Here is a 55,762-nt window from a genome sequence, read left to right as displayed (position 1 = left end):
CGTGATCACCGTCGGACTCCTCGCCCTCGGCGAGGTGCTGCACGTGGGCTCCTACATCCGTCGGTCGGGAGGGCCCGGTGCGGTCGTCGCCCCGAAGGGCTCTCCGATGCTCAGCGCGCGGGAGTGGCGCCAGGCTCTGCCCGCGTTCCTGCGCGGCACCGCGTTCGGCATCCCCTTCGGGGCGATTCCGGTCGGCGGCGCCGAAGTGCCGACGTTCCTCGCCTACGGCACCGAGAAGCGCCTCGCCAAGCGTCGCAACGACCCCGACTTCGGCACGCGCGGCGCGATCCAGGGCGTCGCAGGCCCCGAAGCCGCGGGCAACGCGACCGCGGGCTCCGCGATGGGCGCCCTGCTCGGGCTCGGCATCCCGACCTCGGCCACGGCCGCGATGATGATCGCCGCGTTCCAGCAGTACGGCATGCAGCCCGGCCCGTTGCTCTTCGAGCGCAGCGGCGACCTCGTCTGGCCGTTGCTGGCCAGCCTTTTCCTCGGGCTGATCATCCTGCTCATCATCAACCTGCCCTTCGCCGCTGTCTGGGCGAAGCTTCTCCTGATCCCGCGCCACTACCTGTACGCCGGCATCTCGGTCATCGCGATGCTCGGCATCTATGCGATCGCGTCGCGCACGATCGACCTCTGGATGGCCCTGGGCATCGGTGTCGTCGGGCTGATCATGCGCCGCTTCGCGTTGCCGCTCGCCCCCGTTCTGATCGCGGCGATCCTCGGGCCGCTCGCCGAGACGCAGCTGCGTCGAGCCCTGGCGGTGTCGGAGGGCGACCCGTCGATCCTCGTGTCGTCGCCGATCACGGTAGTTCTCTATATCGCCCTCGCGATCACCGTGGGCGTGAGCATCTTCCAGCACACGCGGCACACCGTGAAGCGTCGCAAAACGGTGCGCGAAGAGAAGCCGAAGGTCGCGGCCCGCTGACCTGGTTCGATCTGCTCGGGCCGCGAACGATGAGGGGATCCCGAGGATCGAGGATGCTTCGCCCGCGAGCCATCCTCATCGTGCGGGATCCCCTCGAACTTCGAGTGAAAAAAGAAGAACCCGGCAGCGAAACGGCTGCCGGGTTCTTCTGGATTATGCGGGGAGGGTCAGGCCCATTCCCACGTGGCCAGCACCGACTGCGCGAGGGCATCGCGGTCGGCCTCATCGACGGTGTCGTTGAAGGTGAACGTCACGACGTACGTCTGACCGGCGTTGGTGGGGTAGTACTGCTCGATGCGGTACTCGGTTCCCTCCGACGACAGCAGTGCGGTCAGGTGCGACGATTCGACGCCGGCGATCTCGACCCGGTCGAGAACCTCGACTCCGGTGGCGCCGCCGCCTTCGAGCTCCTGCACGCCGAGGGTCTCGACCTGCTCGGTCGTCACCTCGCCCGAGGGGCTGAGCACGACGTTGACGTTGTCGGCGAATCCGTCGGTGTCTTCGAGGTCGGCCGCGATCGTGTCGACGCCGGCGGGCTTCTCCTGGCCTTCCGGGATTCCCCAGCCTTCGGGGGCTGTGTAGCTGTAACCGTCGCCCTGCTGGACGTCGCCGGCCGCGGTGGGCGTCGTCGTCGTCGCGGTCGCGCTGGGCGACGACATCTCGGTCTGTTCGGCCTCGGGGGCAGCGGGGCTCGAGCATCCGGCGAGGACGAGAGCGAGGGCGACTGTGGCGAGTATCGGTGTGCGGCGCATGTGACCACCGTATGCGTTGCGTACGAGCTCGCCGCACCCCGATAGGCTCCGCGCGACCATCAGGGCGGCGTGTCTCGTCAAGTCCCCGCGCGAAGCTCCGTTCGTGGCTAGCGTGGAGGTGTGAGTGCACCCGTCGATCCCACGTCCACGTCCGCCTGGAGCCGGCTGCTCGCGGCCCGCGACACCTTCTCGCCCGACTTGCGAGGCTGGTTCGCGAACGACCAGGGCCGAGTCGAACGCCTGACCCACACGGTGGGCGATCTGCACGTCGACCTGTCGAAGAACTTGGTCACCGACGAGATCCTCGCGTCGCTGGTGCAGCTCGCCGAAGAGACCGGCGTCGCCGAGCGTTACGCCGCGATGCTCGCGGGCGAGCACCTCAACACGAGCGAAGACCGCGCGGTTCTCCACACCGCACTTCGTCGTCCGGGCGGAGCGACTCCCGAACTCGTCGTCGACGGCCAGCGAATCGACGCCGACGTGCACGAGGTGCTCGACAACCTTTCGGCGTTCGCCGAGCGCGTGCGTTCGGGGGAGTGGCGGGGCGTCACCGGCAAGAAGGTCACCCACGTCGTCAACATCGGCATCGGCGGCTCCGACCTCGGGCCCGTCATGGTGTACGAAGCATTGAAGCCCTACGCCGACGCCGGCATCGAGGCGCGGTTCGTGTCGAACATCGACCCGACCGACGTCGCGCAGAACACCGCCGACCTCGACCCCGAGACCACGCTGTTCATCGTCGCGTCGAAGACGTTCACCACGCTCGAGACGCTCACCAACGCCCGTCTCGGCCGCGAGTGGCTGTGGTCGGGGCTGACCGAAACCGGCGCGATCAACGGGTCGGAAGAATCGCGAACGGATGCTGTCGCCCACCACTTCGTCGCCGTCTCGACCGCGCTCGACAAGGTCGCGGCCTTCGGCATCGACCCGGCGAACGCCTTCGGTTTCTGGGACTGGGTGGGGGGCCGCTACTCGGTCGACTCGGCGATCGGGCTCTCCCTCGCGATCACGCTCGGCCCCGACAACTTCCGTGAGCTGCTCGCCGGCTTCCACCTTGTCGACGAGCACGTCGCGACGACCCCGCTCGAGCGCAACGTGCCGGTTCTCATGGGCCTGCTGAACGTCTGGTACAACAACTTCCTCGGGGCGCAGTCGCACGCCGTGCTGCCGTACGCCCAGCAGTTGCACCGTTTCGCGGCCTACCTGCAGCAGCTCACGATGGAGTCCAACGGCAAGTCGGTCCGCTGGGACGGCACACCCGTCGTCACCGACACCGGCGAGATCTTCTGGGGCGAGCCCGGGACGAACGGCCAGCACGCGTTCTACCAGCTCATCCACCAGGGCACGCGCTTGATCCCGGCCGACTTCATCGCGTTCGCGAACCCGGCCTACCCGCTCGAAGACGGCGGCCGCGACGTGCACGGGCTGTTCCTGGCGAACTTCTTGGCACAGACGAAGGCGCTTGCTTTCGGCAAGACGGCCGAAGAGGTCGAAGCCGAGGGGACGACCGGTGCTCTGGTCGCGGCGCGGACGTTCCCCGGCAACCGGCCGACGACGTCGATCTTCGCCCCGTCGCTGACGCCGTCGGTGCTGGGCCAGCTGATCGCTCTGTACGAGCACATCACCTTCACCCAGGGCACGATCTGGGGCATCAACTCCTTCGACCAGTGGGGCGTCGAGCTCGGCAAGCAGCTCGCGCTGCAGATCGCTCCGGCGATTGAGGGCGACGAAGCGGCGCTCGAAGCGCAGGATGAGTCGACCCGAGCGCTCCTCGCTTACTACCGCGCGCAGCGTCCCTGAGTGGCGCGGCAATCGGCGAGAGGCTGACGAATGAGCGAAGGAAAGACGGCCATCGCCGCCGAGCTCGCGCAGGTGACGGAGCACTGGACGCCGCGCGTGATCGGGCGGGTGAACGATCAGTACGTGAAGGTCGCGAAGCTCCGCGGTGAACTGGTGTGGCACGCGCATGAGCACGAAGACGAGATGTTCCTCGTCGTCTCGGGCCACCTCCGGATCGAGCTGGAGGGGCAGGACGACGTTCACCTCGACGCCGGTGAGTTCTTCACGGTGCCGCGTGGGGTTCGCCACAACCCGGTCGCCGATGACGAGGTCGAGATCGTCCTGATCGAGACCGTCAGCACTGCGCACACGGGCGATGTCGTGGTGTCGGGCACGGTTCCTCTCGCGCAGCAGGTGGCGCACCAGCACTAGACGCGCGGCCCGATCGCACCGCTTCGACGGGGTGACCGACCAGCCCATGGATGCCCCTGACCGGGCCTTTCATCGCGCGCGCTCTCACGGTTCTGCCAGCAACCGCTGAGGATCCGTCCAGGCGCGGTGAGGCAAACTCGCTCACTTGTGTCTCACCCGAGGACGCGAAGCGCCGTTTCGGCGCCCACCAACCGAAGGACCCTCTTCGTCATGCCCACTCACACCAAACCCGCGCGCACGCGCATCACTTTCCTCGCCGCCGCTGCCTGCGCGGGCGTCGCCCTGAGCATCGTGGCGACCGCCGCGACCGCCGCGGCGAGTCCGCTTTCGGGCCCGGTGGCAGCATCCGCGTCTCTGGTGCGCGAGATCGCCGCCGTTGCGCCGATCGTCGCCGAAACACCCGCGATCGATGACCTCACGATCAGCACGAGCGAGGCGCAGACCGCGCTCGACGATGCCCGCGAGGCCCAGACCGAGGCGACGACCGTCATGACGACCATCGCCGAATCCGGTCTCGCCGAGCGGATCGCCACCCCGACGGTCGACACCACCGATCTGCGTGCGTCGATCTCGAGCCTCGCGAAGACGAACACCGTTCCGGTGCTGCTCTTCCCCGAGCTCGCCGACGATGCCGAGACCCAGGCAGCGACCGTCGACGCCCAGGTCTCCGTGTTGCGCGGCGAACTCGACGCCGCACGCGCCCAGAAGGCGGCCGAAGATGCCGCGGCCGAGGCCGCCGCACAAGCGCAGCGCGACGCGGAGGCAGCGGCGCAGGCAGCACAAGCCGCCGCCGAGGCGCAGGCTGCGGCCAACACGCCGGCGGGCGCGCAGAGCACCGCCCGAGCGATGGCGGCAGAGCGCTACGGGTGGGGCGGCGATCAGTTCTCGTGTCTCGTGTCGCTCTGGCAGAAGGAGTCGGGCTGGAACTACAAGGCCTACAACGCCTCGAGCGGCGCGACCGGCATTCCGCAGGCGCTGCCGGGAAGCAAGATGGCGAGTGTCGGCTCCGATTGGCAGACGAACGCCGCGACCCAGGTCGCGTGGGGCCTGCAGTACATCTCCGCCGCGTACGGATCGCCGTGCAGCGCGTGGGGTCACTCGCAGTCGACGAACTGGTACTGAGCCCGCTCAGCCCGTTTCATCGGGTCGGGGGAGCCGCACCGTCCACCCGATGCGCGTGAGTGCGGCATCCAGCCGTTGCGCCTGCACGATCGCGACCTCCAGCGACGCGTCGGAGCACACGTCGATCGCGAGCGGCGGCGGGTCGGCGAACCGCGGGATCTGAACCTCTGCCCACACGTTCGGCGCGAGGCCCACGCGGGGGTAGGCGGTTCCGGCGTTGTCGACACGAGAGTCGGCGGCGAACGCGATGACGTCGAGCGCATCGAGCTTCGTCACGGGCATGTCGACGACGAGAGTCACGACGTAGGGCCCGCTCGCGGTATCGCGCATTGCCACCTCCGGAGTAGTTCTCCCAGCCGAACACAGTGGCGGGCGAACCTCAACGGGTTGCGTCGGCTGTGCGCCGCCGTGACGCATGCGGAAGAATGGATGCGTGTCCCAGACCCCCCGCGCACTGACCGAGATGCCCGATCCCCAGTTCGTGATGAGCGGCGACGGGCTGCGACTCGCGACCTATCTGTGGGGAGACGCGGCGGCCGCCACGCCGGCGGTGCTCGCCGTGCACGGGTTCGGCTCGAGCGCGCGCGACAACTGGGTGAACACCGGGTGGGTGCGCGACCTTCAGGCTGCCGGGTTCCGCGTGCTGGCGGTCGATCAGCGCGGACACGGTGCGAGCGACAAGCCCCACGATTCAGCCGCCTACGCGATGCCGACTCTCGTGGCCGACCTGTTGACGGTGCTCGACACCTACCTGCTCGACTCCGTGCAGTACGTGGGCTACTCGCTGGGTGCTCGAGTGGGCTGGGAGCTCGCGGTCACCTACCCCCACCACGTCGAGCGTGCGGTGCTCGGCGGCATTCCCGATGGCCGCCCGCTGCGACGCCTCGACGTGCCGCAGGCGCGCGCGTTCATCGATCACGGCACTCCGGTGCAGGATGCGGCGACGCAGCGCTACGTCGGGCTCGCGCAGCGCGTGCCGGGCAACGACCTGCGAGCTCTCATCGCGATCGCCGAGGGGATGACGGTGAACGGCGGCGACCCCGATCCTGCCTCACCGCCCGCGCAGCCGGTGCTGTTCGCGACGGGCGGCGAAGACCCGATCCTCGAGCAGTCGCGGCAGCTGGCGGGGTACGCACCGCGCGGCGAGTTCTTCGAGATCGAGGGCCGCAACCACGTGAACGCGCCCGGCGCGCGGGCGTTCCGCGCGGCGGGGATGGACTTCCTCGGTCGGACCGACTGACACCGTTGGCACAGAGCGGCCCGTCTGTCGAGCCGTCTGCGCGCCGCGATCGCGACCGCGATGCTGAGAGCAGTCGAAAGGATCCTCTATGAGCGACAACGGCAGCATCCCTCGTTCCGGCGACCCGGACACCACGCAGGCCGACCTCGAGAAGGTCATCGGTGGCGAACTCGAAGACCTTGCACCCGCGCCCGAGGGCGCGCCCGATGAACCGGGCGCACCCGACCCCGACGAGGTGTTCGTCGCCCCCGAGGGAACCGGGCCCTACGCCGACCGCGATGTCGTCACCGACGAGCGCACCGGGTCAGCCGACGTCTGACCACGGTAGCCCGCCGCTTCAGTCGGACGAGTGATCGCGGGTCCAGCTCACTTCGGGCTCGATGACGAATGCGGCCAGGCCCGAGCGGATGTCGTAAGCGGCGCCCGTGTACTTCTGGGAGATGCGGTCGACGATCGGCAGTGCCTCGTCACCCTCGAGGCGGCGCGTGACGCGACCGCGGACGAACGCCATGTCGAGCGGCTCGTCGGGATTGGTCACGGAGAGGGCGATCCGGGGGTCTGCCTGAAGGTTGATGTCTTTCCGCGAGTTCGCCATCGCGAACATCGTGAGCTGGTCACCTTCGACCCCCACCCACACCGGAACCGCGTGGGGAGCACCGTCGGGCATGAGGGTAGCCACGTGCACGACGGTGTCGTGCTCGAAATAGGGGCGAACATCGGTCCAGCGCTTGCTCATCGCGTCTCCATCGTCGGGGTGGGTGGGGCCGTCGTTCGGCTTGTTCCGGTGCAACCGGCGGGTGGGCTCGGTGATTCCTGGGCCGAGTCCGACAGACGGGTCGCGCGTCCGGCGGTGGACACTATCGGCGCGTCGCGGCCAGCTTGCGCTCGCGCATCGCGAGGAAGAGCGGGAACGTGAAGGCGAACGCTGTCACGGCCGACAAGACGACGTAGAGCCAGGCGCGTTTCATGCCGAGTCGACGCGCTTCGGCGAAGATCAGCACGACCCCGGCAACAGCGACGACCAGGAGGTCGACGCCGATCGACGAGACAGCGGGTCCGCTGCCGAACAGGTCGTCGAAGTAGTTGCGGCCCGCGATGACGGTCCACGCGTTGAGTACGAGCGTCCAGACGAGTCCGACGATCGCGAGGCCGAGGTAGACGAACGCCCGCGGCGTCCAGTTCTCTCTGAGGGTCATGCTCGAACCGTAGCCCGGTGGAGTGTCACCGGCGCCCGATCGCGTCGAGTTCGGCGAGGTCGGCGCTCGTGAGCGCGACACTCGCTCCGGCGACGTTCTCGCGCAGGTGGGCCACCGACGACGTGCCCGGGATCAGCAGGATGTTCGGTGAACGCTCGAGCAGCCATGCGAGCGCCACCGCCATAGGGGTCGTCCCGAGGCGGGATGCGACGGACGACAACGCCGACGACTGCAGGGGGCTGAAGCCGCCCAGCGGAAAGAACGGCACGTACGCCACGCCGTCGCGGGCGAGCTCGTCGATCAGGTCGTCGTCGGAGCGGTGCGCGAGGTTGTACATGTTCTGCACGCTCACGATGGGGGCGATGCCGCGTGCCTCCGCGACCTGCGCAGCCGTCGCGTTGCTCACCCCGAGGTGGCGGATCAGTCCTTGGCGTTGCAGGTCGACCAGCGACTCGAAAGACTCGGCGAGGGAGCCTTCTTGCGGCCCTTCCGCGTTTCCGAGCCGGAGGTTCACGAGACCCAGAGAGTCGAGCCCGAGTGTCGCGAGGTTCTCGTCGATCTGCCGGCGCAGTTCGTCGGGGTGGCGCGCCGTCGGCCACCCGCCCTGATCGTCGCGCGTCGCACCGACCTTGGTGACGATGTGCAGCGAGTCCGGGTAGGGGTGCAGCGACTCTCGGATGAGTTGATTTGTGACGTGCGGGCCGTAGGCCTCGCTGGTGTCGATGTGGGTGATGCCGAGCTCGATCGCCTCACGAAGAACGGCGATCGCTCCGTCGTGGTCGGCGGGTGGGCCCATGACCCACGGACCGGCGAGCTGCATGGCGCCGTATCCGAACCGCGTGACGGTCAGGTCGCCGAGGGTCCACGTTCCTCCGGGGAGGCGGGGAGAGTGCGTGGTCATGGTTGCGCGTCCTTCTGATCGTCGGCGGCAGGAGCCTGGAGGCGCCGCCGTGCTCCAGTATTGAGGGGGGCCTCTCCGCCCGGAAGACGGCACTTCAAGGTGCCCACCTGATGCGAAAGAAGGCGAACCGGGGCGATGACGACAGCGACGGCGGCGCAGAAGAAGGCCGCGGCGAAGGCGAGCTACGACGCGTTCCTGGCCGAGTCCCGAAGTCGCCGACTCTTCGAGCGCGTCTCCGACAAATGGGTGCCCCAGGTTCTCTGCGCGCTCAGCGGCCGATGGACGACATCACCCGACAGCGCCTGTGAGACACCGTCGGAGTCGGGCGTGGCGGCGGCGGAACCCACGCCGCATCCGCTTCGCTCCGCAGAACTGGCCCGAATGCTGGCGGGAGTCAGCCAGAAGATGCTCACGCAGACGCTGCGCTCGCTCGAGCGCGACGGACTCATCACCCGCACCGTGGTGCCGACCGTGCCCGTCACCGTCTCTTACGAGCTCACCGACCTCGGCCTCTCGCTGCACCGCACGCTCCGCACCCTGAAGGGCTGGGCCGAGACGAACATGGACGACGTCCTCGCACATCGCGAACGGCACGACGAAGACGCCGCCTGACGAGCGGAACCGTTACGAGGCGCGCTGCTCCGATCCGCCGTGCTGCCGGTCGAACGCGGGCCGGATGGGTGCGGTGTCGTAGACGATGTGCAGCCGCTCGATCAAACCGTCGGCATCGAGTTCAGCAATGTCGACGACCGTGTCCCGTGACCCCGGGATGCCCGGTGCGCGGGCTACTCGCAGGCGATGCCGTCGTTGTCGTTCCCGTCGAGGTCGTAAACGTCCGGACCGACGACACGAATCGGTCCGCCGACGTACTCCGGACCGTCGCCCTTTCCGCTGGCGCAGTCGACATCAGAAACGCCCACGGGAACGCAGGCGCCTGAATAACTGCCGTGGCACCCGCCGCCCGACTGCGGGGGTGCGGGTGCGGGCTCCGCGGGCTTCGGAGCATCGTAGACCCCGACCGAGGTGACCTCGGTGGTGGGTGGACGCGACACGACGTCGGAGGCGACCGCGCGTCCGGTCTCCACGCCGTCGGTCAACGTCACCGTGTAGGTGAGCGTGCGCTCCCCGTCCATTCCAGCGGTGGTGACCGCATTCTGACCGCGCGGGCGGTTCGGGTCGTCGGCGTTCGTCCGCTCGAAGGGGATCGCTTCTCGGACGACCTCTTCCCGGGTCGTCACGACCGGTGTCGGTGTCGGCGTCTGTGTCGGCGTCGGCGTCGCAGACCGCGTCGGCGACGCGATGGGCGAGGCGCTCTCCGGACCGCTGACTGCTTCGGTAACGAGCCCCTGGTCGGACGCGCCGGGCACCGCCGCGCTGACACCGGCGCTCACAAGCAGCACGGCGGCTGACGCGGCGATCGCACCGATGGCGATGTTCCGCGTACGCAGCCGCAGCCAGGTCGGCGTTCCCCGAGTGAGTCCGACGATCGCGGTCACGAGGATCACGAGGGCGACGAGCGCCAGCAACGGACGGAACAGGAACAGCGCCACGATCGTCACCACAGCGATGCCGATCCACGCCCAGACCGGAACCCGCTTCGCGATAGCCGGCGCGTCACCCGCCAGCGGGTCGATCAGCGTGACCCCCTCACGCGACACGTGCTCGGTCCAAATGTTTCCGTCCCACCACCGAAGCTGTCCGGCTTTGGTCGGATCCGCAAACCACCCCTGTTGCATGTTCGACATCGAACTTCCCCCCTGAATGCAATCAACTTTCCGAGACTATGGGCGCGACCGAAAATATGAAAGGTTTCTCATATTTCCGCGGCGACGTCCGGTTGGCACCGTGCATACGCTCCCGCAACATCGGCCGACGTGAACTAGACGTGCCGGCCACCCGAGGTGCGGCGGAAGGCCCACCGATGACAACCACGACCACTCGTAGCATCCGACTCCTCGCCGCTTTCCTGGCAGTCGCGGCCGTTGCCCTCCTCACCCTCGCCCCGCGCTCCGTCGTCGCCCCGGCGCGCGGCCATTTCATGCGCCTGATGGATGCCGTCACCGCACCGCTCCTCGCGGGCATTCCCTACGGCGACGCCGAGCGGATGCTGAATGCCGCCATGTTCGTGCCCCTCGGCGCCACGATCGCCGTGCTTCTGGCCCGGCGCTTCTGGCCGGTCGCGATTTTCGCGGGCTTCGCGCTGTCGGCGACCGTCGAGTACGTGCAGGCGTCGATCCCCGGCCGCGTGCCCGACCCGAACGACGTGCTGTGGAACACGCTGGGCGGCGCGGCCGGTGTCATCGTCGTCACCGCGGGGAGATGGGCCATTGCTGCCGCACAGCGCCAGAGCCCGCCGCCGCAGACCAGCCCCCGCCGCCCTCCGCACTAACTCAGGCTGAATGGCGCGCAGGATTTCGGAAGTACCGGAATCATGCGGGGGTGATCAGGGCGCCCGACCAACGAGCCTGAGATAGTGCAAAGCATCCTTCCTCCCCAGGCGCCCAACCGCTCGTTTTGTCCCCAGCCGGGCGGCTGCACGCCTTTCTCGACCGAGCGGGGGAAGACCGTGGGGGATGGTCTCCGTCGAATACCAGCACCGATCCGACCTTTTCCAGCTCGGGATGGACCGGGCGATGATCGATGCGGCCGTTGCTTCGGGCGAGTTGATCCGGGCGCGTCGTGACCACTACCTCCGCGGCGACACCGCGGATGCGATCGTTCGTGCCGTTCGGGTCGGAGGAAGGCTCACCTGCCTGTCGCTCCTGTCGTTGCTGACGGTCTTCGTGCTGCACAACCGTCACCTTCACGTGCATCTGCCACGCACAGCCAGCCGCATGCGCTCGCCCCACAGCAGGCGCCGCCCGCTGGAACCCGCACGCAGGCGCGGCGTTCGACTTCATTGGCTGCCGCTCCACAGTCCGCCCGGAAAATTCGCGTGTATCGCCATCACCGATGCGCTCGCGCACGCCGTGCTCTGCCAGGCGCCGCGCGCCGCCATCGCGACGCTGGACAGCGCGCTCCACAAAGGTCTTGTGGAGGTGTGGCAGCTCGCAGACGTCTTCCGGAACCTGCCGGCGCGCTACGGGGTGCTGCTGCCGCTGGTCGACGGCCGCGCCGAATCCGGACCGGAGACGCTCATGCGCCTCATGCTTCGCGGACTCGGATGCGACGTGCAGCTGCAAGTGCCGTTCGAGGGGATCGGGCGCGTCGACCTCCTGGTCGATGGGTGGCTGGTCATCGAGTGCGACAGCGAGGAGTTCCACACCGGGTGGGAGAGTCAGGAGCGAGACCGGCGCCGGGACGTGCTCCTGGCCGGGCGGGGATTCACCACCCTCCGACCGACCGCGAGCATGATCATGTTCGAGCCGGCCCGCGTCCTGGAGGCCGTCAAACGCCTGCTCGCCGGCCATGCTCGGTGAGCGCGCTCGACCTACCGCCTCGTGTCCGCACTAACTCAGGCTCGTTCGGTCCCGCCCGGTGCGGGAACCCCGCCAATTAGCCGATTCCGCGGCAAGAGCGGATGAACGAGCCTGAGTTGGTGCGGGTGCGCGGGCCCCGGGAGGCCTCGCACCCCGCCGCCCGCTCGCCCGCGCAGTTCTCGCGCTGCCGTACCCGCGTGGGAGGATCGGCACGTGAACTGGCGTGCCCTTGTGAAGACCCTGTCGCCCGTCGTGCTCGTGGTCGACATCGTGATCCGCGTGCTCGCCGTGGTCGCCGTGCCCCGCAACCGGCGCCCCACATCGGCGATGGCATGGCTGATGGCGATCTTCGTCGCACCGATCCCGGGCAGTCTCCTGTTCGGGTTCTTCGGCAGCTCCAAACTCCCGCGCGACCGGCGTCGGCGTCAGCGGGAGATCAACGACCTCATCCTCGAACACACGAAGGGGATCGACGAAGAGGTGGTCGACGACCCGCGTCCGCCGTGGTTCGCCTCCGTCGCCCAGCTGAACCGGACGCTGGGTGCGATGCCGCTCCTCGAGGGGAACGCGGCGCGCCTGCTGCCAGACTACGAAGGTTCGATCGCCGCGATGACCGAGGCCGTCGACGCCGCGCGCCGCTACGTGCACGTCGAGTTCTACATCCTGACGCGTGACAAGACGACGGGCGAGTTCTTCGAGGCGCTGAAGCGTGCGCACGACCGTGGAGTGCAGGTGCGGGTGCTGTTCGACCACTGGGCGACCATCGCCAACCCGGAGGGTCGCCGCACCCGCCGTTGGCTGCGTGAGAACAGCATCCGCTTCGAAGAGATGCTGCCTTTCCACCCCACGAAGGGCATGTGGCGGCGTCCCGACCTGCGCAACCACCGAAAGATCGTCGTCGTCGACGGCAACATCGCGTTCACCGGATCGCAGAACATGATCGACAGCAGCTACAACAAGCGGGGCAACATCCGGCGAGGGCTGCGGTGGCAAGACCTGATGGTGCGCCTCCAGGGGCCGGCGGCGATCGGCCTCGACGCCCTCTTCATCACCGACTGGTACAGCGAGACCGACGAGCTGCCCGACGTCTCGGACGTCGATGAGCTGACCGTCGACCACAGCGACCCCGGGACGTTCGAATGCCAAGTCGTGCCCAGCGGCCCCGGATTCGACGGAGAGAACAACCTCAAACTCTTCAACTCGCTCGTGTACTCGGCGCAGAAGAAGCTCATCATCGCGAGCCCCTACTTCGTGCCGGACGATTCGATGCTCTATGCCATCACCACGGCGGCCGAGCGCGGCGTCGACGTGCAGCTCTTCGCGTGCGAGGTCGCGGATCAGTTGCTCGTCTACCACGCCCAGCGCTCGTACTACGAGGCGCTGCTGCGGTCGGGCGTGCGCATCTTCCTCTACGAGAAGCCGGTCGTGCTGCACTCCAAGCACTTCACGATCGACGACCAGGTCGCCGTCATCGGATCGAGCAACATGGACATGCGCTCGTTCAGCCTCAATTTCGAGGTCTCTCTGCTCGTGCACGGCCGGGAGTTCGTCGACGACCTGCGTCAGATCGAAGACGACTACCGGCGGCGCTCACGCGAGGTCACCCTCGACGAGTGGCTGAAGCGCAAGGCTCCGGTGCAGATCCTCGACAACGTGGCGCGGCTGACTGCCACCGTTCAGTAACCGTCCTGCCCGCACAGCCCGCGGTCCGCCGCGCGGCGCCGGCGTCCGGTGTTCCGGCGTTGGCGAGCCTGCCCGCTGGCGCCTAACTCAGGCTGAATCTTCGCGGTCCCGCCGACTCGCGCAGAATTCCGGGCCCGAACGACGCCTCGCGCGGCATTCAGCCTGAGTTAGTGCGGAGAACGCGCTGAAACGCCCCGCAACCTGCCGCGCGCCACCCCGAGCGCTCAGCGCGGCAGGACCACTCGCACCTCCAGCCCGCCCCCGGCGAGGGCCTCGACGTGCAGCGCGCCACCGTGCGCGCGCACGATCGATGCGACGATCGCGAGGCCGAGTCCTGCGCCGTCGTGTCCACCGGCCGCGCGCGTGCGCCCGGCCCCGCGGACGAACGGCTCGGTCAGCGTCGCCGCCACGCCGGGGTCGAGCACCGCGCCGCTGTTGCGGACGACGAGCCCCGACGGGCTCACGCTCACCTCGACCCAGCCCCCGTCGACGTTGTGCACGACGGCGTTGTGCAGCAGATTGGCGGCGAGCAGCCCGAGCAGTGCACGGTTGCCGGTCACCTCGGTGGGCGGAAGCGAGACATGACCCCGGATGCTGCGCGCCGCCGCCTCGGGCTGCACATCCTCGAGTGCGGCCGCGGCAAGGGCGGCGAGTTCGATCGTCTCCGTTTCCAGTGCGCTGCCGCGCCCGAGACGCGCGAGCGTCAGGAGCGCTTCGGTCGTCACGATCGCGCGGTCGTTCGTCGTGCCGATGCGCTGCAGCAGCACGTCGATGTCGCGGCCGGCCGGGTCGGCCTGGGCGACTTCGACCATCGTGCGGATGATCGCGTGCGGGGTGCGCAGCTCGTGCGAGGCGTTCGCGGCGAAACGGCGCTCCTCGGCGACCGTGTGCTCGACCCGGTCGAGCATCGTGTCGAGGGCGTCGGCGAGGTCGGTGAGTTCGTTGCTCTTTCCGGGGAGGTCGACGCGCTCGTCGAGGCGTCCGTCGCGGACGTGGCGCGCAGCATCCGCGATTCTCTCGAGCGGGCGAAGTACGAGGCCCGCGAGGATCCAGCCTCCGACGAGCCCGAAGACGATGAGGCCGGCCATCGCCCACCATGCGTACTTCACGAAGACGTCGATCAGGTCGTCGCGGTTGGGCACGTACTCGCCGGTCGACAGGTAGAGGTTCTCGTTGGGCACGTACCGCAGGAGGAAGAGCATGACCGCCAACAGTGCGATTCCGCCGACGATCAAGAAGCCCGCATAGCTGAGCGCGAGCTTCGTCTGCACCGAGATTCCGCGTGAGCGAGGCCGCCGGGTGACCGGGCCCGCGGCCCCAGAAGTCGGCTGCACCATGCGCTCAGCGTACGTCGGAGCGCCTATCGCGACCGTATGCCGACTAGCGGGCCGCCGCCCGCTCCAGATCGGCGACGAGCTGCGTTTCGGCCTCGGCGGTGAAGCGCCACCCATCGGAGGTGGATCGGATGCTGCCGCTCGAGACCCGATCGCCCCACCACTCGTGCACGAAGCCGGGCGCGAAGCCCCCCGTGCGGAACGTGTAGGGCTCGTCGACGATCGCGAAGAACAGCATCAGCGGCAGCGACGGGTTCTCGTACGACGTCTCGCCCGGCGGGTCGAGCAGTTCGTCGACTCCCGAGACGGCGGCGATCCGCGAGAGGAGCAGCAGCATGGTGTCGAGCAGCATCCGTGAACTCCGGTCGCCGCGCACCGTGAAGAAGCCGTGCTCGTCGACGAGTTCGCGACCCAGCCGACGGATCGCGTGTTCGCCGAAGGGCAGATCGGACGACGCGGCGAGAGCCCTCACCACGATCGGCGAGAGCGAGCCGGTCTCGAGCGTCTCGAAAGCGGCGACCCTCTCGGCCTCGGGGTCGGAGGCGTCGAGTTCTTCCTCGTCGACGAGCCCTCGCACGAACGTCGCGAAATCGGGCGCGAGCTCGGTCACGCGGTAGTCGTCTTCTTGGTCGACGTAGACGACGCGGGGTTCGCCGTCCGGGCCGCACGCGCGGTAGTCGAGCATGATCTGCTCGTGGCCTGCCGTCGGGGTGTCGGCGATACCGATGCCCCAGTCGGGGTAGCCCCACTCTTCGCGCATGAAGGTCGCGCCGAGCTCGCCCGCGAGCGAATACCGGCTCGTGCGTCCGATGGCGTAGAGCCCGGTGACGGCGACGTGGTCGTGGGCCCAGCCGGTCGGCGTCGTCGTGGGATAGGCGTCGCGCGCGAGACGCCCGCCGTTTCGGATGCGCGACAGCTCGATGAACGCGTCGGGCAGCCGAAACCCGATTTCTGCCTCGATCGAGGCGATGAGCTGATCGGATGCTGCCGGCTCGACGTAGTCGTCGTGGTCGCGCGAGGTCGCCCACAGCCCGTCGAGGTCGACCCCCTCGAACGCGCCACTTGATCCTCGTCGGTAGGTGCGTGCCTCGAAGACCGCACCCGCGCGCCTGCCGTATTCGACCGACGACTTCGCGAGCGGTTCGGTGAGACCGCTCGCCAGTTGCGCGGGGAGGTGGGTGCGCAGCCGCAGCAGCTCGTCGCGCTCCAGGTTCGAGAAGAGCGGCCACTTCTTGAGCGACACCAGGGTCTTCAGTGGCGACGGGCCCAGGTCGATGGCCCACACCGACCATGAAACTTCTGTCGCGTCGAAGGCCGGCCGGCTGGGCAGTTCATCGACGCGGTCGAGCCCCGCGACGAATTCCGCGAGGGTCGGCGAGGCCGGCCGGGGCTCCCATCGGCCGCGCCCGTGCTCGTCGCGGAGTACCGGAACCTCGGGCATCGAGATGTCGGCGATGAGGGGATCCGCGTCCATCGAATCGAGCACGATCCAGTTCTCGTGCCATTCGCCCCGCTCGGCGGTGTCGACCCATGCGTCGTTCTCGAAGACGAACCGGTACCCGATGAGCGCCCGTCGCGCCGTCTCGGCGTCGACCACACCGAGGTTGTCGAGCACGCTCTCGTCGAAGATGAGCGCGGAGTCGCCCGGCAGGTCGGCGATCAGCGTGAACCACGCGCCGAGTGCAGACGGAAGGGGTGGGAGAACGAAGGAGGCCGGGAGTTCTTCGTCCGGATGCTGCGCCATGCCCTCATTCTTCCGGGTTGCGGGCTGCCCCCACTGTCAGATCCAGCCGCGCTCCTGCGCGACGACGGTCGCCTGCTGCCGGGTCGAGACGGCGAGCTTGCCGAGCGCCGACGAGACGTGATTGCGCACGGTGCCGGGGGAGAGGTGAAGCGTCGCGGCGATCTGCGCGATCGTCTCGCCCCGCCGGCCGGCGCGCAGCACATCGAGTTCGCGGTCGGTGAGGGGGCTGCGCTCGTCGGCGAGTGCGTCGGCGGCGATCTCGGGGTCGACGTACCGGCGTCCGGCGGCGACGCGGCGGATGATCTCGGCGAGCTCCTCGGCCCGGCGCGACTTCGGCACGAACCCCTCGACCCCCGCCTGCAGCGCACGGCGCAGTACCCCCGGGCGAGCGTGGCGGGTGACGACGATGCAGCGCGCGGTGCTGCGTCCGCGTAGGCGTTCGGCGACCTCGACGCCGTCGAGTCCGGGCATCTCGAGGTCGAGCAGGCAGACGTCGGGCGCGACGCGCAGCGCCTCGTCGACGGCTTCGAGGCCGGTGCGGCACTCCGCGACGATCTCGAGATCGTCTTCGAGTCGCAGCAGCGACGCGAGCGCCGTGCGGATCATGTCTTCGTCGTCGGCGATCAAGACGCGGATCATGCGGGCTCCTCGTGGTCGGTCTGCACGGGCAACGACACGATCAGTTCGAACGTGCCCGCCGCGCGGCGCACCTTCACGTCACCGCCGACGGCCTCGGCGCGCGCGGTCATGCCGTCGACACCCGAGCCCCACGCCATCTCGTCGTGTGCGGGGTCGTCGTTCTCGATCCGGTAGACCCAGGCGTCTCCCGCTCGAGCGAGCGAGAGCGACGCTCGCTGCCCGCCGCCGTGCTTCAGCGCGTTCGTGACGCTCTCGCGGACGATCGGGCCGAAGACATCGGCGCGGCCGACGTTCGGATCGACATCGGTGGTCACAGAGAGTCCGGCCGACCGCAGCAGGTCGGCGGCGTTCTCCAATTCGTCCGGCAGCGGCACCCCACGGAACCGTGCCGCGAGATCTCGGGTGCCCTGGCGGGCGTCGTCCACGGCCACCCGCGCTCGCGCGATCTCGCGGGAGGCGCCGTCAGGATCGTTGCGATTAAGCAGCCGCTCGGCGAGCTCGAGCTGCAGCGCGATCACCTGCAAGTGGTGCCCCTGCAGGTCGTGCACATCGTTCGCGAGGCGCAAGCGCTCTCGCGTCGCGGCGAGCGCGCTCTCGGCGTCGCGCGCCCGATCGAGTTCGAGCACGATCTCCCACCACCACATCGACGACGCGGTGGTGACGGGCAGCAGAACGGTGATCAGTGCGGGTACGTACAGCGGCGTCGGTGACACGAGCGACGGATTCTCGACGATCCACAACGCGATCAGCACCACGGTGAGTCCCACGATCACGCGCCAGCGGATTCCGCGCGGCCACGCGCGCACGCTGAGTGCGAAGGCGAGGATGCTGATGCCCGCGAGCCACGAACCGGTCGCCAGACCCAGGACGAGCGCGGCGACCGCCATCGCGCCCAGACCGATCAGGTCGCCCGACCGCGGGTATCGGCGGTCCGCTTCGCGATCGGCCAAGACCCGCGGCCGGTACTCGCGCAACAGCACGACGCTGGCGGCGAGAACGAGAGCGGTCGCGGCGAGACCCGCCCAGATGCGCCAGACGGCATCGTCGTGCCGCAACGGGATCCACGCCACCCACGACAGATAGGCCATCGCGCCGAAGAAGACGACGGCCGAGGCGGTGTACCACCACGTCGCGGTGACACCGCGGCCGAGCGCACGGTCGCCGACGGCGGGGGCACGCTCGGGGGTGGTCATGTCTCCACGGTAAGACAGTCGCGCGCATCGACGCGTGGTGCGGAACGGGGTCGTGACATTCGTCATGGGTCGGATGCGGCATCCTCCCGCACGGTCATGACACGACGACACTGCCGCTCGCCGCGGGTCGCGGCTGGGATGGAATCACTGCCGCAGCCCCGCGGCGTCCCCACAGAAAGGTTCACCATGAACCCCGTCGCAGAACTCATCCTCGGATTCCAGGACCTCGTCGCCCAGCTCCCGGAGTGGGCGCAGCCGTTCATCATCTTCGTCGCCGGCGCCGTGCCGTTCATCGAGGGAGAGGGCGCAGCATCCATCGGGATCATCGGTGGCATCAACCCGATCATCGCCGCGATCGCCGGAGCGCTCGGCAACTTCGTCGCCGTCGCCATCGTCGTGTTCCTGGGCGCGACGATCCGCGGGGCTCTCACGCGCTCGAGGGATCCGAAGCCGAAGTCAGCGCGCAAGGAGAAGTTCCAGCGTGCGTTCAACCGTTACGGCGTCGTGGGCGTCAGCCTTCTCGGCCCGCTGCTCCTGCCGACGCATTTCACCGCGGCGGCTCTCGTCGGTTCGGGCGTTCCGAAGGGGCGTGTGCTCCTGTGGCAGGCCATCGCGATCGTGCTCTGGACGACGCTTCTCACGCTGATCATCACGGGCGTCATCTCCGTCGCCCGCTGACCCGCAAGACTCGGCGCCACCGCACCTCCTGTGGGGGATCGTGCGGTGGCGTCGTTACGTCGCCATCCGGTAACCGACGCCGGCGACGGTCTCGATCACCCACGGTTCGCCGAGGCGTTTGCGCAACGTCGAGATCGTGATCCGCACGGCGTTCGTGAACGGGTCGGCGTTCTCATCCCACGCGCGTTCGAGCAGATCTTCGGCGCTCACGACACCCCCACCCGCCGACATGAGCACGTCGAGCACCGCGAACTGCTTGCGGGTGAGATTGACATAGTTGCCGTCGCGGAACACCTCGCGCCGAAACCGGTCGAGCCGCACGCCCGAGAGCTCGACGACCGGGGGAGTACCGGCCGCGGGGCGCCGGCCGAGCGCGCGGATGCGCAGCACCAGCTCGCGAAGAGCGAAAGGCTTGGTGAGGTAGTCGTCGGCGCCGCTCTCGAACCCCGTCGCCTTGTCGTCGAGGCGGTCGGCGGCGGTGAGCATGAGTACGCGGGGAGATGCCGGGGACCCGGCCAGATGACGGGCGATCTCGTCGCCGTTCGGCCCCGGAATGTCGCGGTCGAGCACGACGACGTCATAGGTGTTGATCGACAGCTGCTCGAGCGCCGTGTCGCCGTCGCCGGCGATATCAGCCGCGATCGCTTCGAGCCGCAGCCCGTCGCGGATCGCCTCGGCGAGATAGAGCTCGTCCTCGACGATCAGCACACGCATGCCCTCAGCGTAGGTCGGTGCGCGTATCGCGGGCGTATGCGCTTGCGCAGACATCCCCGCAACAGCCGCCCGCGTGGAATCGACAGCATGTTCCGTTCATCCGATCCCGTCGCCCCTTCCACCTCGCGCCGCCGTGTCGTCTTCGTCGCCGTCGGAGCGGCGATCGCAGCGCTGCTCGCGGCGCTCGTCACCGCGATGGTGTCGGGCGCTTTCGCTGCGGCCGTCGCGCCGCTCGCCCGTTCCGTGCCGTTCTCGCCGTCCGCCGAAGATGGTCTCATCGCGGCGGGCGAGATGGTCACGCTCGCCGACGATGACGTGCCGGCGATCGCGCGTCTGAACCCCGCGTTGCGCGAAGCGATGCAGGATGCCGAGACGGATGCTGCTGTCGAAGCCCTGTCGTTCCAGATCACCAGCGGGTGGCGCAGCCCGGAGTACCAGGAGTGGTTGCTTCAGGAGGCCGTGGATCTCTACGGCAGCGAAGAGGTCGCGCGACAGTTCGTCGCCACACCCGAGCGGTCGACCCACGTCACGGGCGACGGTATCGACATCGGCCCGATCGACGCGCAGTTCTGGCTCATCGAGCACGGCTCGCGGTTCGGTATCTGCCAGACCTATGCGAACGAACGCTGGCACTTCGAACTCGCGACCGTGCCCGGCGGAGTGTGCCCCGAGATGCGGGCGGATGCGGCATCCTGAGCGCGACGCGCGGGCTGCGGGAGAAGCCGCGGGGGGTCACGACGCGAGAGCGGGCGATGCCGGCCCCGTCGACCGCCGGATGAGCAGCGACGTCGGCAGTCTCTGATGACGCACCTCCGCGGGTTGGTCGCGCGCGATCGCCTCCACCAGGTACTCGGCGGCCAGGCGGCCCTTTGTCGCGATGGGCTGACGGACGGTCGTGAGGCTCGGCGCGGTCCAGCTCGCCTCGGCGAGATCGTCGAACCCCGTCACCGAGAGCGACCCCGGCACGTCGACCCCCGCCGCGCGTGCCGCATCGAGCACGCCGAAGGCGATGATGTCGCTGAAAGCCACGATCGCGGTCGGGCGCTCGGGTAGGCTCCACAGCCGCCGAAACGCTTCGGTGCCTCCGGCCCTCGTACACGGCACCTCGAGTACCGTGATGTCGGGGTCGTCCGTCGAGAGTCCCACCTGGGCGAGGCTGTGGCGGACGCCGTCCATCCGCCGACGGACCGGCCCGTGCCAGTCGGTGAACCCGCCTGCGGCACCGGTATCGAAGGCGACGAAGGCGATACGCCGATGGCCGAGGCCGATCAGATAGTCGACGACCTCGGCGGTGCCCTGTCCGTCGTCGATCTCGACGCTCGGAATGTCGTCGTGCCACTCGCTGTCGACGAGGACGAACGGAATACGGCGTTGGCGAAGCGCCGTCACCTCGCCCCGGTCGTACTCGAGTCCTGACACGATGAATCCGTCGACCGCCGCGTAGGGGATCGCCCGCAGCATCGAGCCTCGGAGCGGCGGCGCCAGCAGCAGGGTGAAGCCCTCGCGGTGACACGTCTGGCCGATGCCCTGCAGAAACTGCGTGTAGTACGGGTTCTGCAGCACGTTGTCCAACTGCTGGGGCAGAAGAAGCGCGAGGCTGTCGGTGCGGCGGGTGCGCAGCATCCGTGCCGCCGGATCTTGCGAGTATCCGAGTTCGGACGCCGCGTTCAAGATGTTCTGCAGGGTCGCCGGCGACAGCTTGCGTGAATCGTTGAAGGCGAGCGAGACCGCCGATTTCGACACTCCGGCGAGGGCGGCGACGTCTTTCATCGTCACTTTCGGCGCGGTCACGAGCCGCCTCCGATCACGAGCGTGCTGCGCGGGCCGAGCGTGATCGGTCCCGAACTGCCGTCGAGAACATCGGCGGTGTCGAAATGCGTCCCGCCTCCGCGATGCACGACGACCGCGGTCGCGGGGTGCCCTTCAACCGAACGCACGATCGCGACGGTTTCCGCGTCGAGGGCCACCACCCGCTGGTCACCGCGCCGCAGCGGGTGGCTGCGGGCACGCTCAAGAGCGAAGCGGCGGATTCCGTCGAGAAGTTCACGGTTCCAAGACTCTTCGTCCCAGGGCATCGACCCGCGGCAACCGGGATCGTTGTCGCCGGTCAGCCCGACCTCGTCGCCGTAGTAGACCATCGGCGCACCCTCGAGCGAGAACAACAGCGCATAAGCGAGCAGCGATCTTTCGACGTCGCCGGCGTGCCGCGTCAGCACCCGCTCGGTGTCGTGGCTGCCTAGCAGGTTCAGCATGCCGCGCTGGTAGCCGGTCGGAATGGCCTCGTACAGCTCGTTCAGCCCGCGGGCCAACTCGTGACCTTCGATGGCGCGGTCTGCGGTGAAGCCGAGGATGAGGTCGCGGGCGGTGTAGTTCATCGTGCCGTCGGCGGTGTCGCCGGTGAGCCACTGCTCGGGCTCGCGCCACTCCTCGGCGACGATGTAGAGGTCGTCGCCCTTCGCCTTCACCGTCTTTCGGAACTCCCGCCAGAACGTGTGGTTGATGAAGTACGGAACGTCGAGCCGCCACCCGTCGATGCCCTCGTCGATCCAGTGGCGGGCCACGTCGAGGTGGTGCTGCCTCACCTCGGGGTTGTAGGCGTTCCACTTCGGCAGGTAGTAACAGCCCGAGCACGTGCGGTAGTTGGGCGTCGGGTGGGAGGTCACCGGAAACCCCTCGACAGAGAACCAGTTCACGTACGGCGAAGCAGCCTCGTTCTCGACGACGTCTGCGAACGCCCAGTGCCCGTCGCCGCAGTGGTTGAGCACCGCGTCGAGCACGACCCGGATGCCGCGTGCGTGGCACTCGTCGATGAGCCGGCGAAACGTGTCGAGCGTGCCGAGGCAGTGGTCGATCGCGAAATAGTCCTTCGCGTCGTACCGGTGGTTGGTGTCGGCTTCGAAGATGGGCGTGAGGTAAAGCGCGTTCGCGCCCACGGAGGTGATGTGGTCGAGGTGGTCGATGATGCCCTGCAGATCGCCGCCGAAGAAGTTGTCGGGTGTCGGTGTCGATCCCCAGGGAACGACGCCGTCGGGGTCGATCGACGGGTCGGCGTTCGCGAACCGCTCGGGGAAGATCTGGTAGAAGACGGCGTCGGCGAGCCAGTCGGGAACGGTCACGGGGTTCAGTCCTTCAGTCCGGAGGTGGTGATGCCGCGCACGAGGGCGCGTTGGAAGAAGAGGAAGACGAGGATGCTGGGGATCGTCGCGGTCAGCGTGCCTGCCATCAGGTAGTTCCAGCTCGTGCCGTACCTGCCCACGAACGACGAGAGCCCGATCTGGATGGTGCGGACGTCTTCGGAGTTCGTGACCAGCAGCGGCCAGAGGAAGTCGTTCCACGCGAACAAGAAGCTGAAGATCGCGAGCGTCGCGAAGGCCGGCTGAGAGAGCGGCAAGATGATCCGGAAGAACGTGCTGATCCGGCTGCATCCGTCGATCCGGGCGGCGTCTTCCAACTCCTGAGGGATCGACAGGAAGAACTGGCGCAGCAGGATGATGCCGAAGACGTCGGCGAGACGCGGCACGATGAGCGCCGTGTAGGTATCGATCCAGCCGAGGTTCGCGACGATCGTGTAGGCCGGAATGACCGTGACGAAGGTCGGCACGATCAACGCCGCGAGGAGCACGACGAAGATCGCGTTGCGAAACGGAAAGTTCAGTCTCGCGAAGGCGTATGCCGCCAGCGCGTCGAGCACCAGGTGCCCCGAGACGATACCGACCGCCATGACGATGCTGTTCACGTAGTACTGCCCGAAGGGTGCGGCCTCCCACGCCTGCACGTAGTTCTCCCAGTGCCACGAGGTGGGGAGCACCGACGTGTTCGTGTAGGTCTCTGCGCGGCTCTGCAGCGAGGTCGTGATCATCCAGAGGAACGGCACGACGACGATGGCGGCTCCCGCGATCAGGAGTGCGTGCCGACCGAGTCGCATCGTGATCGGCTGCCTCATCGGTCGCTCCTTCCCGAGCCGCTCGCCCGCCACTGCACGAGCGTGACGCCGAGAACGAGCAGCAGCGTGACGAAGGCGATCGCCGTTCCGTAGCCGAAGTCTCCGAGTCGGAACGCCGTGCGGTACATCAGCATCCCGAGCACATCCGTGCCACCGCGCGGGCCGCCGCCGGTGAGGACGTAGACGAGGTCGAACGCCTGAAAACTCGTGATGAGCGCCTGGACCACGACGAAGAAGGTCATCGGCGCGAGCAGTGGCACCGTCATGTGGCGCACCCGCTGCCACCCGCTCGCTCCGTCGATCTGGGCCGCTTCGTAGACGGCGGGAGGAAGAGCCTGCATCGCCGTGAGGTACAGCACCGCGTTGAAGCCGATGTTCTTCCAGACGGTCAGCGCCGTCAGCGCGCCCAACGCGAGCCACCGGTCTTGCAACCAGTCGGGGCCCTCGACGCCGAACTGGGCGAGGGTCGCGTTGACGAATCCCGCCGGGTCGAGCATGTACTTCCACACGATCGCTGCGGCGACCGACGAGGTGACGGCCGGGAGGAAGTAGATACCCCGGTAGATGCCGCGTCCGCGCAGCGGCGCATCGAGCAGAAGGGCGACGGCGAGCCCCGAGAGAACCGAGAAGACGCAGACACCCAGCGCGTATATCGCGGTCACCAGCAGGCTGTTCCAGAACTCGGGGTCTTCGGCGAGCCGCACGTAGTTGCCGAGACCGATGAACTCCTTGACGGGGTCGAACCCGTTCCACGAGGTCAGGCTGGTGTACCCGGCATCCACGATCGGGTAGATCACGAAGGTGCCGAGGACGACGATGGCGGGCATGAGGAAGAGGGCCGCGGTGAGGGTCTGCTCGCGGTCCCATCGGCGTCGGCGTGGGGGGCGGGGGGCGAACCCGCCCGGCGCGAACTGCGCCGAGCGGGTCCGGGTGGGAACGCCAGTCACGGTCGGTCGCTCAACCGTTCTGGAGCACGTCGTTGACCGCTTGCTCGGCGGAGTCGAGCGCTTCGTCGACGGAGGCTTCGCCCGCGAGCGCCGTTTCGATCTCTTGCGCGAACGCCAACGACACCTTCGGGTAGAGCGGAGTGTTGGGGCGAGCGTGGGCGTCGGCCATCTGCTCGACGAACGGCAGCAGACGCGGTTCGGTGGACTCGACCCACTCGAGGTAGTCCGCGCCCGAAGCGACCGAATCGAGCACCGGCAGCATGCCCGTCTCTTCGCTCCAGTCGGTGACCTGCTCGGCCTCGAGGAACCACGACAAGAAGTCGGCCGCAGCTTTCGACTCCGCATCCGAGTTCTCGAATACCATCGCCTGCTCGCCGCCGAGGTTCGTCGCCGGCTCGCCGTCAGAGGGGTAGGGCACCTTCGCGCTGCCGAATTCGAACGGCGGGTCGGCGGCCCAGATGCCCACCATCCACGAGCCCTCCTGGGCCGAACCGCCCTGGCCCTTCTCGAACTCGCCCCACTTCGCGTAGGGGCTCACGCCCGACTCGATGAGGTCGACCCAGTACTGCAGCGCCTGAGCTCCTTCGGGGGTGTTGAATGCGGCCGCAGAGTTGTCGTCGGTGAGAAATTCGCCGCCGGCCTGCCAGAGGTTGACCTGGTAGTTCCACGTCACGCCCTCGCCGCTGTCGCCGGCCTGCGTGAACAGGTCGTAGCCGGGCTTGCCCGTCTTTTCGAGGATCGTGCGGCCGGTCTCCATCAGCTCGTCCCAGGTCTCGGGAGGAGACTCGGGGTCGAGACCCGCTTCTGCGAAGAGGGTCTTGTTGTACATGAACCCCAGGTTGTTGGCCGAGACGGGAACCGAGACCTGCTCGCCGTCGATCGTTCCGAACGCGGTCAACGCGGGGTTGATGTCGGAGAGCGTCCCGTCGGGGATCCGCCCCGTGAGGTCGGCGAGCGAGCCGATCTCGGCGATCTGCGGCACCCAGACGAGGTCGCCGATCGCGATGTCGGGGAGGGTCTTCGAGGTCGCCGATGCCCGCAGCTTCGTGAGGAAGTCGGCGTTCGGAACGTTCGAGACGGTGACCGTCGCCTCGGACTGCGACTCGTTGTACGCGTCGACCATCGCGTCGAAGGCGTCGGCGTTGGTGCCGTCCCAGTAGTGCCAGAGGGTGACCTCGACAGGGCCGTCACTCGGAGTGCCGCCGCCCGCGCATCCTGCGAGGACGAGGGCGCTGACGGCTCCGATGACGACAGCGGTGGTGGTTCTGTGCTTCATGGTGTTCTCCCTTGGATGGATGTGCGAAGAAACGTTCGGGAATGTATACATGCTCAGGATGCTGCGAGGCGCTCGTCGACGAACCACACGGTCGTTTCCGGCGGGATGACGGCCGGATCGACGAGAGGCTGCGTCGAGACCAACACCGTCAGGTTGTGCCACTGCGGGAGGACGGCGAGGGGTTCGCCGCTGAAATTCGTCGCGCAGAGGAAAGCGCCGCGCTCGAAGGCGAGCAGGGAGTCGCGCGCCGTCGGCAGCCATCGGAGCGCGGCGGCGCCACCGAGATGTGCTTGGCGCGCGGCGAGCAGGTCACGATAGAGCGACAGCATCGAGCCGGGGTCGGCGGCCTGCGTCTCGCGGGCGTAGGCACCGAACCACGCGGGCTGAGGAAGCCAGGCGTGCCGCGACCCTGTTGCGCCGAACCCGAATGTGTCGCCGTCGGTCGTCCACGGCAGCGGGATCCGGCAGCCGTCGCGTCCGAGCTCGGCGCCGTTCGACCGCGTCCAGATGGGGTCTTGGCGCGCAGCATCCGGCAGGTCGAACACCTCGGGCAGACCGAGTTCTTCGCCCTGATAGAGGTACATCGACCCGGGGAGCGCGAGGGCGAGCGCCGCGGCGGCCCGCGCCCGCCGGCGCCCCCGTTCGAGGTTCGCGGGGCCGGTGCGCCGCGCCGCGGCGATCATGTCGGTCGGCAGCGCTTCGTCGGAAGGCTGTTCCTGGCCGTACCGCGTGACCGCGCGGTGCACGTCGTGGTTGGCGAGAGTCCAGGCCGGCCAGCCGCGCCCGACCGTGAGTCCGGTGTCGATCGCCTGCCGAAAGCGGGCGGCCTCCCAGGGCTGCACGAGCAGGTCGAAGCTGAAGGCGTTGTGCAGCTCGTCGGGCCTCAGGTAGTCGGCCAGGCGGTCGGGCGATGGAACCCAGATCTCGCCGACGAAGTATTTCTCCGGTTCGTATTCGCGGCCGATCTCGCGCCACGACCGGTAGATGTCGTGCACTTCGGGCTGATCCCACATGGCGTGGTTGTGGCCGGCCTCGGGTCCGCGTCCGCCGGGGTGATCGGCGAGGTCGGCGGCCTTGTAGTGCCCGTGGGCCACGTCGATACGGAATCCGTCGACGCCGCGGTCGAACCAGAACCGCAGCACCCGGGCGAAGTGCTCGGCGACGTCGGGGTGACGCCAGTCGAAGTCGGGCTGGCTGGAGTCGAAGGAATGCAGGTACCACTGACCGGGCGACCCGTCGGGCTCGACGACCCGCGTCCACGCGAGCCCGCCGAAGACGCTGTCCCAGTTGTTCGGCGGCAGCTCGCCGTCGGTGCCCCGCCCCTCGCGGAACAAGAACCGCGCCCGCTCGACGCTGCCGCGTCCGGCGGCGACCGCCGCTCTGAACCACGCGTGGTCGACCGAGCAGTGATTGGCGACCATGTCCATCAGCACGCGGAGGCCCAGATCGTGCGCGCGCTCGACGACGGCGTCGAAATCGGCCATCGTCCCGTACGCCGGGTCGATCGAAAGATAGTCGGCGATGTCGTACCCGTGGTCGCGCTGCGGTGATGCGTAGCAAGGGTTCAACCAGATCGCGTCGCAGCCCAGCGCGGCGATCGCCTCGAGGCCTTCATTGAGCCCGCCGAGGTCGCCGATGCCATCGCCGTCGGAGTCTCGGTACGACCGCAGATACACCTGGTACACGACCGCGTCGCGCCAGAGCGCCGACCCGGGCGCGCTGTGCGCGTCGGTCGGGATTTCGATGGTGTGGCTCACCAGCATCCTTTCGGTAAGGCTCCCGGGCGGCGTTCGGGGACGCCGCCCGGGAGAGTGGGTGTTAGAAGGTGGGGTAGACGTCGATCACGTCGCCGCCCGTTCCCGTGAAGTTGGCTCCGGTCGACCACGTGACGTCGTCGATCAGAGCTTTGAACTGGAACGACTCGCCATCGGGGATGCGTTCGACCTCGAACTCCCAGATGTCGGGTGCGACGTTGCGCGCACCGCGACCGTCGGTCCAGGTGAACGGGTATTCGTCGCCGCGGATAGCGATGCTGTGTCCGAGGCCCACGTTGTAGTGCACGCGGATCTTGGTCGTGTTGCGGGCATCGGGGCTGTAGCTCGATACCGGCGTGCCGGGTGCGTACACCTTGCTCTCGTGTTCTCCGAGTGAGACCGTGATCTGCTTTCCGGTCACACCGCCCGCGGCCACCGTGACCGTATCGCCGGTGTTCATCAGGTTCGTCAGCGTCGTCCCGACGGCGATCGAACTTTCCGCGCGCAGCGGGATCGTGCGGGTCTGCGTAGACCAGGAGTTGGAGGAGACCGTGATCGCCTCGGCTCCCGTTCCGTCGACCCGGCGAGAGAACCCGTACACCGACGTGTCGGACCACATTTCGCGTTGCGTTCCGATTCTCAGGGCCGGATTGGCCGCCTTGATCGCCGTCAACCGCTGGATGTGTCGGTAAAGGTTCGAGTTCTGGTCGAAGCTTTCCATGTCTTTGCGGTTGTCTTTGTTGGCGATGGGCACCTCGTAGGGGTTGCCGTTGCCATCGTCGGCCTGCTCGGTGCCGTAGTAGATGACCGGGACCCCGCGTGACGTCAGGAGAAAGGTCAGCCCTGACCGCAGCCGCTGATAGTTGTCGTCGGCCCAGGTGAGGAAGCGCGCCCGGTCGTGGTTGTCGAGGAACGTCTCGACCCGGTTCGGGTTCGCGTACTTGTAGTCCTGATCGAAGAGGTCGCCGAGCTTGTTCATGTCGGTGTCCGCCGAGAACGCTTCACGGACGGTGAAGAAGTACGGGAAGTCGAGCACGCCCCACTCGTAGTCCTGGTAGTCCGAGACGTAGTCGACGTCGCCGACGAAGATCTCGCCGAAGGTCGGAACCCCCATCGCATCTTCGAAGTCGGCGAGCCACTGCTGGGGTACCGAGCGTGCGGCATCGACGCGGATGCCGTCGAACCCCATGTCCACCCAGTCTTTGTAGGTGTCGGTGAGGAACGACGAGACCGCCGGGTTCGATTGGTCGAGGTCATCGAGCCCGCCGAGGTCGCAGTTCTCGATCTGGCTCTGCGACTCGAGGCCGTTGAACAGGCAGTCGCCGGCGTGGTGGAAGTACGACGAGTTGTCGAGCGGACTTGCCGGCTTGTAGGTGCTGGGGGAGTAAGTCGTCGACGTTCCGGCGAGATAGTCCGCCGTGTGATTGGGGACCACGTCGAGGATCATCTTGAGCCCGAGCCCGTGAGCAGTGTCGATCAGCTCCTGGAGCTCGGCGGTGTCGCCGAAATGCTCGTTGGGCGTCGCGAAATCCTTCGTGAAGTAGCCGTGGTAGCTCGCCTCCTGCCCGTCGCGAGAGAGTGGTTGCTGTTCAGAGACGGGGGAGAGCCAGATCGCCGTCACCCCCAGATCGGCGATGTAATCGAGGCGTTCGGTGAGTCCTGCCCAATCGCCGCCGTGGTAGAAACCGAGGTCCGACGGGTCGTACTCCCCGTCGCCCTGGTCGTTGTTCGTCGGGTCGCCGTCTTCGAATCGATCGACCAGAACCTGGTAGATGACATCGCCCTCGGCGAGAGGGCCCGGCGAGGCGGGGGCTTCGGCTCGCGCCGACGTTCCACCGCCGTCCCAGACGAGAGCCCCGGCCATCAGAGTGAGGGCCGCTCCCATCGCGAGGCAGGTGCGCGCGGAGACGCGAGCGGAGGTTTCGCTAGTTCTCATGATCTTCCTGACTTCGTTGTCGGATGCGCATCGGCCCGCTAGGTGCACGGTTTACTGGATCGATGCAACATGTTTACGTGTTGTCTGTCAAGTGCTGATTCTCATGCCGTGCCCGTATATCCGATTGGACTCGCGTGGAAAAGGGTGATCAAGAGGACCGACCGCGCGCCAATGGCGGCGAAAGCCGGGCCACGTCGCTGCGATCCACTGCGCGGGCAGCGGCCATTCACGTAAACCTGTGCGTCTGCGTCCGAAATATTGGTCGGCAGATTTCATCCATTCGGACGACGTCGGGTGACAAGCGGGGGCGATACCTGATCGGTTTGGGCGCCTCGCGGGTGCGCGGCTCGACAGGCTCGATGCGAAGACGGAGTACTTCGTCGGGTACATCGAGTACCTCGAACAACGCATCGCCGCCCTCGAAGCGCGATCCGCCGGCGCGGGCGCGTAAACCGGCCCGCTACGAGAGAATCTCCACGGCGCAGCGAATTCCGGGAGCGTTCCCCATTCGCGCGTCAAGCGTGATGAGCGGGCAATCCAGAGCTTCAGCGAGAGCGACGTAGCTTGCGTCGTATGCAGTCAGGTTGAACCGATGCAGGAGGATGGCCGGCACGAGCACGGTGGTCGGGCGTCGATCGACCTCGAGCTGAATGAGGTCGTCCACGGCGGTGTGGAGCTGGGCGTCGGTGAGGGTGCGCCTCAGCCACAACCCGCGTAACGCCGACAGTGTCTCGACATCGAGGATGTCGGGCGCGACGAGTTCTTCGGCACCAATTCGAGCGAGGATGCTCGCCTGCTCGACGCCGACCAGGGCTCCTACGATGACTGAGGCGTCGACGACGATCATTGCGCGCGGTCGCGACCGCTGCGCACTTCGTTGAGGATGTCCGCCGCCGAGACCCCGGCGCGCTCGGCTCGGCCCTGGATTCGATCGAACAACTCGGCGTTCGTGGGCCGAGAAGCGAGCCTGGTGAGCTCCGCCGTGAGGTACTGCTGAAGTGACCGCCCCTCGCCCGCCGCGCGCGCCAACAGCGCCGCGTGCACGGGATCGGGGAGGTCACGCACCAAAACGTTCGGCATGCTTTCATTATGCATGCACCGATTCTGGTCGGCGAGATGGTCGTGCGCGTCGTTGTTGACCACTGGTCGCGTGAAGTACCGAGCACCCATGACCCGATCGTGCGCGCTCACGGGATTCCGGCGCACTCCGCGTCCCAAAGTGAGCGGAACACATCACCCGTCACGGGCTGTGGAGGGAGCGATATCCCCCGTGCGATTTCCGCCCCACGGGGGAGGTGCCCTCGCAAGGCCCGCGAAAGGGTGGATACGTGCCTTTCCTTGCTAGAACCCGTTCGTTCCGATCCGTCGCCGCGGCGCTCTCGATCGCCGCCCTCCTCGTGACCACGGCCTGCGCCGCAACCCCCGAGGCCGAGCCCGAAGACACCGCGGCGCCCGTCACGATCCCCGGCACCGCCGTCGGCCAGCAGGCCGAGTGGGTGCTCGCCGAGATCAACGGCGAGCCGAGTGAGCAGGCCGACTTCGAGGCCCGGTTCGACCCGATCATGTTCGAGCAGATGTCGGCCGCCGACCTGCAGCAGGTGTTCGAGCAGCTGCGCGCGGCCGCGCCGTGGAGCGCTATCGGCTACGAGGGCACCGAAACCCAGGCGCGCGTGACGATCGAGGCGGCCGCGGTCACCTACGACATGAGCGTGTCGGTCGGCGATGACGGCAGCATGAACGGACTGTTCTTTGGCGAACCGCAGGCTCCCCGCACGCCGGCCGCCAGCTGGGACGAGCTCGAGGCCGCGATCGCCGGTGCCCCCTACGACGTTTCGCTGCAGGTGACCGAGGTCGGAGCGACAGAACCGCGGATGCTGCTGGGCGAACCCTCTCGCTCACCGATCGGCTCCATCTTCAAGCTGTGGGTCCTCGGAGCCGTGGTCGATGCCGTCGACGCGGGCACCCTCACCTGGGACGACCCGCTGACGATCGACGCCGAGGTGCGGAGCCTCCCCAGCGGCGAGCTGCAGAACCTGCCCGACGGCGCGACCGTCACGGTGCGCGAAGCCGCGGAGAAGATGATCCAGATCAGCGACAACACGGCGACTGACGCGCTCATCCGCGCGGTGGGCCGCGACGCCGTCGAAGCGGCTCTCGTCGATATGGGCCACGCGACGCCCGAGGCCAACACGCCGTTCCTCACGACCCGGGAGATGTTCTGGATGCTGTTCGGTGACGCCGCGCTCCGCGACCGCTGGGCCTCCGGCGATCCGGCAGCCCGCGAGGCGGTGCTCGCCGAGATACCCGCGGGCGTGCCCGACCTCGCGAACCTCGCATCCGCGCAACCTGGCTGGCCTGCCGGGGTGGACTGGTTCGCGACCCACGACGACATCGCCCGCGCGCACGTCGCGCTGCAGGAGAAGGCGCAGACGCCCGCCGGAGCCCCGCTGCGAGACCTGCTCGCGAAGAACCCCGGCATCGAGTTCGGCGACGACTGGACCTACGTCGCCTTCAAGGGCGGCAGCTCGGTCGGCGTGCTGGCGGGCTCGTGGTACCTCGAGCGCGACGGCGCCGAGCCCATCGTGCTGACGGTGCTCGCCCGCGCGGACGACGGTCAGACCCTGACGACGAACCAGACCGCGGTGTTCGGCTTCGTGGAGGATGCCGCGGGGCTACTTCTGCAGGATTAGCGCGAGCCTGGGCTCGGGGCACCCGCAGGGTGTGGATCAGTCGATTACGTCTGATTGCTGCGAGCGCCCCGTCCCGGTCGGCGTCAGGGCTTGACGAACACCTCGTCTGCGATGACGCCCGGGCGCACCCGAATCAGAACCTCGGACCCGTCCGGCACCGTGAATGCGGTGGAGCCGGTTGCGACGCCGCCCGTGTACAACTCGTCGATTCCCATGCTGTCGGAGAGCGACGCCATGGATTCGTAGCTGTTGAGAACTTCGCCCGTCGACGTGACGAGCGATATTCCGACAGACAGTGCATAGTCCGAGTCGGCACCTGTGTACGTCACCGTGTAGTTGACGGTGGAGTAGTGACTCCCCGCGGGGGGAGCCTCGTTGAACTGATTGGCTTCCGCAACAGCCTGGTTGGCGTCAGGGGTAAAGCTATTGACCACGACGGTCCACTCGTCACCGTTGATCGTCGACCCCAGGGCTGCGGGGTTGTCCCGTGTGCCAATCTCGGCGGCCGTGTCGGCCTCGGGCTGAGCCTCCGCGGCCGGGTCCGGCTCCACGGTCGGCTGACTGACGGTGCTTTCAGTGCCTCCGAACGCATCGCTGAAAGCGGTACCGACAACGGCGAAGAAAACGATGAAACCGATGATCGTGCCGACGATCGACACGATGAGAGCCGTGACGCCAAGCCCCTTCCTGCCTTTCATGAAAAGCGAAACCAGGGAGAGGATGAAGGCGACCGGGAGGAGTACCCAGCCGACAACAAGCGCACCTGGAACGCAGGCGAAGATTGTGCCAATGATGGCGACAATCAGAGCGATGAGTCCGACGATGTTGCGCTTCGGCGGTGCCTGGCTCGGCTGCGGTGCTCCGTATGCCAGCTGCGGTTGCGCCCCGTAGGGCTGCTGTGGGTAGCCGGGCTGCTGGTGCGCCGGCGGCTGCGGGGCGTACTGCTGTGGGGCCGGAGGGCGCTGGTCCTGGGGGACGTGCGGTGGCTGGTTCGGGTCGGTCATGTTTGTCTCTTTCGGGTGGTCAGCGACGCGCAAGGGCTGCGTGTTGTGTGGGTCTCATCCACAGACCACGAACGGAGAGCGGCGCGGCGAAGAGCGCGCACGACAGCCGCGTTTCATCCCCCTATGCGTCCCCCGGACGCGTAGCTCAACTGCGGACATCGCGGCCGAACGGGCCAAAGCCTAGCGGATGCGTCGAAACGCCTCGAAGTGTGCGTTCACCGCTCCCTTCGCACCCGCAGTACGGCATCCGAAAGCGTCACTGTCTCGTTATCCCTCCACACGACCTCGCGGTCGACAAGCGCGTTCGTCTCGACGACCCAACCATCGGGTAGCTCGAGCGCCGCCAGCACTTCGTCTGCCGTCGGCAGGGGAGGGGCGTCGTCTTGGTCGTGGTGGTGCGCCTCCGACGGGAACGCCCCGTGCCCGACGACGAGCAACCGCCCGCCGGGCGCGACCGCCGTGACCGCGCGCCGCAGGATCTCATCGCGCGGCAACTCGACGGGGGAGTGCAAGAACGCCGAGGTGACGAGGTCGTACTCCGCCGATGGATGCCACGTCGCCAGATCGGCTTGCACCCACTCGATGCGATCCGCGAGCCCGAGCTCGGCAGCGTTCGCCGCAGCCACGGCCAGGGCATTCGCCGAGATGTCGACGGCGGTCACCGTCCACCCCTGGGCAGCGAGCCACAGTGCGTCGGCACCCTCGCCGCTGCCGAGCTCCAGCGCGGTGCCGGGAGCGAGCCCGGCGACCTCGCGTTCGACCGCGACGTTCACGCGACCGCTCCACACCTTCCCGCTTTCGCCGCGGTGGCTGAGGTATCGCGCCTCCCAGAACTCCGCCGGGTCGGTGAGCGCGTCGTCCATGCCCTCAGTCTCCCGTGTCATGCTGCCACTCCCGCAGCGCCGGTCCCTGAGCCTGTCGAAGGGTCCGGCACCGCCCGACCCGCAGCAACCCGAGCGGCTGCCGCAGCAACCTCCTCCGCCACCAACTCCCCGTTGATCGTCAGCGCCGCCATCGCGCCCGACCCCATCGCGATCGGCACGAGCGCGTTCGGGATTCCGGCGTTCCCCACCGCGAAGACTCCCGCAACGCTGGTCCTGCCGAACCCGTCGACCGCGGTCCACGGGCCGATCGGAGTCTCGGCCTGCTCCACCCCGAGCTGCCGCAGCGGTCCATCGAGCGCGACGGGCGTCGGCTGCGCGAACACCACGTCAACCGGTACGACGGATCCGTTAGCGAGCCCCAGCCCGGTGATCGTGTCACCGTCCGCGACGACGTGCGTCACGGCGCGATCCTCGATGCGCATTCCGCGTTCCTCGAGCAGCATCCGCCCGTCTTCGGGAATGACCCCCGCGAGCGACGTGAACACCGTGATGTCGCGGGAGTACGCCCGCAGCATGTGCGCGACGTGCAACCCCATCGCCGAGCCGGCGAGCACGCCGATCGCGCGACCGGATGCTTCGTAGCCGTCGCAGTACGGACACGCCACGACTCCGCGCCCCCACTGCTCGGCGAGTCCCGGAATGTCGGGCAGCTGATCGCGCGTCCCGGTCGCGACGATGAGCCGACGCCCGGTGGCGCGCGCGCCGGTCTGGGTGACGACCTCGAACCCGTCTTCGGTCGCGCGGGTTTCGACGACCCGAGCGTTCTCGATGACGCCGTCGACGGCGCGCACCTCGCGGTATCCGTCGGCGACGAGGTCGAGCGGTGAGTACCCGTCGCGGCTCAGCACGCCGTGCATGTGGGGCGCGAACCGGTTGCGCGGCTGCTGTGCGTCGAGCACGAGCACGCGGCGTCGAGCGCGCGCGAGGATCAGCGCAGCGCTGAGCCCGGCAGCACCGCCGCCGATGATGAGGACGTCCCAGTGCTCGCCCGAGACGTTCGGGTTCTGGGTGGGGGAGAGAGGGGCGGATGCTGCGGAAAGCCGTTCGTCGTGCGTCATACCGTTCACGATGCCCGCCTGCTAGCGTGTCAGCAACTATCAGTGCCGAATCGGCAAGAATGGACGGGCATGGCGGACGACTCCCTCGCTCTCATCGGCCCGCGCCTGAAGAGCTGGCGCGAGAAGCGCAGCATGACCCTCGCCGAGCTTTCCGAGACCACGGGCATCTCGTCGAGCACGCTCTCGCGTCTCGAGTCCGGGAAGCGCGCCCCGAACCTCGAGCTGGTGGTCCCGATCGCGCGGGCCCTGCGTCTGGAGCTCGACGACATCGTGCCGCGGGCGGCGCCCGATCCGCGCGTGAAGCGCACGAGGAAGAGCGTCGGCGGTACGCAGTACGAGACGTTGTCGCCCGAGTCGAGCCCGGTGCAAACCTACAAGGTGACGTTCCCCGCGAACCCGCCCGGGGTCGTTGCGACGCCCGAACCGAAGGTGCACGACGGCCAGGAATGGCTCTACGTGCTGTCGGGTCGCCTGCGTCTCGTGATCGGCGAGCAAGACGTGACGCTGGGCCCGGGGGAGGCGGCGGAGTTCGACACCCGCATCCCGCACTGGCTCGCGGCGACAGGTGCCGGGCCGACGGAGGTGCTGTCGATCTTCAGCAAGGAGGGGAAGCGGATCCACCTCCGTGCTCGTGGTGGGTGAGCTTAGGGGGCCATTCCGAGCGGTCTGACTCTCTCAGGCCGATATTGGGTGGGCCCATGCTTGCGTTCGGCATTCTTTGTGATGTCAGTCGTGCCGCCGTCGCCTGGACATGCCGAGCGCTGGCTATAGGCTCAGTTTCACCCTGGTAGATCCGGGTTCATCCGCATGGGGGCGCGAATGTCCGAGCCGTGGCTGTCTGCCGACGACACCGCCGAGCACCTGGGTATCACCAGGGACGATGTTCGTACCTGGGTACCCAAGCAGGGAATACCCGCACAGAGGGCAGGGCAGATTTGGAAGTCTTGGATGATCGGAGACCACGCCTGGGTGCGAGGGCGCGACAGCGCCGGAGCCTAAACCATGCGGATCATCAACAACGTGTCCGACCTTCTCGGTGACGACCTGAAGTCCGTAATCGCCCGCGGTTCGAAAGTACGCATCGCCGCTTCGACCTTCTCGATCTTCGCTTTCGAGGCGTTGCGTAAGGAACTCGAGCACATCGAGGAACTTGAGTTCATCTTCACGTCGCCGTCATTCAGCAACGGTCAGGCCACGGACAAGCTGCGCAAGAACCGTCGCGAGTTCTTCATCCCGCAGGCAGAGTCATCGCTCTACGGGTCCGAGTTCGAGATCCGTCTCCGCAACAAGCTGACGCAGCGCGCAGTCGCCCGCGAGTGCGCCGCCTGGGTACGCGAGAAGGTCACGTTCAGATCGAACGCCAGCGGCCATCAGATGCAGCAGTTCGCCGTCGTCGACGACGAAGCCGCTTACCTGCCGCTGCAGGGGTTCACCACTGCCGACCTCGGATACGAGCGCGGCAACGCGGTCTCCAACATGGTCACGAAGTTCGAAGGTGCCCCCGAGGCGAGCAGCTTCCTCGACCTCTTCGATCAGATCTGGGCAAGCCCCGGCCAGCTGAACGATGTCACGCAAGCGGTCTACGACCACATCGCGAGCGTGTACGCCGAGAACTCCCCGGCCCGCGTCTACTTCCTCATCCTCTACAACCTCTTCGCCGAATTCCTCGACGACATCAGTGAGGACGTGCTCCCTAACGACCGCACGGGATATCAGGACACCAAGGTCTGGCAGGGCTTATACAACTTCCAGCGGGATGCCGCGACCGGCATCATCAACAAACTCGAGACCTACAACGGCTGCATCCTGGCTGACAGCGTCGGTCTCGGAAAGACATTCACCGCGCTGGCAGTAATCAAGTACTACGAGCTGCGTAACAAATCAGTGCTGGTGCTCGCGCCGAAGAAGCTCGCCGAAAACTGGACGAACTACAACGCCAACCTCACCACCAACATCTTCGCCAGCGACCGCTTCAACTACGACGTCCTCGCCCATACCGACCTCTCCCGCACGCGGGGCGAATCGCTCGGCCTACGTCTCGATCGCATCAACTGGGGCAACTACGACCTCGTCGTCATCGACGAGTCGCACAACTTTCGAAACGCTGACTATGCCGAGGAGAAGGAGTCGCGCTACCAGCGGCTCATGCGCCAGGTCATCCGCGAAGGCGTGAAAACGAAAGTGTTGATGCTCTCGGCGACGCCCGTCAACAACCGGTTCAACGACCTCAAGAACCAGCTACAACTCGCATACGAGGGCAAGTCCGAGAATCTGTCTGACAAGCTCAACCTCTCCACGTCGATCGAACTAGTGTTCCGCGATGCGCAGGCCGTCTTCAACGAGTGGTCGAAGCTACCCGCCGACGAGCGCACAGCGGATCGCATCCTGCAGATGCTCGACTTCGACTTCTTCGAGTTGCTCGATGCCGTGACTATCGCTCGTTCCCGAAAGCATATTCAGGCGTTCTACGACATGAGCGAGATTGGCGCGTTCCCCACTCGCCTTGCTCCGGCATCCATCCGCGAGCCGCTCACCGATCTCGACGACATTCCGCCGTTCAACGACATCTTCGAGCAGCTACAAGTCCTCACTCTTGCCGTCTATACGCCTCTTGAGTATGTGTTCCCGAGCCGTCTCAGCAAGTACGAGGATCTATACAACGTCACCACCGGCAATGCTCGCTCCAACCTTGGTCAGAAGGGGCGTGAAGAAGGCCTGAAAAAGCTGATGACGGTGAACCTGCTCAAACGGCTGGAGAGCTCGGTCGAAGCGTTCCGGCTCACGCTGGCAAAAATCGAGAACGCCGTCGACCGCACTCTCGCGCGTGTAGACGGTTATGCAGGGTCAAAGGCGGAAGTCAACGCAGACCTTACTGACCTCGACCTGGATCTCGACGATGAGGACGACGCGAACATCGAGGCCCTCACGTTCGGTGAGAAGATTCGCATCGACATCAACGACATCGATGTCGAGTCGTGGCAGCGCGATCTCTGGCACGATCGGGAAACGCTACGTGAGCTTCTGGACGAGATGCGCAAAGTGACTCCGGACCACGACCTCAAGCTGCGCAAGCTGCGGCACCTGGTCGAGCAGAAGGCAGAGCATCCGCTCAACCCCGATAACCGCAAGGTGCTGATCTTCTCAGCCTTCGCCGATACCGCGAACTACATCTACCGCGAGCTCGCACCGGCGCTGAAGCAGGCTGGTCTGGAATGCGCCGTGATCACCGGCGGCAGCCACGGCGCCAAGTCCACGATCGGCACAGGCTTCGACTTCCAACAGATCATGTCGATGTTCTCGCCGCGCTCCAAGCAGCGGCACCTCACGATGCCCACGGAGACCCGCGACATCGATGTGCTGATCGGCACCGACGTCATCAGCGAGGGCCAGAACCTGCAGGACTGCGACTACCTCATCAACTACGACATCCACTGGAACCCGGTGCGGATCATCCAGCGTTTCGGTCGTATCGACCGCATCGGGTCGACGAACGAGGTCATCCAGCTCGTGAACTTCTGGCCCGACATCTCGCTCGACGAGTACATCAACCTTAAGGAGCGCGTCGAGAACCGGATGGTCATCGCCGACCTCGCCGGCTCAGCCGATGACAACGTGCTCAACCCGGAGGATTCGGATGCCGCGTTCCGCAAAGAGCAGTTGCGCAAATTGCAGAACGAGAACATCGAACTCGAGGATGTTCGCACGGGAGTGTCGATCACGGATCTCGGTCTCAACGACTTTCGGATGGACCTGCTCGCTTACATGAACGAGTACGGCGACATCGCCACCGCCCCCCGCGGCTTGCATGCCGTCATTCCCGCAGACCCAGCGATGGGACTCCTACCCGGCGTGATCTTCGCCCTGAAGAACGTAAACGCCGACGCTGCTGTGAATCGGGGCAACAGGCTCCACCCGCATTACCTCGTCTACGTCAATGAGGAAGGCGACGTCATCGCCGACCACACCGAGGCGAAGCGGCTGCTCGACCTCGTCCGCGCCGGCTCTCGCCCACACGATGAACCCGTGGCTGACGTCACCCGCGCCTTCAACGAGACCACCAGCGAGGGCGCAGACATGAGCAAGTACTCGGCGCTGCTGACGGATGCCATCCACTCGATGATCGACGTCACCGAAGAACGCGACATCGACAGCCTGTTTAGCGGTGGGCACACCACTGCTCTCACGCAGCAGATCGCGGGGGTCGACGACTTCGAGCTGATCGCGTTCATCGCCGTCGTTGACCCAGCTGGTGCTACGTGATCGACATCCTCTACCGGTGGCCGGCTGGTGCACGTTTTGGTGCGCGCGTACCCAAGGAGCGGTTCTACGAACGCACCGCATCGACTGGCGCTCTGCGTGAAATGTTTGTCGCCGAGGTGAGCCGCATCAGCTGGGCCTACAAGCTCGCTGCGGAGACCATCAACCTGCCAGGATCGCCAGAAGTGCCCGAGATCGAGGTCCTCCAACTGGACGCCAAGTCGAACGACATCAGCGCCCAGGTACTTGCGTCGATTGACAAGGCGATACCGAATCCGGTGATCTTCGAGGTCCGCCGCGATGATGCTCAGGGCGGCGCCGTTCGGATGACGGCAGCGCACACCCCAGTTGGCTCCCCGGCACGGAGGCCCAGCGCCTACTTCTCAACGGGCTGGATGCGAGGCGACTTCCCTCGTACTCCGCTACCAACCGCGATCACGATGGCGGCGCTGTACTCGGCCCTTATTGGTCCGCTCACGCCACTCGCGCTTCGGCCCGGGGAGAGCCCAGCGGACGTCAGCGAGAGGCTGAATGCTGTACGTCGCATCGAGCGCGAGATCAGCGCCCTAGAGCGCAAGCTCCGGTCCGAACCGCAGCTCAATCGCAAGGTAGAACTGCGGCGTGAGCTCAAAGCTAAACAAGCCGAGCTGGACCAGACGAGGTAATCCATGAAAAGACTCCGAATGACATCAGCTGACCTCACCCGTGCCAATATCGACAAGGTCGCAGCACTCTTCCCGACCGTCGTTACCGAGACACTCGACGCCGACGGTGAACCAACGCGAGCTATCGACTTCGATCTGTTGCGGCAGGAACTCTCCGATCACATCGTTGAAGGGCCCCAGGAACGTTACCAACTGGACTGGCCAGGCAAGCGTGCCGCTGCGTTCGCGGCCAACGCACCGATCGCGAAGACGCTGCGCCCTGCACGGGAAGAATCCGTCGAATTTGACAAGACGAAGAACCTCTTCGTTGAGGGCGATAATCTGGACGGACTGAAACTCCTCCAAGAGTCTTACCTCGGCAAGGTGAAACTCATTTACATAGACCCGCCCTACAATACGGGCGGCGACTTCCTGTACGAAGATGACTTCGCCGAGTCCAACATTGAGTACTTGCGGCGGTCCGGGCAATTAGATGAGGAGGGGTTTAGATTTGTCGCAAACCTTGAGTCTAACGGTCGGCGACATTCATCTTGGCTGTCTCACCTCTATCCCCGGCTCAAACTGGCCCGTGGGCTTCTAGCCGACGACGGCGTCATCTTCATCTCGATCGGCAGAGATGAGCAAGCGAACCTCAAGAAGCTCTGCGACGAGGTGTTCGGCGAAGCCAACTACCTGGAGACTCTCGTCTGGAACAAGCGTGTTCCGAAGAATGACGAAGGAATCGGGAGCATCCATGAATACGTGCTCGGGTATGCGCGCAAGAAGGAGGCGGTTGGCCCGTTCACGGTAGCGAAAGAGGGCATTCAAGACGTGCTGGATCTGGTCCGCAGGGCTAAGGCCGGCGGTCGCAGTATCCCTGAAACCGAAGCAGAACTGCGCCTGCTCTTCAAGAAGAACGGTTACGACCGAGGCATCACGCTCTACAACACTCTGACAGACGACTACCGCCTTTTCGGCAAGGTCAACATGAGCTGGCCGAATGGAAATTCCGAAGGCCCCCGATATGACGTGCTACACCCGACAACGGGTCGCTCAGTGAAGGTGCCCGATCGCGGTTGGAGGTGGAAGTACGACACCTTCTTAGAGGCATCAGGCTTCGACCCATCGACGCAGTCTTACGGAGAGGTGATTCAACTTCGAGACGGGAGTTCCGTTTGCGGGCGCATATGGTTCGCTGCGAGCGATGCGCAGCAACCCAGCTCGGTCACGTACCTCGATGACGTAGAACGCTTCCTCCTTCGCTCCGTGATCTCGATCAAGAGTGACGGCGGCGTCGAAGTCGAATCGCTTTTTGGGGGCAAGTCTCTGTTTCCGTACCCCAAGCCAACATCGCTACTCAGGCAGTTGATCGAAAGTCACGCGCCGGCGCGCGAGGGCGTGGTGATGGACTTCTACGCGGGCTCCGGCTCGACGGCGCACGCCGTCCTAGCCGCCAACGCGGCGGACGGCGGATCGCGACGATTCGTTCTCATTCAGACCGATCCACCAATTTCGCCCGATTCGGAGGCCGCGAAAGCAGGGTTTAGGTCAATTTCAGATCTTGCCCGGGAGCGCATTCGTCGAGCTGGTCGGGAGGTGGCCGGATCCGCGACGCTCGACGCGCAGCTGGATATCGGATTCCGCGCCTTCACGATCGACACTACTAACATGGTCGACGCGCTCACGAGCGCCGACGACCTAGTCCAGCGCGCGCTGAGCGACGCAGTCGGCAGCGTCAAGCAAGGTCGCACAGACGAAGACCTACTTTTCCAGGTGCTGCTCGATTGGGGGCTCGATCCTGCCGAACCGATCCAAGTCGACAATCACGGGGCGCGACGCGTCCTGTCCGTCGCGGATGGAGCACTTGTTGCGTGCTTCGCCGACGACGTCGACGACGATCTCGTGCGTGGGATCGCTTCACGGCGTCCGCTGCGCGCCGTGTTCAGAGACTCCGCATTCGCTACCGACGCAGCGCGAATCAACGCAGAACAAGCATTCCGCGAGATTTCGCCTGAGACGCAGCTCAGGGCGATTTAGTCCATGAAGCTTCAATTCAAGGTCCAGCAGTATCAAACCGAGTCCGTCGATGCCGTGGTCGATGTGTTCGTCGGGCAGCCATACGCCGACGGCGTTAGATATCGCATCGATCCCGGCCGGACCATGTCGCCGGTGCTCGTAGAGGGCGCGGGGCTTCGCAACTCGGAGATCGCGCTGACAGCGCCACACCTGCTGACAAACTTGCACAGGGTGCAGCAGGCGCGCGGCCTGGAGCTATCGAAGGACCTCAGGGACCCGGTGAAGAAGTCCGCAGCCCCGATCAATCTTGACATCGAGATGGAGACCGGTACCGGGAAGACCTACGTCTATATCAAGACGATCATGGAGTTGCACAAACGGTACGGGTGGTCGAAGTACATCGTCGTCGTACCGTCGATCGCCATTCGCGAGGGTGTGAAAAAGTCGTTTGACATCACCGCCGAGCACTTCCAGCAGCTCTACGGCACCAAGCCACGCACGTTTATCTACAACTCCTCGCAATTGCACGAGATCGAACGGTTCTCGTCCGACGGGGGCGTGCAGGTGATGATCATCAACGCCCAAGCCTTTAACGCCACTGGCAAGGACGCCCGTCGGATCTATGAAGTGCTTGACGACTTTCAGTCACGCAAGCCCATCGACGTCATTGCCGCGAATAGGCCGATCCTCATCATCGACGAGCCGCAGAAGATCGAAGGCGACGCGAAGAAGCCCTCAAAGTCGCTCGAGGCCCTCACCTCATTCAACGCCCTCTTCGCGCTGCGATACTCCGCGACGCACAGGATTGAACGCACCAAAATCCACCGTCTCGACGCCATCGATGCCTACAACCAGAAGCTGGTGAAGAAGATCGCGGTGCGTGGCATCACCGTCAAGTATCTGGCCGGTAGCAGCGCCTATTTGTATGTGGACGGCCTCGAGGTCGGCACAGGCGCAGACTTCCCGAAGGCTCGAGTCGAACTAGAGGTGCAGACCGCCCAGGGCATCAAGCGGCAAGTGAAACGCCTGAGTCGGGGCGTAAACCTGCACGATATCTCCGGCGGCATCGAGGCGTACAAGGGTCTCTTCATTCGGGATGTGGATGCCAACCGCGACGTCATCGAGCTGAGCAACGGCGACATCATCGGTGCCGGCGAGGTCACCCAAGACGTGACCGAGGACCAGAAGCGGCGCATCCAGATACGCGAGGTCATCCGCACACACCTCAGCAAGGAACGCGAGCTGTTTGCGCAGGGGATCAAGACCCTCTCGTTGTTCTTCATCGACGAGGTGTTGAAGTACCGTGACTACCAACGCGAGGACGCCCTCGGCGAGTACGCCCGGGTGTTCGAGGAAGAGTACGCGGCTGTGCTCGCCGACTACCTCTGTGAACTCGAGCTGGATGAAACGGCTGAACGCTATCGAGACCACGTTCGAGCGATCCCCGTGCGCTCGACCCACGAGGGGTACTTCTCGATCGACAAGAAGACCAAGCAGTTTGTCGACGGAAAGATCGCCGCCCGCGGCGACTTCGAAGGTCAGTCGGACGACGTGGACGCCTACGACCTGATTCTCAAGGACAAGGAGAGGCTGCTCTCCTTTACGGAACCCGTTCGATTCATCTGGTCACACTCCGCGCTCCGCGAGGGTTGGGACAACCCAAATGTGTTCGTGATGGGGATGCTCAAGAAGAGCGACAACACCACGACGCGGCGGCAGGAGATCGGCCGTGGTCTGCGACTCTCCGTGGATCAGCACGGTGAGCGGATGGATAATCCCGTCACAGTCCACGACATCAACGAACTGACCGTCGTCACCGACGAGTCGTACACCGATTTTGTGACCGCTCTCCAGAAGGAGATCATCGAGTCGCTGTCAGCGCGGCCACGCAAAGCAAGCGTCGAATATTTCGTGGGCAAGCCGATCACGCGGAGCGACGGATCAACGAGCGCGCTCGAGAAGACGGTCGCGCAGGCGCTCTTCTTCCACTTGATCAAGAACGACTACATCGACGAGTCAGGTCTGGTTACGCAGGCATACAAAGATGCGCGCGCCGACGGAACACTCGCGAGCCCAACCTCGGAGATACTCAGACCCGTCATTGACTTCGTGTGGCCACTCGTCGACGCTCTATACCTCGATGTGCCGAAGCCAACCGATGGGCGCAAGCCAAAGAAGATTCCTCTCAACGAAGCCAACTTCAACAAACGCGAGTTCCAAGAACTCTGGGGACGCATCAACCACAAGGCCGTCTACAAGGTCGACTTCGACTCTAAGGAGCTGATCGGCAACTGCATCCGCGTGCTCGACAGCTCACTCAACGTCGTCGTCATGCAATACCTCGTCGAGAGCGGCAACCAAGTCGTGGGCCTCGAGGTGGATCAGCTGGAGGCCGGCACCGGCTTTAAAGTCTCTGAAACGAGGATCGAGCACTCAGCGGTGTCAGCGGGTTCGACCGTGAAGTACGACCTTCTAGGAGAGATCGCGGAGAAGACGCAGCTCACCCGCCGCACCTGCGCGGCGATCCTCACCGGCATCCACCCGGGTACGTTTGCGAAGTTCAAGCAGAACCCCGAGCAGTTCATCACCGAGGCCGCCCGGCTCATCAACGAGCAAAAGGCAACCGCCGTCGTCGAGCACCTCAGCTATGACCCGCTCGACAACCGCTATGACTCGTCGATCTTCACCGAGAACCAGACCGCGCAGGACCTATCCAAGGCCGGGGACAAGCTTACAAAGAGCGTCTTCGAATACGTTGTGACCGACTCGAAAGTCGAGCGCTCGTTCGTCGAGAAGCTCGACGTCAGCGACGAGGTGGTCGTCTACTCGAAGTTGCCGCGCGGTTTCTTCATCCCGACACCGGTTGGTGACTACAACCCCGACTGGGCGATCGCTTTCCGCGACGACGATACGAAGATCAAGCACGTCTACTTCGTTGCCGAAACGAAGGGCTCGCTTTCGACTCTTCAACTCAAGGGCGTCGAGAACGCGAAGATCGAGTGTGCCCGCAAGTTCTTCGCTGCGCTCAACGCGAGAAGCGGCCAGGACGTGACGTACGACGTCGTCTCGAACTACTCCGAGCTGATGCAGCTCGTAACGGCGTAGAAAGTGGACTGATGGCCAAGTACAAAGTGACCCAGTCCGCGGTGACGCAACTGCTTGAGGACGTCAAGCGAGAGCAAATCGCGATTCCGGAGCTCCAGCGTCCCTTCGTGTGGGACAGCGTCAAGGTGCGCGACTTGATGGACTCGCTCTATAAGGGGTACCCGGTCGGTTATCTCATAACGTGGCAGTCGGTCGGGGCTCATCTTAAGGGTGGCCACGTCGCCGCGCACCAGCAGATTCTCATTGATGGCCAGCAGCGCATTACCGCACTGCGTGCTGCGGTGGCAGGGCTCCCAGTAATCGACAAACGATACAAGCAGGTCCGCATAAAGATCGCCTTCAATCCTGTTACGGAGGACTTTGCGACCCTGACCCCGGTCATCAGGAAGAATCCCGAGTGGATCTCTGACATCAGCGAACTGTTCAATGCCAGCTCTAGCTACGGGTTTGTCAAGTCGTACTTCGAAGCCAACCCCACCGCGGACGCGGCAGTGATCGAAGCGAACATCGCAAGGCTCGAGGCGATCAAGAACGCGCAAATTGGCATCATTTCTCTGAATGACGATCTCGATGTGGAGACCGTCTCGGAGATCTTCATCAGAATCAACTCCAAGGGAGTTCCCCTCAGCAGCGCAGACTTCGCAATGAGCAAGATCGCCACATATGGTGACCGGGGACGCAACCTCAGGAAGCTCATTGATTACTTCTGCCATCTCGCCGTTGCCCCACATGCTTACGCCGACATCGAGCAGAACGATTCGGAATTCGCCAGCAGCGCGTACCTGCAACGGATCGCTTGGCTGCAACACGAGGCAGAGGACCTCTACGACCCCGGTTATAGCGACATCATCCGCGTCGCGGGCCTGGTCGGATTTAGCCGCGGCAAGGCATCATCCATCGTCAGCGAACTGTCCGGTCGCGACCCCGAGACGCGCAAGGTAGATGAGTCCCGGATCCCGCTCGCCTACGACAGGCTGGAGTCAGCTCTGCTCGAGATTGTGAAGAAGTACCACTTCGAGAACTTCCTCATGATCGTGAAATCCGCCGGATTCGTCAACGCGGGAATGATCGGTTCGAGGAACGCTCTCAATTTCGCGTACGCGCTGTACCTACGGCTACGAGCTGACGGAGAGATGGCGGAGGGTGAGCGGAAGCGCATTGTCCGTCGTTGGTTCGTCATGTCGATGCTCACAAGCCGCCACTCCGGCAGCTTTGAGTCAACCTGGGAACAGGACATGCGCCGTATCGCGTCGGTCGGAGCCGCCGCGTACCTTCAACAGATCGAGGAGTCGGATCTGACTGACGGCTTCTGGAACGTGGCTCTGCCTAGCGCTTTGGAGAGCACCAGCACCGTGAGTCCCTACTTCCAGACGTTCCTTGCAGCTCAAGTCGCGAGCCACGCTCGAGGGTTCCTGTCGCGAAGCATCACCGTCGCGGCGATGCACCAGCAGTCAGGCGATATTCATCACATCGTCCCGAAGGCCTACCTGCAGGAGAACGGTTTCGCGGACCGAGGCGACTACAACCAAGTAGCTAATTTTGCACTGACTGAGACGTCGATAAACATAAGCATCGGTAAACGTCCGCCGACGATGTATATGGCGGATGTTAGCGAGCAGATCAATACCGGAATTCTCCGCCTGGGGGAGATCATTGATCGCGATGGCCTTATGAATAACCTCTGGGAGAACGCGATTCCGGACAACATCGGAACAGTGACCGCGGCCGACTACGAAAGCTTCCTTCACGAGCGCCGGCAACTGATGGCTGCAGTGATAAGGAGCTACTTCGAGCAGCTTTGAGGTTCATCCGGATAACTGTGCAACTGTCAGTCGGGGTATCGTACGACAAGTCCGACGGCCGACATGATCGTTGCAAATGTGGCCGTGGCGGCGAAGATGGGAGTCGCAACTTCCGCGGGTAGCCATAGCGTGAGCCCGCCAACAAACAGGGCCACACCCACGGCGATGACCCAGAACCACTTCTTGTGGACTGTTCCTGCGTTCACACGCCTCGTGGCGCTGCGGATGAGTCGCGAGCTCGACAGATCTGGGTAGGAATAGTCAGATGCGTTGAGGTAAGGCAAGAGATCGGACTCCGCGAAGCCCAAGCTCTTGCTGACCTCAAAAGAGTGAATCGGCGAACCGCCGCGAGACACGAGCCAGGCCACTGCGCCGGCCAAGACTCGGTTCTTGCACGCTGTGACATCGAATGCGGCATCGGCGCGTCGTTGCTCGACCAGAAAGTCCCGAAGCTCTGACTCCTCTAACGTTCGGTAGGTGAGCTCCAGCGATCCCCAGTCAATCTCTGTGAGTAGTCTCTTCATTGGAGAAGGCTTCGCCAAAGGGGTTGTCACCGCCGCCGAGCCATCCCTGGTTGCGATGTAGTGCGAGTCCATCAGCGCGGCCACAAACTCGTTGAACTTCTGCTCGAGATTGATGCGCGCTTGCGCGGAGTTGCCGTTGGGTGCTCCGACTACTGCGATCACGAACTTTCGCACGCCCTGTCTTGCGTTGTGGGTGATCACGTTGAAGTAGACGTCCGGCTTCGGTGACGATGCCAGGATGACTACGCGGTCAGCCAACAGGCACAACCTCGACGCGATTCTTTCCTCGCAGCTTCGCAAGGTGGAGGTTGACTGTCGCCCCGTCCGGCGTGTCGGCAACTCCGCACGAAATTGTCAGGCCCGCACGGGACTTGAACAAATCACGAAGCCTCTCCACAGTGCCAGTCTCCAAGGACTCAAGCGTGTGGGCGAGCACTTCATCGCCGGCTGCAAAGATGATCTCGGCCGCGAACTCGAGCCGCAGAGTTGACGCAAGGGCAACGATGGCCTCGGAAACGCGAGCGCTGAGATCTGCCGCCCCAACGAGATCCCCCTCCAGCAACCGAAGTTCAATTCCCGCGCCAACATCGTCGCCATCGAAATATAGGTAAGCGCCCGCGGGCGTGAAGCCAGTCACCTTTCGAGGCTACCGAAGCTTGACCGAGCGCCGTCAACGGAACCGCAACGGAAACAGCAATGCACGCAGGCGCTTTTCCGTGAGGACCGGTGGCCACGGACTGGTTCAGCGCGACGATTGCCATCGCCACGACGACCGTCTCGGCAGCAATCGCTGTTCTTCTCGCCTGGAACGATCACTTTCATCATCGTGACCTGTGGATTCAGCGGTCCGAGGTGCTCGGCGAGATCAACGTCGTGCGACGCCGGTTTGCGATGCGATCGTCGCTCCCGTGGTACCTGCGGCGGCCAGCTGACGCTGAAGCGGTTGCGGCGCTTCAGGAGCTAAAGGACGCGCTCACGCAGGATCTCCAAAGTTGGAAGCGAATACAAGGCCGCTGACCCGCTTGGCCGGCCAACCGGCAAGGCAACCATGGCGATGGCGCTCTCAGAGGCGGCGCCCCGGGCACGCGGTTCAAGGGGTGCACGGAGAGTGAGTTCATTGTTGCTTGGAGAGGCGACGTCTGCCGTGTCAGCAAACGTCAGTCACTCGATGAGAGTCGAATTCCATCGGGTTACTGGGGGACGCACTGGATACGTTGCTCGGAGAGCGGTGCGCGTCGCCCGAGCGCGTTGATACCAAGTCGGTGGTCGGCCCGAGCCCCGGGACGTTTGCCATCCGATCGCGGCTCCTGTGAGTGCTCCAGCTACCGTCGCAACCGGGAGTGACGCGATTCCAGCGAGAGCAACGACGCTTGCGCTCAGTCCGACAACCTTCGGGTCCCAAAGCGATGCGACTTTGGTGGGAGGCAGGCCCTTTCCGGCCAACCGTTTGGTGAACTCTGTCTGATTTTCCCGCCTAACGACGTCGTCAGATACTTCGTTGCACAACTTGTCCCCAGCAGCGTCCAGAGCAGAGCCGAGCCATCGCTGAAAGTTTCCTTCACTTGCGTTAGCTCCCCATACCGACGCATAAACCGACCGGACCTGTGCGGCGGGGAAGTACTTCGGCAGGAAGTCAAGTGCCGCGGTGGTTCGCGCTAGCTGTTCTTGCCAGTAGGCGATCATGGCGGCCTGTACTGGATCGGCGCGACGATAGCCACTGTGCGTCGGATCGTTTGCCACCCACGGCGTCAACGCTTGCCAGTCCTCGGTGGTCTCGCTTAGCTCGACCGCGGCGATTGGCAACACCATGCAGACGAGCAGGTTGGGTACTCCCGAGTCATAAATCACTCCCGCATTCTCCAAAGCCGTCAACTTCACTTCTGAGTGCACAGCCTCGCCGACGATCCGTAGGGCAGTACCCACCACGTCAGCCGAGTCCGACAGAATCGTCGACAGCCAGCGCCCGCCCGGCCGAAGCGTCGAAACACACAAGGGCGGCAGCGAGCCCTGAATGTCGGACGGCCGCAGCGCGACAGGAACGACGGTGAGGGAAATTTTCGTCACGGACGTCATGCTACTGAGTAGTTGTAGTCCGCGCTTACTTCCCTTACTCTTCTTATCGAAGAGATAATAATCCGCAGCTATGAAATTGGAGTATCTAATGAACGAGACACCGTCCGACCTCGGTGCGAACTTCAACTGGATCATCCCGATCAGCTTCGCCGCGTTGGCGTTCTCCGCAGGAGTCTTGATCCAGCACCCCTCTGGGCGCGAGTTGATTTCGCGCCTACCCAAGCTCGCAGATGCGCTGCTTGCGGCGTGAGCGAGAATCCTGACGGCGGCCTCTTGGCCCAGTCGCAGATTCGACAGGGAGCGGTCACGCAGGCGGACATGCTCGCGCCGACGTGATGCGACCAGGCGCGTTCGAATCTCCCGGGCAAGCGGCCCGAGGGCTGGAGCCTTGCGAGGCTGCCGTCAAGGCAATGTCGCTGTCCGGCACTCCGGACGAACTCGGCAATCGCGCCCCGCTTGTTCGCGAAGTGACCGGCGGCGATGAAATCCCCGCGGAGCATTTGCACGACGACATTGCTCGGGCGAGCCGCCCACGCATGGATCCACTGAGGTTGGCCCCCCCCGGCAACATTCGGTCCCGAGGCCGCTAACTGACCTTCTGCCGGTCGGGCGCACCGAGCGGCGGGCCTAGCAGAACCTGTGCGTGAGCGGTCAGGCTTCGACGCCGAAGGAGCGCAACAACGGGACGCGGGGGATCATTCGACGCGGGCCGAGCTGGACCGTGGGGATGGTCCCGCTCTCGATGCCGAGCTTGACCGCGCGGTAGTCGACGCCGACGAGCTTCGCAGCATCCTTCATCGTCAGCGCCTGGCACGGCCTGTGTTGAAGGCCTGCGCGAGTACCGCTGTCGGAGCGCCGAGGCAGGTGCGCCCAGACTGGCCTGTATGACAAGCTCGTCGTACCCGGTGATCTTCGTGCTCCGCACCCGGCACACCGGGTATCTGCTGTTCACCTCCCTTCTCGGGCGACTCCCGGGCGCGATGGCGGCTCTCGCGATTGTGCAGCTCGTTCGTTCCACGAGCGGGGACTTCGCTTTCGCCGGGCTGATCACGGCCGTCTACGTCGTCGCGGGCGCTGTCGGCCAACCGCTGCTCAGCCGGATCATCGACCGCTTCGGGCAGGTCGCCGTTCTTACCGTGAGCGGCATCCTGAGCTTTCTCGCGTTCACCGGGATGGCGTTGACGCTCGATCCGGCGCCGGGTGCGGCGGTTGCCCTTGCGGCAGCCGCCGGAATCTTCACGCCGCCGCTCGAGCCCTCGCTCCGCGCGCTGTGGCCGCGGCTGGTGAGCCCCGGCCCCCAGCTGAAAGCGGCCTTCAGCTTGGATGCCGGCGCCCAGGAGATCATCTTCATCCTCGGCCCGCTGCTGACCGTCGCCGGTATCGCCGTCTTCGGTCCGATCGGCAATCTGCTGTTCGCCGGAGCGCTCGGCCTGATCGGTGCGCTGGCCTTCATCGTCAACCCGGCTCCACGCGCTGCCTCGGCGAAGCGGGGCAGCGACGTCGCCGCGCGCCGCAGCATCCGATCGCCCATTCTCATCCCCGCCGTCGCGCGGCTCGCCGTGTTCACCTTCGGCATCGGCGTTCCCGTCGGAGCGCTCACGATCGTTGCGACCGCCTCCGAGGCGGCGCGAGCCGACGCCGGACTCGCCGGGTGGATCCTCGCCGTCAACGCCGTCGGCGCCCTGATCGGCGCGACGGTCGTCGGTATGCGGCCGCTCGGGTCCACGCCGGAGCGCCTGCTCACCCTGTGCGGCACCCTTCTCGCCGTCGGGTATCTGCCGCTCGCCGTGACAGCGCTTCCGACCTGGGCCTACGTCGTCGCCGCCGGAATCTCGGGGCTGATGCTCCCTCCGACACTGGGTCAGGCCTTCGAACGCATCTCGCAGCTCAGCCCCGACGGCGCTCTCACCGAGGCGAACGGCTGGGTCGTCAGCGCCATGACTCTCGGAGTCGGCGCCGGCACGCTCGTGGCGGGCGTGATCGTCGGCGCATCGGGCACGTCGGCGGTGATGTGGATCGTTCTCGGCGCATCGGCGGTGACAGCGTTGCTGTCGCTGGCGGCTCTGCCGAGTCGGTCGGTCGTTGCGTCGTAGGGGTTATAGCTCAGCCGGTGTAGCTCGCGTAGAAAGAGTCGCGAGCGGCCGCGCGGAACTCCTCGTCGTCCATGAACCGGATCGCCGAGATCGCCTGCTCGATCTCGTCGGGCGATGGCGGAACCCCGTTCGTGCCGCTGGGCAAGACGGTCACCAGCTTGCCGTCGAAGACGCGTGCCGCGGCCGTCCCGTCGATGCGTGACCAGCCGCGCTCGTCGCGGACACAGAAGTAGGCGTAGTCGTCGAGGGTCTCTTCCATGTTGAAGCCCTTGCCCGGGTCGGGCAGCATGAGCCAGCACGGCGACGCCTCATTCGTCTCATGCGTGCCGGTGGCGTTGACCCAGATCTCCAGCGAACCACCTGACGGGGCGCTCACCGAAGTGATCGTGTACTCGGGTCCGGCATTGACCTCCCAGACGGTGAGGCCGGGAAGATCGGGGACGGCCGGATGCTGCGACTCGGCGAGATACGTCTCGAACGCGGCGTCTTTCTCGGCCATGCGTTGGTCTTCCGCAGCATCCGCCTGCTGCTGAACCCCCGCGGCCAGCTGCGCCTCCCACGCCTCCTGAATGGCGGGAACGAAGAGAAACGTCAGGGCGCCTGCCGCCGCGACGCCGCCGATCACGCGGATCCACCACGGGCGGAGGAAGAGTCCCAGCGAGGCCGCCGAGATGGCGGCAATGGCGACGATCGGGTTCGCGAGGAGAGGAAGCCAGGTCCACTCGATCGGCGGGGCATTCAGGCGCAGGGCAGCCGTGACCGTCAGCACCGCGGCAAGGGCCACGACCGAGAGGGTTCCGAGCGCGCGGCCGCGCCCGAAGATCGTCCTCACCGCGGCCACCGTGGCGAGGCTCACGAGAAAGAGGATGACGGGAATGAAGACGAGCCCCACGAGGCCGCTGAAGATCGCCATGACGAAGGCCAGGAACGACAGCTGGATGCCGATGCCGATGCACGCGGCGACAACCGCGATGGTGACGAGGGAGCGGACTCCGTCGGCTCGGCGCCACCACGTCGAGCGAGGTACGGGGCGTCGATCGGCGGCGACCGGCACCGGAGGTGCCGTCACGGTCAGCCGCCCATCTCGGGAAGCGCACCGACGCCGACGAGCGAGCCCGCCTCGTCGCACGCTGCTGTCAGAGCTCCTATCGCGGCCTGAGCTTCGGGGGTGCTCAGGCTCGCAGCATCCCTCACCGCTTGTTGAGCCTCGCGGATGGCGGGAGCGACCTGCGTCTGCCCGACCAGCATGTAGTTCCAGGCGTCGGCGAGGGCCGCTTGCCGCGACTCGAAGGCGGCAGCGTCGATGACGCCGTTTTCGTACTCCCACTGCGAGCGGAACGCGATGCCGTTCAGGGCACTGATCCCACCGCACTCGAACCCCACGTCGGGGGAGCGCATCATCATGTCGTCGGGAACGGTCGCTGAGGTCGACGGCGCGGGCATCTCGACGGTCGTAGGGGTTCCGCCAGTTGCGCACCCGGTTAGCGCGAGCGCAACGACTGTTGCCCCGAAGGCGGTGATGCGTCGTGCCACGATTCCCCCCGAAATGCGACGTGTGGCGCCATGCTACCCGGGGCGTTAGGGGTCGACGGGTGATCGGACACGCCCGGGGTCGTGTCGCCCTTAGGCCCGCAGCCGCACCCCCGACGACTCCAACTCGATCGCCGCCAGCCGGCGCATGACGGTGTCGTCGCTGCGGCGCCAGGCGCCCATCGCGTCGGCGTCCACCTTCGCGATGGTCGTGAGCTTCTGGTTGGTGAGGGCCCGGAGGGCGAGCAGGTCGATGCCGGCTCCGGCGCGCACCAGTGCTTTCGCGCGGCCGGCGCGGCGGGCGAAGCGGATGCGGGGGACGAGCCAGAGCGCCAGGATCATCAGCACGGGCAGGACGGCAACGGATACCCCGACCGTCACCGCCAGTTGCTCGACGAGGTCTTGCTGGCCCTGACCGGCGTCTTCGAGCACGCTGCCCGCGCCGCTCGCGCCGTCGAAGGGGGAGCGGATACCCGACCCGATGAGCGGCACGCCGCCCAGGGCGTCGCCCGCCTCGGTCATCGCTTCGCGGAATCCTGCTCCCGCGTCTTCCATCTGCTGGCCGTAGCTCGCGAGCTCCGAGAGGAGTCCGTGGATCGTCGCGCCGAGCCAGATCCATCCCGCGATGAAAATGAGCGAGATGACGTCTGCCATGATCTGGCGCGTTCGGTGCAGGTGGAAGTCCGAATACAGTTTCACGGGTTCACTGTGGCATGTGGGGGCGTGTTCGACTGGCGCGAGGCGCGGGGTTGCGTCGCAGCATCCGTCGCCTCCGGCCGAGGTTGCAGAGACCCTTCAGCCCGGGGAACCTGCCTACGACCGGTCGCCCTCGACGCGCGGAGGCGTGAAGAACAGCATCCTGACGAGCAATGTCGCTCCGGCGAGCACCATCGCGCCGCCTACCGTGCCCTCGATCGGAGTCGGCATACGCTCACCGGCGTTGACGTACGCCGAGAGAACGACCACGCCAACGCTGAGCAGCACACCCGACGCCGCCATGATGAGGTCGCTCGCGAGTGTGTTGCGCGGGGCAAAGCTCGTGCGCGCCGGTGAGCGCAGGCCCGTGGTGAGAAACGGCAGCCAGACCGCCACGGCCGGAAGAATCAAGAGCCGGTCGTAGTGGGCGCTGATAGCCCACGCCGCGACGAGCGACAGGATGAGTCCCGAGACGTAGATCGCCGTCGACCGCAGCGACGAACGGAAATCTCGTCCGCGCTGGCGACTGCTGTTCATGGGCGCACCATACCGAGTCGAGAGATCCTCGGAATGAACGAGTCGCGACGGGCGCGGGGGTCCGTCCTCCGGGTTGGCCTGGATGGAGGGTCGGTCATCTCACCAGGTCGGACCGGCAGGACCAAAGGTACGTGCGCCGGGCTAAGCCTCAGCGTTCGTCCGTCTCGCGGCGGGGAGCCCGTCCGGGGCAATGTCGGAGGTCCTTAGTATCTTTGTTCTATGACGCAGATCGCCACTTCGACCACCGAGCGGCTCACCGTCGCCTCGGCGCGGGTGGCTGCGGCGATCGGCGGAGCCGACGTGGGCGCGGTCGACGAAGAGGTGCTGCTTCGTGCCATGGGTGATATCGCGGAGGTGCGCAACGCGGCTGATTTGGTGCTCGCGACCTTGGCGGCCGAGGCCGCACGTCGGTCGCAACGCGAGCGGGGCTACGACGGGCTCGCCCAGCGCAAGGGGCACCGCAACGTCGGCTCGCTCGTGCAGAACATCACCGGCCAGTCGAAGGCCGACGTCACCCGCGCGATGCAGACGGGTGAGGAGCTGGCGGCGATGAACGACGATTCTTCTTCGGTTCAGGATGCTGCTGTGCCCACGTGGGAACGGATGCTGGGCGACGCCCTCGCTGAGGGGGCTCTGGCTTCGCCGCAGTACCGCGCTATTCGCACCGGTCTGGGCGCTCCGCCGGTGGAGCGCCACCCCGAGCTCGATCCCGAGTTCCTGCCGCAGGCGTGGGCGAAAGCGGTCGAGATGCTGCTCGACGAAGCCCGCACCGTGCCGGTAGAGGAGTTGCGTGCCGCCGCGCGGATCGCCCGCGATCGGCTCGACCCCGTCGGCGTGACGCTGCGTTTCGAAGAGCGCTTCGCGGCGCGGTCGTTTCGCGCGTGGATAGATGAGGCCGGCCAGCATCACGCGCGCATCGCCTTCGACGACGACGCCGCGGCGTGGGTGCACGCGATCATGAATGCGGCGTTGCGTCCGCGGCGGGGTCCGCGTTTCGTGGGCGAGGGTGCGAAAGAGAAGACGGCGGATGCTGCGGCCGACGAACGCTCGAACGAACAGCTGCAGTACGACACCCTGATGGCGGTACTGCGCTCCGGTGCGGCGGTCGACCCCGGGCAGGCCTTCGGTGACCGCCAGCCGGGTGTGCGCATCGTGGTCGAGGCGCCGGCCATCTCGCGTGCCGACGAGCGTGGTGAGATTCGGGTGGACGGTGTCGGCCATGTCGAAGACGGTGGGCAG

The 55,762-nt window shown here is 66.0% G+C and carries 54 protein-coding genes and 1 pseudogene (2 of these 55 only partly in view); 23 read left to right on the top strand and 32 right to left on the bottom strand.

Features of this window, described 5'->3' with window-relative positions; translation table 11 throughout:
* Window positions 1–928: the 3' portion of a tripartite tricarboxylate transporter permease gene (locus tag ACFXQA_RS11585; RefSeq protein WP_394519984.1), read on the top strand. Its footprint begins 620 nt before the window's first position; the window shows 928 of its 1,548 coding nt (coding positions 621–1,548); the start codon falls outside the window, past its left edge; the stop codon is at window positions 926–928.
* A 167-nt stretch (window positions 929–1,095) separates the two neighbouring features.
* On the opposite strand, the gene ACFXQA_RS11580 is transcribed toward ACFXQA_RS11585, so the two are convergent.
* A complete protein-coding gene (locus ACFXQA_RS11580; protein ID WP_394519983.1) occupies window positions 1,096–1,680 on the bottom strand; it encodes a hypothetical protein in 585 nt (194 codons plus the stop codon).
* 120 nt (window positions 1,681–1,800) lie between these two features.
* On the opposite strand from ACFXQA_RS11580, the gene pgi reads away from it, so the two are divergent.
* The 3 genes from pgi (at window position 1,801) to ACFXQA_RS11565 (ending at window position 5,013) form a co-directional block, all read left to right on the top strand.
* Window positions 1,801–3,480, top strand: coding sequence for a glucose-6-phosphate isomerase (gene pgi / locus ACFXQA_RS11575; protein ID WP_394519982.1), 1,680 nt, complete (start codon window positions 1,801–1,803; stop codon window positions 3,478–3,480).
* 30 nt (window positions 3,481–3,510) lie between these two features.
* On the top strand, window positions 3,511–3,891 hold the full coding sequence (locus tag ACFXQA_RS11570; RefSeq protein WP_394519981.1) for a cupin domain-containing protein: 381 nt from the start codon (window positions 3,511–3,513) through the stop codon (window positions 3,889–3,891).
* 210 nt (window positions 3,892–4,101) lie between these two features.
* Window positions 4,102–5,013: an aggregation-promoting factor C-terminal-like domain-containing protein gene (locus tag ACFXQA_RS11565; protein WP_394519980.1), complete on the top strand. Its 912-nt coding sequence runs from the start codon at window positions 4,102–4,104 to the stop codon at window positions 5,011–5,013.
* Between the two features lie 6 nt (window positions 5,014–5,019).
* Here the strand turns inward: ACFXQA_RS11565 and ACFXQA_RS11560 are convergent, their stop codons facing one another.
* Entirely contained in the window at window positions 5,020–5,343 is a 324-nt protein-coding gene (locus ACFXQA_RS11560) for a hypothetical protein (RefSeq protein ID WP_394519979.1), read from the bottom strand.
* 133 nt (window positions 5,344–5,476) lie between these two features.
* Here ACFXQA_RS11560 and ACFXQA_RS11555 point away from each other — a divergent pair, with 133 nt between their 5' ends.
* On the top strand, window positions 5,477–6,253 hold the full coding sequence (locus tag ACFXQA_RS11555; RefSeq protein WP_394520230.1) for an alpha/beta fold hydrolase: 777 nt from the start codon (window positions 5,477–5,479) through the stop codon (window positions 6,251–6,253).
* A gap of 88 nt (window positions 6,254–6,341) precedes the next feature.
* Window positions 6,342–6,572 (top strand): hypothetical protein, encoded by a 231-nt coding sequence (locus ACFXQA_RS11550; protein WP_394519978.1) that lies wholly within the window; start codon window positions 6,342–6,344, stop codon window positions 6,570–6,572.
* A gap of 18 nt (window positions 6,573–6,590) precedes the next feature.
* On the opposite strand, the gene ACFXQA_RS11545 is transcribed toward ACFXQA_RS11550, so the two are convergent.
* From ACFXQA_RS11545 to ACFXQA_RS11535, 3 genes are all read right to left on the bottom strand, one after another.
* Window positions 6,591–6,989: a TIGR03618 family F420-dependent PPOX class oxidoreductase gene (locus ACFXQA_RS11545; RefSeq protein ID WP_394519976.1), complete on the bottom strand. Its 399-nt coding sequence runs from the start codon at window positions 6,987–6,989 to the stop codon at window positions 6,591–6,593.
* 121 nt (window positions 6,990–7,110) lie between these two features.
* On the bottom strand, window positions 7,111–7,449 hold the full coding sequence (locus ACFXQA_RS11540) for a DUF2834 domain-containing protein (protein WP_394519975.1): 339 nt from the start codon (window positions 7,447–7,449) through the stop codon (window positions 7,111–7,113).
* A 25-nt stretch (window positions 7,450–7,474) separates the two neighbouring features.
* The gene (locus ACFXQA_RS11535; protein WP_394519974.1) at window positions 7,475–8,350 is read right to left on the bottom strand and encodes an aldo/keto reductase family oxidoreductase; all 876 of its coding nucleotides are present in this window, start codon (window positions 8,348–8,350) and stop codon (window positions 7,475–7,477) included.
* Between the two features lie 135 nt (window positions 8,351–8,485).
* On the opposite strand from ACFXQA_RS11535, the gene ACFXQA_RS11530 reads away from it, so the two are divergent.
* Window positions 8,486–8,962: a winged helix-turn-helix transcriptional regulator gene (locus ACFXQA_RS11530; protein ID WP_394519973.1), complete on the top strand. Its 477-nt coding sequence runs from the start codon at window positions 8,486–8,488 to the stop codon at window positions 8,960–8,962.
* Window positions 8,963–9,135: 173 nt separating this feature from the next.
* Here ACFXQA_RS11530 and ACFXQA_RS11525 read toward each other — a convergent pair whose 3' ends face one another.
* Together ACFXQA_RS11525 and ACFXQA_RS11520 are read right to left on the bottom strand one after the other, a co-directional pair.
* Window positions 9,136–10,008: a G5 domain-containing protein gene (locus ACFXQA_RS11525; protein ID WP_394520229.1), complete on the bottom strand. Its 873-nt coding sequence runs from the start codon at window positions 10,006–10,008 to the stop codon at window positions 9,136–9,138.
* A pseudogene (locus tag ACFXQA_RS11520) lies at window positions 10,009–10,086 on the bottom strand (DUF2510 domain-containing protein); the annotation flags it as partial.
* Window positions 10,087–10,271: 185 nt separating this feature from the next.
* On the opposite strand from ACFXQA_RS11520, the gene ACFXQA_RS11515 reads away from it, so the two are divergent.
* From ACFXQA_RS11515 to cls, 3 genes are all read left to right on the top strand, one after another.
* The gene (locus ACFXQA_RS11515) at window positions 10,272–10,739 is read left to right on the top strand and encodes a VanZ family protein (protein ID WP_394519972.1); all 468 of its coding nucleotides are present in this window, start codon (window positions 10,272–10,274) and stop codon (window positions 10,737–10,739) included.
* Between the two features lie 184 nt (window positions 10,740–10,923).
* Window positions 10,924–11,769, top strand: coding sequence for an endonuclease domain-containing protein (locus ACFXQA_RS11510; RefSeq protein WP_394519971.1), 846 nt, complete (start codon window positions 10,924–10,926; stop codon window positions 11,767–11,769).
* A gap of 213 nt (window positions 11,770–11,982) precedes the next feature.
* Window positions 11,983–13,452, top strand: a complete 1,470-nt coding sequence (gene cls / locus ACFXQA_RS11505) for a cardiolipin synthase (protein ID WP_394519970.1) — start codon at window positions 11,983–11,985, stop codon at window positions 13,450–13,452.
* A gap of 224 nt (window positions 13,453–13,676) precedes the next feature.
* Here cls and ACFXQA_RS11500 read toward each other — a convergent pair whose 3' ends face one another.
* From ACFXQA_RS11500 to ACFXQA_RS11485, 4 genes are read right to left on the bottom strand one after another with little or no spacing between them, the layout of a single operon-like run.
* Window positions 13,677–14,789: a sensor histidine kinase gene (locus ACFXQA_RS11500; RefSeq protein ID WP_394519969.1), complete on the bottom strand. Its 1,113-nt coding sequence runs from the start codon at window positions 14,787–14,789 to the stop codon at window positions 13,677–13,679.
* A gap of 43 nt (window positions 14,790–14,832) precedes the next feature.
* Window positions 14,833–16,530 carry an SMI1/KNR4 family protein gene (locus ACFXQA_RS11495; protein WP_394519968.1) on the bottom strand — a complete coding sequence of 566 codons (1,698 nt, stop codon included), beginning with the start codon at window positions 16,528–16,530 and terminating at the stop codon, window positions 14,833–14,835.
* A 36-nt stretch (window positions 16,531–16,566) separates the two neighbouring features.
* On the bottom strand, window positions 16,567–17,169 hold the full coding sequence (locus tag ACFXQA_RS11490; RefSeq protein ID WP_394519967.1) for a response regulator transcription factor: 603 nt from the start codon (window positions 17,167–17,169) through the stop codon (window positions 16,567–16,569).
* Complete coding sequence (locus ACFXQA_RS11485; RefSeq protein WP_394519966.1) at window positions 17,166–18,362, bottom strand: sensor histidine kinase; 1,197 nt, start codon at window positions 18,360–18,362, stop codon at window positions 17,166–17,168. The genes ACFXQA_RS11490 and ACFXQA_RS11485 overlap by 4 nt, the downstream gene beginning before the upstream one ends.
* A 186-nt stretch (window positions 18,363–18,548) precedes the next feature.
* Between ACFXQA_RS11485 and ACFXQA_RS11480 the strand changes: the two genes are divergently transcribed.
* A complete protein-coding gene (locus ACFXQA_RS11480) occupies window positions 18,549–19,040 on the top strand; it encodes a small multidrug efflux protein (protein ID WP_394519965.1) in 492 nt (163 codons plus the stop codon).
* 54 nt (window positions 19,041–19,094) lie between these two features.
* Here ACFXQA_RS11480 and ACFXQA_RS11475 read toward each other — a convergent pair whose 3' ends face one another.
* Window positions 19,095–19,754, bottom strand: coding sequence for a response regulator transcription factor (locus tag ACFXQA_RS11475; protein WP_394519964.1), 660 nt, complete (start codon window positions 19,752–19,754; stop codon window positions 19,095–19,097).
* Window positions 19,755–19,841: 87 nt separating this feature from the next.
* Between ACFXQA_RS11475 and ACFXQA_RS11470 the strand changes: the two genes are divergently transcribed.
* Complete coding sequence (locus ACFXQA_RS11470) at window positions 19,842–20,450, top strand: M15 family metallopeptidase (RefSeq protein WP_394519963.1); 609 nt, start codon at window positions 19,842–19,844, stop codon at window positions 20,448–20,450.
* Between the two features lie 36 nt (window positions 20,451–20,486).
* Here the strand turns inward: ACFXQA_RS11470 and ACFXQA_RS11465 are convergent, their stop codons facing one another.
* The 9 genes from ACFXQA_RS11465 to ACFXQA_RS11425 all read right to left on the bottom strand — a co-directional run bounded on the left by ACFXQA_RS11465 (window position 20,487) and on the right by ACFXQA_RS11425 (window position 30,690).
* Window positions 20,487–21,545 carry a LacI family DNA-binding transcriptional regulator gene (locus ACFXQA_RS11465; protein WP_394519962.1) on the bottom strand — a complete coding sequence of 353 codons (1,059 nt, stop codon included), beginning with the start codon at window positions 21,543–21,545 and terminating at the stop codon, window positions 20,487–20,489.
* Window positions 21,542–22,870 (bottom strand): glycoside hydrolase family 13 protein, encoded by a 1,329-nt coding sequence (locus ACFXQA_RS11460; RefSeq protein WP_394519961.1) that lies wholly within the window; start codon window positions 22,868–22,870, stop codon window positions 21,542–21,544. The genes ACFXQA_RS11465 and ACFXQA_RS11460 overlap by 4 nt, the downstream gene beginning before the upstream one ends.
* 5 nt (window positions 22,871–22,875) lie before the next feature.
* Entirely contained in the window at window positions 22,876–23,697 is an 822-nt protein-coding gene (locus tag ACFXQA_RS11455) for a carbohydrate ABC transporter permease (RefSeq protein ID WP_394519960.1), read from the bottom strand.
* Window positions 23,694–24,644 carry a carbohydrate ABC transporter permease gene (locus ACFXQA_RS11450; protein WP_394519959.1) on the bottom strand — a complete coding sequence of 317 codons (951 nt, stop codon included), beginning with the start codon at window positions 24,642–24,644 and terminating at the stop codon, window positions 23,694–23,696. The genes ACFXQA_RS11455 and ACFXQA_RS11450 overlap by 4 nt, the downstream gene beginning before the upstream one ends.
* Window positions 24,645–24,654: 10 nt before the next feature.
* The gene (locus tag ACFXQA_RS11445) at window positions 24,655–25,920 is read right to left on the bottom strand and encodes an ABC transporter substrate-binding protein (protein ID WP_394519958.1); all 1,266 of its coding nucleotides are present in this window, start codon (window positions 25,918–25,920) and stop codon (window positions 24,655–24,657) included.
* A gap of 53 nt (window positions 25,921–25,973) precedes the next feature.
* Window positions 25,974–27,683 carry a glycoside hydrolase family 13 protein gene (locus ACFXQA_RS11440; RefSeq protein ID WP_394519957.1) on the bottom strand — a complete coding sequence of 570 codons (1,710 nt, stop codon included), beginning with the start codon at window positions 27,681–27,683 and terminating at the stop codon, window positions 25,974–25,976.
* Window positions 27,684–27,738: 55 nt separating this feature from the next.
* Window positions 27,739–29,610, bottom strand: coding sequence for an alpha-amylase family glycosyl hydrolase (locus tag ACFXQA_RS11435; protein WP_394519956.1), 1,872 nt, complete (start codon window positions 29,608–29,610; stop codon window positions 27,739–27,741).
* Between the two features lie 460 nt (window positions 29,611–30,070).
* Window positions 30,071–30,457, bottom strand: a complete 387-nt coding sequence (locus ACFXQA_RS11430; protein ID WP_394519955.1) for a type II toxin-antitoxin system VapC family toxin — start codon at window positions 30,455–30,457, stop codon at window positions 30,071–30,073.
* On the bottom strand, window positions 30,454–30,690 hold the full coding sequence (locus ACFXQA_RS11425) for a FitA-like ribbon-helix-helix domain-containing protein (protein ID WP_394519954.1): 237 nt from the start codon (window positions 30,688–30,690) through the stop codon (window positions 30,454–30,456). Before ACFXQA_RS11425 ends, ACFXQA_RS11430 begins: the two co-directional genes overlap by 4 nt.
* A 248-nt stretch (window positions 30,691–30,938) precedes the next feature.
* On the opposite strand from ACFXQA_RS11425, the gene ACFXQA_RS11420 reads away from it, so the two are divergent.
* Window positions 30,939–32,300, top strand: a complete 1,362-nt coding sequence (locus ACFXQA_RS11420; RefSeq protein WP_394519953.1) for a serine hydrolase — start codon at window positions 30,939–30,941, stop codon at window positions 32,298–32,300.
* 83 nt (window positions 32,301–32,383) lie between these two features.
* Here the strand turns inward: ACFXQA_RS11420 and ACFXQA_RS11415 are convergent, their stop codons facing one another.
* From ACFXQA_RS11415 to ACFXQA_RS11405, 3 genes are all read right to left on the bottom strand, one after another.
* Window positions 32,384–33,304, bottom strand: a complete 921-nt coding sequence (locus tag ACFXQA_RS11415) for a hypothetical protein (protein ID WP_394519952.1) — start codon at window positions 33,302–33,304, stop codon at window positions 32,384–32,386.
* A gap of 215 nt (window positions 33,305–33,519) precedes the next feature.
* The gene (locus ACFXQA_RS11410) at window positions 33,520–34,167 is read right to left on the bottom strand and encodes an SAM-dependent methyltransferase (protein WP_394519951.1); all 648 of its coding nucleotides are present in this window, start codon (window positions 34,165–34,167) and stop codon (window positions 33,520–33,522) included.
* 17 nt (window positions 34,168–34,184) lie between these two features.
* Window positions 34,185–35,246 (bottom strand): NAD(P)/FAD-dependent oxidoreductase, encoded by a 1,062-nt coding sequence (locus ACFXQA_RS11405; RefSeq protein WP_394519950.1) that lies wholly within the window; start codon window positions 35,244–35,246, stop codon window positions 34,185–34,187.
* Between the two features lie 69 nt (window positions 35,247–35,315).
* On the opposite strand from ACFXQA_RS11405, the gene ACFXQA_RS11400 reads away from it, so the two are divergent.
* The 6 genes from ACFXQA_RS11400 to ACFXQA_RS11375 all read left to right on the top strand — a co-directional run bounded on the left by ACFXQA_RS11400 (window position 35,316) and on the right by ACFXQA_RS11375 (window position 47,070).
* Complete coding sequence (locus ACFXQA_RS11400; RefSeq protein ID WP_394519949.1) at window positions 35,316–35,888, top strand: helix-turn-helix domain-containing protein; 573 nt, start codon at window positions 35,316–35,318, stop codon at window positions 35,886–35,888.
* Window positions 35,889–36,248: 360 nt separating this feature from the next.
* Window positions 36,249–39,506 carry a helicase-related protein gene (locus tag ACFXQA_RS11395; protein ID WP_394519948.1) on the top strand — a complete coding sequence of 1,086 codons (3,258 nt, stop codon included), beginning with the start codon at window positions 36,249–36,251 and terminating at the stop codon, window positions 39,504–39,506.
* Window positions 39,503–40,168, top strand: a complete 666-nt coding sequence (locus ACFXQA_RS11390; protein ID WP_394519947.1) for a DUF4391 domain-containing protein — start codon at window positions 39,503–39,505, stop codon at window positions 40,166–40,168. The genes ACFXQA_RS11395 and ACFXQA_RS11390 overlap by 4 nt, the downstream gene beginning before the upstream one ends.
* A gap of 18 nt (window positions 40,169–40,186) precedes the next feature.
* Window positions 40,187–42,184, top strand: coding sequence for a site-specific DNA-methyltransferase (locus ACFXQA_RS11385; RefSeq protein ID WP_394519946.1), 1,998 nt, complete (start codon window positions 40,187–40,189; stop codon window positions 42,182–42,184).
* Window positions 42,185–42,187: 3 nt separating this feature from the next.
* A complete protein-coding gene (locus tag ACFXQA_RS11380; RefSeq protein WP_394519945.1) occupies window positions 42,188–45,268 on the top strand; it encodes a type III restriction-modification system endonuclease in 3,081 nt (1,026 codons plus the stop codon).
* Window positions 45,269–45,279: 11 nt separating this feature from the next.
* On the top strand, window positions 45,280–47,070 hold the full coding sequence (locus ACFXQA_RS11375) for a GmrSD restriction endonuclease domain-containing protein (protein WP_394519944.1): 1,791 nt from the start codon (window positions 45,280–45,282) through the stop codon (window positions 47,068–47,070).
* Between the two features lie 26 nt (window positions 47,071–47,096).
* Here ACFXQA_RS11375 and ACFXQA_RS11370 read toward each other — a convergent pair whose 3' ends face one another.
* Both ACFXQA_RS11370 and ACFXQA_RS11365 read right to left on the bottom strand, forming a co-directional pair.
* Complete coding sequence (locus ACFXQA_RS11370) at window positions 47,097–47,852, bottom strand: hypothetical protein (RefSeq protein WP_394519943.1); 756 nt, start codon at window positions 47,850–47,852, stop codon at window positions 47,097–47,099.
* Entirely contained in the window at window positions 47,845–48,231 is a 387-nt protein-coding gene (locus ACFXQA_RS11365) for a mCpol domain-containing protein (protein ID WP_394519942.1), read from the bottom strand. Before ACFXQA_RS11365 ends, ACFXQA_RS11370 begins: the two co-directional genes overlap by 8 nt.
* 89 nt (window positions 48,232–48,320) lie before the next feature.
* Here ACFXQA_RS11365 and ACFXQA_RS11360 point away from each other — a divergent pair, with 89 nt between their 5' ends.
* The gene (locus ACFXQA_RS11360; protein WP_394519941.1) at window positions 48,321–48,611 is read left to right on the top strand and encodes a hypothetical protein; all 291 of its coding nucleotides are present in this window, start codon (window positions 48,321–48,323) and stop codon (window positions 48,609–48,611) included.
* Window positions 48,612–48,755: 144 nt separating this feature from the next.
* Here the strand turns inward: ACFXQA_RS11360 and ACFXQA_RS11355 are convergent, their stop codons facing one another.
* The gene (locus tag ACFXQA_RS11355) at window positions 48,756–49,658 is read right to left on the bottom strand and encodes a hypothetical protein (protein ID WP_394519940.1); all 903 of its coding nucleotides are present in this window, start codon (window positions 49,656–49,658) and stop codon (window positions 48,756–48,758) included.
* 97 nt (window positions 49,659–49,755) lie between these two features.
* Here ACFXQA_RS11355 and ACFXQA_RS11350 point away from each other — a divergent pair, with 97 nt between their 5' ends.
* Window positions 49,756–49,917 carry a hypothetical protein gene (locus tag ACFXQA_RS11350; RefSeq protein ID WP_394519939.1) on the top strand — a complete coding sequence of 54 codons (162 nt, stop codon included), beginning with the start codon at window positions 49,756–49,758 and terminating at the stop codon, window positions 49,915–49,917.
* Between the two features lie 401 nt (window positions 49,918–50,318).
* On the opposite strand, the gene ACFXQA_RS11345 is transcribed toward ACFXQA_RS11350, so the two are convergent.
* A complete protein-coding gene (locus ACFXQA_RS11345; protein ID WP_394519938.1) occupies window positions 50,319–50,465 on the bottom strand; it encodes a DNA-binding protein in 147 nt (48 codons plus the stop codon).
* Between the two features lie 86 nt (window positions 50,466–50,551).
* Between ACFXQA_RS11345 and ACFXQA_RS11340 the strand changes: the two genes are divergently transcribed.
* Window positions 50,552–51,760, top strand: a complete 1,209-nt coding sequence (locus ACFXQA_RS11340; RefSeq protein ID WP_394519937.1) for an MFS transporter — start codon at window positions 50,552–50,554, stop codon at window positions 51,758–51,760.
* A 10-nt stretch (window positions 51,761–51,770) separates the two neighbouring features.
* Here ACFXQA_RS11340 and ACFXQA_RS11335 read toward each other — a convergent pair whose 3' ends face one another.
* The 4 genes from ACFXQA_RS11335 to ACFXQA_RS11320 all read right to left on the bottom strand — a co-directional run bounded on the left by ACFXQA_RS11335 (window position 51,771) and on the right by ACFXQA_RS11320 (window position 54,523).
* Entirely contained in the window at window positions 51,771–52,829 is a 1,059-nt protein-coding gene (locus ACFXQA_RS11335; protein WP_394519936.1) for a hypothetical protein, read from the bottom strand.
* A 2-nt stretch (window positions 52,830–52,831) separates the two neighbouring features.
* Window positions 52,832–53,203, bottom strand: coding sequence for a hypothetical protein (locus ACFXQA_RS11330; RefSeq protein WP_394519935.1), 372 nt, complete (start codon window positions 53,201–53,203; stop codon window positions 52,832–52,834).
* Window positions 53,204–53,383: 180 nt separating this feature from the next.
* On the bottom strand, window positions 53,384–53,989 hold the full coding sequence (locus ACFXQA_RS11325) for a hypothetical protein (RefSeq protein WP_394519934.1): 606 nt from the start codon (window positions 53,987–53,989) through the stop codon (window positions 53,384–53,386).
* Between the two features lie 114 nt (window positions 53,990–54,103).
* Window positions 54,104–54,523, bottom strand: coding sequence for a hypothetical protein (locus tag ACFXQA_RS11320; protein ID WP_394519933.1), 420 nt, complete (start codon window positions 54,521–54,523; stop codon window positions 54,104–54,106).
* Between the two features lie 219 nt (window positions 54,524–54,742).
* Between ACFXQA_RS11320 and ACFXQA_RS11315 the strand changes: the two genes are divergently transcribed.
* A protein-coding gene (locus tag ACFXQA_RS11315) for an HNH endonuclease signature motif containing protein (protein ID WP_394519932.1) crosses the window boundary here: on the top strand, window positions 54,743–55,762 show its 5' portion. The gene runs 450 nt beyond the window's last position; 1,020 of the gene's 1,470 nt are visible here — the first part of the coding sequence; it begins with the start codon at window positions 54,743–54,745; the stop codon falls past the right edge of the window.

This window comes from Microbacterium shimangi (assembly GCF_043556445.1).
Taxonomy (GTDB): domain Bacteria; phylum Actinomycetota; class Actinomycetes; order Actinomycetales; family Microbacteriaceae; genus Microbacterium.
The sequence above is the reverse complement of the archived record's forward strand: the minus strand, read 5'-3'. Positions and strand labels throughout refer to the sequence as shown.

Excerpts from the sequence above, each read along its gene's own strand:
- ACFXQA_RS11580 (WP_394519983.1), bottom strand. The coding sequence starts at position 1,680 with ATGCGCCGCACACCGATACTCGCCACAGTCGCCCTCGCTCTCGTCCTC.
- ACFXQA_RS11570 (WP_394519981.1), top strand. The coding sequence starts at position 3,511 with ATGAGCGAAGGAAAGACGGCCATCGCCGCCGAGCTCGCGCAGGTGACG.
- ACFXQA_RS11565 (WP_394519980.1), top strand. The coding sequence starts at position 4,102 with ATGCCCACTCACACCAAACCCGCGCGCACGCGCATCACTTTCCTCGCC.
- ACFXQA_RS11560 (WP_394519979.1), bottom strand. The coding sequence starts at position 5,343 with ATGCGCGATACCGCGAGCGGGCCCTACGTCGTGACTCTCGTCGTCGAC.
- ACFXQA_RS11555 (WP_394520230.1), top strand. The coding sequence starts at position 5,477 with ATGCCCGATCCCCAGTTCGTGATGAGCGGCGACGGGCTGCGACTCGCG.
- ACFXQA_RS11550 (WP_394519978.1), top strand. The coding sequence starts at position 6,342 with ATGAGCGACAACGGCAGCATCCCTCGTTCCGGCGACCCGGACACCACG.
- ACFXQA_RS11545 (WP_394519976.1), bottom strand. The coding sequence starts at position 6,989 with ATGAGCAAGCGCTGGACCGATGTTCGCCCCTATTTCGAGCACGACACC.
- ACFXQA_RS11540 (WP_394519975.1), bottom strand. The coding sequence starts at position 7,449 with ATGACCCTCAGAGAGAACTGGACGCCGCGGGCGTTCGTCTACCTCGGC.
- ACFXQA_RS11535 (WP_394519974.1), bottom strand. The coding sequence starts at position 8,350 with ATGACCACGCACTCTCCCCGCCTCCCCGGAGGAACGTGGACCCTCGGC.
- ACFXQA_RS11530 (WP_394519973.1), top strand. The coding sequence starts at position 8,486 with ATGACGACAGCGACGGCGGCGCAGAAGAAGGCCGCGGCGAAGGCGAGC.
- ACFXQA_RS11515 (WP_394519972.1), top strand. The coding sequence starts at position 10,272 with ATGACAACCACGACCACTCGTAGCATCCGACTCCTCGCCGCTTTCCTG.
- ACFXQA_RS11510 (WP_394519971.1), top strand. The coding sequence starts at position 10,924 with ATGGTCTCCGTCGAATACCAGCACCGATCCGACCTTTTCCAGCTCGGG.
- ACFXQA_RS11500 (WP_394519969.1), bottom strand. The coding sequence starts at position 14,789 with ATGGTGCAGCCGACTTCTGGGGCCGCGGGCCCGGTCACCCGGCGGCCT.
- ACFXQA_RS11495 (WP_394519968.1), bottom strand. The coding sequence starts at position 16,530 with ATGGCGCAGCATCCGGACGAAGAACTCCCGGCCTCCTTCGTTCTCCCA.
- ACFXQA_RS11490 (WP_394519967.1), bottom strand. The coding sequence starts at position 17,169 with ATGATCCGCGTCTTGATCGCCGACGACGAAGACATGATCCGCACGGCG.
- ACFXQA_RS11485 (WP_394519966.1), bottom strand. The coding sequence starts at position 18,362 with ATGACCACCCCCGAGCGTGCCCCCGCCGTCGGCGACCGTGCGCTCGGC.
- ACFXQA_RS11480 (WP_394519965.1), top strand. The coding sequence starts at position 18,549 with ATGAACCCCGTCGCAGAACTCATCCTCGGATTCCAGGACCTCGTCGCC.
- ACFXQA_RS11475 (WP_394519964.1), bottom strand. The coding sequence starts at position 19,754 with ATGCGTGTGCTGATCGTCGAGGACGAGCTCTATCTCGCCGAGGCGATC.
- ACFXQA_RS11470 (WP_394519963.1), top strand. The coding sequence starts at position 19,842 with ATGTTCCGTTCATCCGATCCCGTCGCCCCTTCCACCTCGCGCCGCCGT.
- ACFXQA_RS11455 (WP_394519960.1), bottom strand. The coding sequence starts at position 23,697 with ATGAGGCAGCCGATCACGATGCGACTCGGTCGGCACGCACTCCTGATC.
- ACFXQA_RS11445 (WP_394519958.1), bottom strand. The coding sequence starts at position 25,920 with ATGAAGCACAGAACCACCACCGCTGTCGTCATCGGAGCCGTCAGCGCC.
- ACFXQA_RS11440 (WP_394519957.1), bottom strand. The coding sequence starts at position 27,683 with ATGCTGGTGAGCCACACCATCGAAATCCCGACCGACGCGCACAGCGCG.
- ACFXQA_RS11435 (WP_394519956.1), bottom strand. The coding sequence starts at position 29,610 with ATGAGAACTAGCGAAACCTCCGCTCGCGTCTCCGCGCGCACCTGCCTC.
- ACFXQA_RS11430 (WP_394519955.1), bottom strand. The coding sequence starts at position 30,457 with ATGATCGTCGTCGACGCCTCAGTCATCGTAGGAGCCCTGGTCGGCGTC.
- ACFXQA_RS11425 (WP_394519954.1), bottom strand. The coding sequence starts at position 30,690 with ATGCCGAACGTTTTGGTGCGTGACCTCCCCGATCCCGTGCACGCGGCG.
- ACFXQA_RS11415 (WP_394519952.1), bottom strand. The coding sequence starts at position 33,304 with ATGACCGACCCGAACCAGCCACCGCACGTCCCCCAGGACCAGCGCCCT.
- ACFXQA_RS11410 (WP_394519951.1), bottom strand. The coding sequence starts at position 34,167 with ATGGACGACGCGCTCACCGACCCGGCGGAGTTCTGGGAGGCGCGATAC.
- ACFXQA_RS11405 (WP_394519950.1), bottom strand. The coding sequence starts at position 35,246 with ATGACGCACGACGAACGGCTTTCCGCAGCATCCGCCCCTCTCTCCCCC.
- ACFXQA_RS11400 (WP_394519949.1), top strand. The coding sequence starts at position 35,316 with ATGGCGGACGACTCCCTCGCTCTCATCGGCCCGCGCCTGAAGAGCTGG.
- ACFXQA_RS11395 (WP_394519948.1), top strand. The coding sequence starts at position 36,249 with ATGCGGATCATCAACAACGTGTCCGACCTTCTCGGTGACGACCTGAAG.
- ACFXQA_RS11385 (WP_394519946.1), top strand. The coding sequence starts at position 40,187 with ATGACATCAGCTGACCTCACCCGTGCCAATATCGACAAGGTCGCAGCA.
- ACFXQA_RS11380 (WP_394519945.1), top strand. The coding sequence starts at position 42,188 with ATGAAGCTTCAATTCAAGGTCCAGCAGTATCAAACCGAGTCCGTCGAT.
- ACFXQA_RS11375 (WP_394519944.1), top strand. The coding sequence starts at position 45,280 with ATGGCCAAGTACAAAGTGACCCAGTCCGCGGTGACGCAACTGCTTGAG.
- ACFXQA_RS11350 (WP_394519939.1), top strand. The coding sequence starts at position 49,756 with ATGAACGAGACACCGTCCGACCTCGGTGCGAACTTCAACTGGATCATC.
- ACFXQA_RS11345 (WP_394519938.1), bottom strand. The coding sequence starts at position 50,465 with ATGAAGGATGCTGCGAAGCTCGTCGGCGTCGACTACCGCGCGGTCAAG.
- ACFXQA_RS11340 (WP_394519937.1), top strand. The coding sequence starts at position 50,552 with ATGACAAGCTCGTCGTACCCGGTGATCTTCGTGCTCCGCACCCGGCAC.
- ACFXQA_RS11330 (WP_394519935.1), bottom strand. The coding sequence starts at position 53,203 with ATGCCCGCGCCGTCGACCTCAGCGACCGTTCCCGACGACATGATGATG.
- ACFXQA_RS11320 (WP_394519933.1), bottom strand. The coding sequence starts at position 54,523 with ATGAACAGCAGTCGCCAGCGCGGACGAGATTTCCGTTCGTCGCTGCGG.